The following is a 56849-nucleotide window of genomic DNA, read 5'->3' on the forward strand; positions in this document are numbered from 1 at the left end:
ATCAATTCGGTATACTGTTTTTCGCCATCTTCTGTAAAATCCGGGAATAAAACTTCTCTGTCCGGCGGAATTCCGATTTTGTCGATATTAGTATCGCTCGGAGTGTAATAACGCGCCATTGTAATTTTTATGCCGTCTGTCGAAGAAAGCGGAAGCACTTGCTGAACAGAACCTTTTCCGTAAGTACGCTGGCCAACAAGGTAAGCCAGATGATTATCTTTTAACGCGCCAGAAAGAATTTCAGAAGCAGAAGCCGAACCTTTGTTGATTAAAACTACAATAGGAATATCTTTTTTAAAAGTCGTTTTGCGTGGACTTGCCGTAAAAACAGAATTTTCAAAGGCAAGACGGCTTTTTGTCGAAACAATCGGCCCTTTATCAATAAATTTATCCGCAACATCAACAACAGACGTTATAAGTCCGCCGGGATTGTTGCGCAAATCAATTATCAAAGCAGAAATTTTTTCTTTTTTAAATGAATCCAAAGCCTGCTGAACGCGCTCTGCTGTCTGCGGTGTAAATTCAATAATTCTTACATAACCTACAGTTCCGGCTTTTTCAACTTCCTTTATTGTCCCAAATTTTACCGTCGGAACTTCAATCATCTCTCTTTTTAAAGTCACCGGAAATTCAATATTTTGTCCACGGCGAATCACAAGGTCGACTTTTTCTCCGACTGGACCGCGCAAAATATCCAAAACTTCGTCCATTGTTATTTTTGAAGTGTCAGTTCCGTTTGCCGAAATAATTAAATCTCCTGCCTGAATTCCAGCCTTAAATCCAGGTGTATCTTCTATGGGCGAAGCAACTTCTACATAAGCGGGTTTTTCTGAGGTAGAAACAAATGCCTTGGAAATAGAAAGTCCAACTCCTCCAAATTTTCCTTTTGTAGTGTCATTTAAACTTCTAAAAGTCGAATTGTCTAGATAGACGGTGTACGGATCGTTCAAGGCAGAAAGCATTCCTTTTAGGGCGCCCGTGTAGAGCGTTTCAGGGTCAACCTCATCAACATAATTTCTCTGAACAAAGTCAAAAACTCCATTCATCATTTCCATATATTGCTGTGAACGTTTATTTATTTTCGATGTCGAATTTGAAGAAGACTCGGCAAAACACTGAGAAGCAAAGATTATTGCATAAAAATACAAAAAAACAACTTTTATGCCATGTTTAATTTTTTTCATAATCTGTATTTTAGACTTCTATCTATTTTAAGGCAAGAGAAAGAATTACGTTCCTTTTTTCGGAAAATTCATATTTTTTCTATAAAAAGAACCTCTGTATTTTCTGTTTTTACTATGGTAGAATAAAGCCATGCAAATCATTCCAATAGCAAGCGGAAAAGGAGGCGTAGGAAAAAGTCTTCTTTCTGCAAATCTCGCAATCGCACTCGGACAGGCCGGCAAAAAAGTAATTCTGGCAGACCTAGACTTAGGCGCGTCAAACCTTCATCTTGTAATCGGCCAGTTTTCTGCAAAAAAAGGAATCGGCACTTTCATTACAGGCGAAAACAAATTTGAAGACATAATCCAGCCGACAGAATACGAAAATGTTTCTTTTATCGCAGGAGATTCTGAAATTCCTGGCTTGAGCACTTTAAAAAGCGCTCAGAAAAATTCAATTATCAGGAATTTCCGCAATTTAAACTGCGACTACCTTATAATCGACCTTGGAGCAGGAACTCACCTTACAATTCTCGATTTGTTTCTTCTTTCTCCACAGGGAATTGTAGTTACAGCGCCAACAGTTACAGCGACCCTCAACGGCTATCTTTTTTTAAAAAACGCAGTTTTCCGGCTCATGGCAAGTTCATTCAAAAAAAACAGCCCGGCCTCAAAATATCTAGAAAAACTCAAAAACGATTCATCTTCTCTCCAAAGGCTTTACATTCCAAAAATGATCGAAACGCTCCGCGAAGTTGATCCGGAAAATGCAGCAGTTTTTGAAAACCGCATGAGACAATTCCATCCGCGCCTTGTCATGAATATGATTGACGAACCAAAGGATGCCGACAAAGCCCTAAAAATTCGCCGTTCATGCCAGCAATATCTCGGAATCGACGTAGAGTCTCTGGGAGTAATGTACCGCGACACATTGCAGGACAAAGCGCTTTCATCAAGGTTGCCGGTCATAAACTACAAACCAAATGCGGTAATCAGCCAGGCAATTTATAGAATTGCAGAAAAAATTCTTCAGAGCGAAACATTTCAATTTGATGATTTTTCAACAGACGTTCTCGACTCAACATACGACCTTGCAAGCGAAGAGGCAAATGACGACTATTCTCAAAAAATGTCCTATGTCGAAGACTTGGTTGGCACAGGAGCGCTGAGCATGGGAGAACTTGCAGAAACTATAAAAACCCAGCAGTATGAATTAAATCAACTCAGAACCGAAAACCTGCTTTTAAAATCAAAGCTTGTAAAGGCGGCTTCTCAGGGATTTAAGATTTAAAATAAAAATACCGCCTGTTTTTTTTGAAAACACATGGAGAATAAAATGAATTTTCTACCTCTTTATATCAACTATCCGTCTTGGATTCATCCGGAAATCTTTCCTGGAGTTCCTGTTCTGGGACTTATCCGCTGGTACGGTCTTATGTACATTTTTGCGTTCGGAACAGCCTTCTTGGTTCTAAAAAAACTTCTAAAAGAAGGCGCTCTAGATGAAATTTCTCCCAACGGAACACTAAGAAAAGCCACAGAAGACGACATTTTTAGTTTTATTGCCACAGGAATCATCTTCCTTCTAATCGGCGCACGCGTTTTTTCAACCTTAATTTACGATACTTCCGGAATCTACTGGAAAAAGCCATGGCTAATTTTTTGGCCATTCAACTCTTCAGGACAGTTTACCGGACTTGCAGGAATGAGTTATCACGGAGGCTTTATCGGCGGCTTAATCGGAATGATTTTCTGGTGCAAAAAAAACAAACGCCAGACGCTCAAATGGATTGACGCAATGGTTACGGCAATCCCTCTCGGCTACACATTTGGCCGTCTTGGAAATTTTTTAAACGGAGAACTTTACGGCCGAATCACAAGCGCACCTTGGGGAATTATTTTTCCGCAAGCAGAACGTTTTTCGGCTTCATTCCAATGGGTAAAAGATTTTGCATCTCAGTGCGGACTCCAAATTTCCGGTTTGCTCGTAAATCTTCCGCGCCATCCGAGCCAGCTTTATGAAGCGTTTTTTGAAGGTCTTGTACTTTTTTCAATTCTCTGGTTTTTGCGCAAAAAAAAGCCGTTTGACGGATTTTCTGGAGCAATTTACACGATTGGATACGGAATCTTCCGCTTTTTTATCGAATATTTCCGTGAACCAGACTCAGACATTGGTTACAGAATCGCCGCCGACACAAATGCGCCTATTTACCTCAACACTTCGCTTTTCAACATTTCGACTGGGCAAATTTTGTGCATTTTAATGGTGCTCGGCGGAATTTTGCTGGCAATTTTTTCATATTCTCTTTCCAAAAAGAAAAATCAACAAAAATCCGCCTGACAAAACTTCTCTCACCACGTTTGAACTCGTTTAAAATAAAAAAACTGACTTAAAATTCATTCATCCGAATTAAAAGTCAGTTTTTATTTTTTTGGGGCTTCCCCGCTTGCGCGGGTCGGGTCTTGCAGGGTTTCATTCGCAAGCGAACGGCTTACGCCGCCCTTCCAGCCCCTAAGCCATTTATTAAGCTTCAATCAATTCAGCAAGTTTATCTGCGGTAAAACCGAGAGCCTGCGCTACATTTTTGCCTGGACCTGATTCACCAAAGCGGTCAATAGTAAACAAATCTTTGCGGCCAGTTGCAATTCCTTCCCAGCCACATCTGCAGCCGGCTTCTGCAACAATCACGCGTTTTGCTCCGCCAAAAATTTCATTCATAAATTTTTCATCGCTTTCAAACAAATTCTTGTCCAAAACCGAAACAACACGGACAGTTTTTCCTATTACTTTTTTAGCAGCGTCAAGAGCCATGTTCACTTCGGAACCAGTCGCAACGACAGCAACATCAGGATTTTCGCCGCCAGTTTTTACAACATAAGCGCCTTTTTTGATTGTCTCTTTCCAGTTTTTATCTTCTTTTTCGTAAACAGGAACATTCTGTCTTGTAAGAGCCAAAACAACCGGATGATCTTTGCTTTCCATCGCAAGATGCCAGGCAGCAACGGTCTCTTCAGCATCGCCAGGACGCAAAACCTGTACACCAGGAATCGCGCGCAAAGAAGAAAGCTGCTCAATCGGCTGGTGTGTCGGACCATCTTCGCCTACAAAAATCGAATCGTGAGTCAAATCATAGATTACAGGCTGCTTCATAATCGAAGCCAAACGAATTGAAGGACGCATGTAGTCGCTAAATACAAGATAAGTTGCCACAAACGGACGAATTCCGCCATGAGAACACATTCCAAGAGCTTCGCTTGCCATTCCAAATTCGCGGATTCCATATTCAATGGAGCGGCCTGCACGGTTAGAAGGAGTATAAGTTCCTCCATCGCACTTCATTCCAGATTTATTAGAACCTTTTAGGTCTGCGCTTCCGCCAACAAGACAAGAATATCTAAGTCCCATTGCGTTTATCATGTCGCCGCTTGCCGAACGAGTCGCAACATTTGCACCGATTTCATAAACAGGATCTTCTGCTTCTCCGTCAGCAACTCCTTCAAACGAAGCCTTCCACTGTTTTGCAAGTTCAGGATTTTCTTTCGCCCAGACTTCAAATTCTTTGTTCCAGTCGGCTTCTTTTTTAGCAAAACTGGCTTTTTTGTCTTCAAAATAACGAAGAGCTTGCGGATCGATATAGAAAAATTCTTCAGGATTTATACCAAGCGCTTTTTTAGTTTCGGCAACATCTGCTTCTCCAAGAGGTTCTCCGTGAACAACCGGAGTTCCTTGCTTTGGAGCGAATTTTCCAATTACAGACTTGAGCATAATCAAAGAAGGCTTGTCCAAACAGTTTTTTGCTTCTTCAATAAGCTTTAAAAGACCTTCAACATCATACATGTCGCCTTTTAAAACCTGCCAGCCATAAGCCTCGTAACGTTTTCCAATATCTTCTGTAAAAGTTATATCTGTCGAACCGTCAATTGAAATTTTATTCTGATCATAAAAAACAATCAGTTTTCCAAGTTTATTATGTCCTGCAAAAGAAGATGCCTCGGAAGAAACGCCTTCTTCAAGACAACCTTCGCCACAAAGAGCGTAAGTATAATGGTCAACAATTTTGTGTTCCGTTGTATTGAATTTTGCAGCCTCGATTGATTCTGCAAGCGCCATTCCAACAGCAAGAGCAATTCCCTGTCCGAGCGGACCAGATGTGTTTTCTACGCCGTCAGTCCAGCCAAATTCCGGATGTCCAGGACAAATTGAACCTACTTGACGGAAATTTTTAATGTCGTCAAGCGAAACTTTGTAACCGCTCAAGTGCAAAATTGAATAAAGCAACATAGAACCGTGTCCGGCCGAAAGCACAAAGCGATCACGATCTGCCCATTTTGAATCAGCAGGATTGTGCTTTAGAACTTCTCCGTACAAAACTGCAGCGAGTTCAGCACATCCAAGCGGGAGTCCAGGATGACCTGATTTTGCTTTTTGGATAGCATCGATTGACAGACTGCGGATTGATTTTGCAACGGCAGCAATTCCTTTTGTGTCCATAATAAAACCCCTAAAATTTTTATATCAACTTAAATTAAACTCTTCGGATTAGCGGATAAAGCTCGTTTAATCCAAGTTTTAATTCAAGAGCTTTTTTAAAATCGCTTTTTGTTAAAAGCTGCGCAAGAAGAGAAATAATATGCAAATGCGATTGAACAGAACTGCTCAAAGGAATAATCAATGTCTGAACTTTTTTATTGTCCATTGCATGCATATCAATCGGATTTTTTAAATAACAGATAAAAATTCTCTGATCTTTTCGATTTTTTAAGAGCGGCTGCTGCGAATGTGGAATTGCAATTCCATTACCAACAGCAGTGCTCAGAACAGCTTCGCGGGCGCAAAGACCTTCATAAAGATTTACAGGAAGTATTTCTGAAGGAAGATTTACTTTTTCTGACAGCGATTTAAAAGCTTCAAACGGAGAATCTCCCTCAATATCTCTATAAACACCGCCAGCACGCAAATATTCACCGATGTTTGCATCAGGAACCATTCAATCCTCCGCAGAAAATCAGACAACCTTAAACTGTTCGACATAACATCTGTCCAAAGCATTTCGCAATTCAGGACAAATGTCTTCAAAATTCATTTCCATGCCTTCGAGCGACAGTTTTAACGCATCTCTGTCATCATCTTTAAATTCGTTTTCATTGGAAAGCATATCCAAAATTCTGGCAGCATGCGCAAACAACTGAGAGAGAATAACAAGCTCCTGCTGCGGAAACCGTTCGATTTTTTCACCAGCTTCATCAATATCAAAAACCAAATTCTGAACTTTTGCAAACAAGCCTAAAGCCTTGTGCCGCAACGACGCAACCGGAAAATCTGCCAACCAATTATAATGCTCACGTAATATATCACTTCTTTTTATAATTTGCAACGTAATGAATTCTTCATCTTCCTTAGAAATTTCCATTTCCTCTGGCAGAAAATCTTTAAGTATTTCTTCCGGCTTAATTTCTTTTTTGTTAAAAAGCCTGTCTTTTATAATGCAGTCAAGCAAGCATGCTGGAGGCTGCAAGGCTGGCAAACACGCCTCAAGCCCAGACCCAAGCATTTCCCGATTCCATTTTCCAACAGCAGGAACATCTTCGCCTTTTTTCCAAAGTCTTGTTTCTACGCCAAAAAGTTCCATGCTGATTTTTTTTGTCGAATTTAAAAATTCATGGATTGAACCGCAGGCTGGCGCGCAAAGCTCTTTTCTGTGCTCTAAAAACGCAAACGAAAGCTGTTGTTCCATGCTTGAGCAAGGCCCCATTTTGTCAAAACTTCCAAACAACGCTTTTTCAAGATTTTCGTTCCAAAGTTTTATTTTTCCGATTTCTTCATTCAATTCCAAAATTGTCTTTCTATGATTCAAAATCGGATAAATTTCAATAATTCCCTGATCCCAATCAGCCATTCTGCACAAAATACGATCGCCCTTATGAAAATTAAAATCCGAAATAACTTTTTCAAGCGAAATTCCTGTCAAACTGATTTTCGATGGCAGTTCAAAATTGTTATTTGCAATTTCAGATTTATTATTTATCGGGTCGGCGGCAATATACTGGCTTGCATATTCATCACCAAAAAAAGTAAAAAATTCTCTTGCCGTATTGCAGTCGGTCGTCATAATTTTTTTTGGCAGAATTCTATCGTTATAAACAAATTTCAACTGCGACGAAAGCATTTCGCAATCCGCAAAAGGAATACAACGGTCGCCAGGAATAAAAAGCTTCTGCTCAAGTTCTTTAGCGGTCGGAACAAAACTAAAAAACATTCCGTTAAAAACCCCGGCATGCGTCATATAATAATGCCCTTCAAGAGCAAACACTCTGTCATCTGCCCGCAAAAATTCATCGATTTCTTCCGCTGTAGCTTTTTCACCGTAAGGCTTGAGTAATAAATTTATTTCTGTTGTCGTAAAAGGCCTGTCAAAAGTTCTCAAAAACTGCGACAAAACTTTTTCAATTTTTCCATACATACTTATAATTTACAAAATTTAAGCCCCTTCCGTCTATCAAAAACGTTTCTTTTACGGTCCTTTATAAAATAAAGCCAGAATAATTTTTAACAGCAGGGCGGCTTTTTGCGTTGCAAAAACCAGGCTTTCCGGGGTTCCGCGCTAACCGCGCTACATTGCCCAAAAGCAACGGCTTCGCCGCCCCTGCAATCCTTGCCGCAACCGTGTAACAAAAAATGCCGGCATTTCTACCGGCATTCCATTATTTTTTATTCAGCAATCTAAAAAGCGCAATTACTTTTTTTCCCGAATGTCAAGAATTTTTACATTTTCCTGTCTGATAATTTCTTCAACTGTTTCTTTGCTCAAATTGCCGATTTTTACCGTAATAATCCGCTTTGAAACATCGCTTCCGTCAGCTGTTACCACAGAAACAATATTTCCGTTTTTTGCAGCCACGGCAGTTGCAATTCTCGCAAGTTCGCCAGGTTTCTCTGCAACTTCAATCACTGCCCGAACTCCAGGCAAGGTCGCTCCAAACATCGAAATAAATGCGTTAAAAAGGTCAGTTTCGGTAATAATTCCAGAAAGAATTCCATCTTTCATTACAGGCAGACATCCGATTTTCTCAGTTGCCATTGTTCTTGCAGCCTCTTCAATCACTTCATCAAAATCAACAGTTTTTACGTTTTTTACCATTATCTTTTCAACTTTTAATTTTGAAAGAAGATAACCCAATTCATACATATCAAGTGTCGAAGCGCTGGAAGGAGCTGCTTTCTGCAAATCATTCTTTGTTATAATTCCAACCAGTTTTTTTGACTTGTCAACAACCGGAAGCTTATTGATTTTTTCTTTTATCATCAAAGCCTTTGCATCCGTCAAAGATGTATCTGGCGAAACATAAATTACATTTTTGCTCATAAAGTCACATACTTTCATAATTTCCTCCAAAAAGTTTACAAAATGGCAACCTTAAATAATTTTAAGTCGCGTTTTATAAAAAAGCAAACAAAACTATTAGCCGCCAAGATATGCAGCCTTTACAGCCGGATCTTTTATCATGTCGCTTGATTTTCCTGACGAAGAAATGCTTCCAGTTTCCAAAATATAAACTCGGTTTGCAATGCTCATCGCCTTGAACGCATTCTGTTCAACAAGCAGAATTGTCGTTCCGTCCTCATTGATTTTTTTGATAATTTCAAAAATTTCATCAACAAGAATCGGCGCAAGTCCCATGCTCGGTTCATCAAGCAAAAGAAGCTTTGGGTTTGCCATAAGTCCGCGGCCCATTGCGAGCATCTGCTGTTCTCCGCCCGAAAGAGTTCCTGCAAGCTGCTTTAAGCGCTCTTTCATTCTCGGAAAAAGCTCAAACACGTGTTCCATATCCTGCTTGATTTTTTCCTTGTCATTTCGAGTGTAAGCTCCCATTTCAAGATTGTCTTTTACAGACAAATTTGCAAAAATTCGCCTGCCTTCAGGAACATGAATCAACCCTCTGTGAACAATCTGAGCCGCCTGAAGATTTGTAATGTCTTCTCCGTCAAAAACAACAGAACCGCTCTGTTTTTTAATCAAATTTGAAATTGAATGTAAAGTTGTTGTTTTTCCAGCGCCATTCGAGCCAATAAGGGAAATAATTTCGCCTTCATTTACATCAAACGAGATGCCTTTTAGAGCGCGGATTGCACCGTAATTCACAACAAGATTTTTTACTTCAAGAATTGCCATAATTTCTCCAAAAATTTCCGATTCAAAAAACTTTTAAGCAAGATTTTCCGCTTCAGAACCCAAATAAGCTTTAATTACATCGGGATTTGATTTAATTTCCTCCGGAATTCCGCTCGCAAGAACCCGGCCGTAATTCAAAACATAAAGACGCTCACAAATTCCCATTACAAGTTTCATATCGTGTTCAATAAGAAGAATCGTCAGGTTAAATTCTTTGCGGATAAACGCAATAAGCTCCATAAGTTCCTTTGTTTCCTGAGGATTCATGCCAGCGGCAGGTTCGTCCAGCAAAAGCAGAGTTGGATTTGCAGCAAGGGCACGGCAAATTTCAAGTTTTCGCTGTTCACCGTAAGGCAAATTTGAAGAAAGTTCGTTTTCTTTTTTTTCAAGACCAAAAAGTTTAAGCAGATTCCGCACTCTTAAATTCATCACTTCTTCATCTTCAAAAAATTTTTTAGTACGCAAAATTGCGTCCCAAGGTTTAACTTTTCTCTGACTGTGCATTGCAATCCGAATATTGTCGCTTACGGTCAAATTTCCAAAAAGCCTGATATTCTGAAAAGTTCTCGCAATTCCAATCAAATTGAGCTGGGCCGGTGTTTTTTTATTTACAACCTGAGCTTTTCCATTTTTATCCCAAAAAGTAATCTGTCCGCCAGTCGGAGTGTAAACGCCAGAAAGCATATTAAAAACAGTCGTTTTTCCAGCGCCGTTCGGACCGATTAAACCGACAAGTTCGCCTTTGCGCAGTTCCATATTGAGTTCGCTGACAGCTTTAAGTCCACCAAAAACGATAGAAAGGTCATTTACCTGAAGAATCAATTTTTCATCACTCATTATTCTGCCTCCCCTTCTGCCTTTTTTGTGTCTGAAGCTTCATTTTTCGCCTTTTTAGAAAATCTGCTTTTAAGACTAAAAAATCCGTTCACAAAACTCAATTCCTTCATTCCCATAAGCCCCTGGGGTCTAAAGAGCATTACAATAATTAAAACAACCGGGTAGAACAAAAGACGGTAGTTTCCAAGGAATCGCAACGCTTCCTGAATCGCCGTCAAAACAAAGGCTGCAATAACTGTACCGCTAATGCTTCCCATTCCTCCAAGAACAACATAAATCAGCATATTTACAGAATTGTTAAACGAGGCAATATCCGGCTTAATAAAACCAACAATCGGAGCATAAAGCGCGCCCCCAAGACCGCCTATAAACGAAGCAATCACAAAACCAATCATTTTGTATTTAAAAACGCTGATTCCGTTAGAATTTGCGGCAATTTCATCTTCTCGAATAGCCTTGATTGCCCGGCCGTAAGTTGAATGTAAAAAGTTCTGCAAAAGAATAATCAGAACAACAAGCATTCCAATACTTACCAGATAACTCATTGCAGGTCCCCAAAAAAGGTCATCGCGCATAAAACTGTATTTAAAACTTTTTCCGTTCGGACCGCCAGTAACAGCTTTGAGGTTCACAAGAACTACACGCACAATTTCGCCAAAAGCAAGAGTTACAATCGCAAGATAGTCGCCTTCAAGTTTTAAAGTCGGAAATCCAATAACAAAGCCAAAAACCGCTGCCAAAAAAGGAGCAACAAGCATGGCAACAGGCAGCGGCAAACCAACATCCTGAGTAAAAATAATTACCGAATAAGCGCCTATCGCTTCAAAAGCACACTGGCCCAAAGTAAGCTGACCAACAATTCCCGTAACCATATTCACAGAAATCGCAATTACAGCATTGATTCCGCCCATTGTCAAAATCTGCGAAGTATAAGCGTCTATCAAACCAGCGCGAATTAAAACAAACGGAATTACAACCGCCGCCAGAGCCACAACTCCAGGAATTAAAAAATTGCTTTTTTTAGTATTCATCATAAACCAGCCCCTAAACCTTAACCCTTACTTTTTTGCCAAGAAGGCCGGCAGGTTTTACCAAAAGAATAACAATCAAAATACAATAGGCAATTGCATCCGCATATTGAGAAGACAGATAGGCCTTAACCATAGTTTCCGCAACACCAAGAATAATTCCGCCGACCATAGCTCCAGGAATAGAACCAATTCCGCCCAGAACAGCCGCAACAAAAGCCTTTAATCCAGGAATATATCCCATAAGAGGATCGACCTGCGGATAAGCAACAGCATAGAGAACGCCGCCTGCGCCGGCAAGAACAGAACCGATTACAAAAGTAACGGCAATAATTCTGTTCGAGTTAATTCCCATCAAACTTGCAGCGCCAAGGTCGTAACTAACAGCCTGCATTGCTTTTCCAGTTTTTGTGTAATTTACGACATAGTTCAAAACAACCATAAGAACAGCCGAAAGCAAGATTACAATAATCTGTACATTGCTTATAGAACCAATTCCAAAACTAAAATTTTTAATCGCCATTGTCGGAAAAGAACGTGGCTCCGGACCGACAAAAGGCAAAACGCGCATAACATTCTGCAAAATCAATTCAACAGCAATCGCCGTAATCAACGAATTCAACCTCGGCGCATTTCTCAAAGGTCTGTACGCAAGCCTTTCAATCGCAAGACTCAAAAGTCCGCAAAAAACCATTGCAGCAAAAAAAGCACAGACCATTCCCGCTGGAGTTGTGCCCATCGCACACAAAACAAAATATCCTGCATAAGCGCCAATCATCATAACGTCGCCATGCGCAAAGTTAATCAACTTAACAATGCCATAAACCATCGTGTACCCAAGGGCAATTAAGGCATAAATACTTCCTAACGAAAGTCCATTGATAAGCTGCTGAACAAAAATTGTTACGTTGTTCAAACTTATCCTCCAAATATATTAGTTCTATTGTATTGTAAAAAATTTTTTGTTTTTAGTAAATCAAGGCATCATGCATTATTTATAGGAGCACAATCCGCTTTCAAACCGGCTCTTCACGGTTGCGCTATCCGCTCCATCCGTCAAGACGGACGCTGCGCGCCGTTCCGATCCGGGCTAAGTTTTCGGCAAAAAAAAAGCGCCATTCCTTCGAGAAAAGCAGTTTTCTCAAATTCATGACGCCTTTGTCAAATTAAGCAAATTTAAATTTACGGCTCTACTGTAGTTTTATAAACTGTAGAAAGTTTTCCGTCAGCACCTTTTACCAATTCAAGCATTACAGCAGATTTTACAGGGTTTCGTTTTTCGTCAAAAGTAATGTGGCCTGTAACATAGTCGCCTTCAGAAGCAGCAAGAGCATCTTTTACAGCAACGCTGTCAGTTGAACCAGCGGCCAGGATTGCATTTTTAATCATATAAACTGCATCATATCCAAGAGCAGCAAAAGAAGTCGGAGTATGATTGTATTTTGCCTTATAATTTTCAACAAAAGTTTTTACTGCGCCAGTAGTTGCATCAGATGCATAGTGGTTAGAATAAAAACCGTTCAAAACTTCATCGCCGGCATTGTCAACAAGACCGTCCCAACCATCAGCACCAACAATCGGAGTATTAATTCCCTGAGCACGCAACTGTTTAGCAATAAGAGCTACAGTTCCGTAGTAATCTGGAAGGTAAACAACATCTGGTTTAGAATTCTTAATTTTTGTAAGCTGAGCGTTAAAATCTTTGTCTCCAGTGCTATAAGATTCTTTAGCAACAACAGTTCCAGAAGCAGAGAAAGTTTTTACAAAGTTTTCTGTAAGACCTACAGAGTAGTCGTTTCCAATATCATAAAGAACAGCAGCCTTTTTAGCACCAAGAGTTTCAAGCGCAAATTTAGCTCCAACAGTTCCCTGGAACGGGTCAATAAAACAAGCTCGGAAAACAAAATCTCCAGCTTCAGTAATTGCAGGAGCTGTAGCAGCAGGAGCAATCATCAAAACTTTCTGAGCCTGAGCCAAAGAAGTGATTGCCATTGTACATCCAGAAGTCAAAGAACCAACAATAAGTTTTGCTTTTTTCTGTGTAACGATTTTTTTATAAGCATTTACAGATTTTTCTGGGTTTCCTTCATCATCTTCGCTTATAATTTCAATTTTTTTACCGTTAATGCCACCAGCAGCGTTAATTTCTTCAGCCGCCAAGTTGATTCCATTCAAACAGTCAACACCGTAAACAGCTACAGCACCAGAAAGAGGTCCAATAGCACCAATTTTTACCGTTTCTCCAGCTTTTTCACCACAACCAGTAAAAGCGAAAAGTCCTGCAACAGCAAGAGCAACTGCGCCCAAAACTTTTTTCATTTGAGTCCTCCAAAAATTCAACTTAAATAAACTTTAATTATTTTCTTAATTTTAGTAAATAAAAATGAATAATAAATTTTTCACTTTTTAAAATTTTAAAGCACAAAATTCCAAAAATACTCAGACAATATTCAAAAAAATTATTTCATAATCAGCCTGAATATCGAATTAAAAAAAGACCAGTTCTTGCCGTGTCTGACAGCACGATGTCTGCATAAAAACCCGTTTAGCAATCTAATGACAAATGGCCAAGTCCGATAATGACATTAAACGATAAAACTCGAAATTTTGACTAATTATCAATTAAATCAAAATAAATCAAAATTTTAAAGTTTCTTTTTTCATTTTTCATATTATAATTAAAAATAGCCGATTTTATTTCTGAGGTTTAGTCATGAATAAGAAGTCAATTGCTTTTTTAACCCGCTCATTAATTGATGCAACAGGTCGCAACATGCTCAAAGGCATCATAACAGGCTGCAAAAAAGATAAAATCCCTTTAGTCACATTTCGAGGGCCAATTTTAAACAAAGGAGAAGGCTCCATTATCTATCACCTGTTGACGGACGATTCTGTTTCAGGAATTATCTCCTGGGCTTCTTCCGATGTAGACAAAAAAACCACAGATTTTTACAAAAGATTTCAAAAAACGCCGCTTGTCTGCATGACTTTCCAAGTCGAAGGCAAACCTAGCATCGTCACAGACTGCAAAACAGGTCTTATAGAACTCATAGATCACCTTGTCAACGTCCATCATTTTACAAAAATAGCCTTTATACGCGGTCCAGAAACCCACATATACGCAAAAGAACGTTACGAAGGTTATCTCGAAGGCTTAAAAAAACATGGAATTCAGGCAAATCCTATCTTGATTTCCGAATGCGGCGGATGGGCAATTGCCGACGGCGAAAAAGCGCTCAGCAACTGGCTCAGCAAAGGCCTAAAACCAGGAAAAGACTTTGAAGCAGTTGTTGCAGTCGGAGACAACGTTGCAATCGGCGCTCAAGAAGAACTCATCCGTCAAGGATATTCCGTTCCTCACGATGTTGCAGTCTGCGGTTTTAACGGAACAGACGACGCCGCTTGGTCAAATCCGCCAATCACTTCTGTCGAAATGCCATTCTACAAACAGGGACTTCAAGGCTACGAAACACTTTCAGCCATGTTGCAAAATAAAGAGTATACAAAACTTTTCAGATACAAAACACGTCTAGTTTTAGGCGAATCCTGCGGTTGTACCTCAACTTCCGTAAGTCAGGCCGCTTTTAAGACTTCCACAGATTTGTCAAATTCTCAGGACAAAAAGCTTTTAAAAAAAACTCAAAAAGCAAATTTTCTTTTTGATGAAAGTTTTATTTCAGAAAAATTCTCTAGCTCCGATTGGAAAAATGAACTTTCTCAAAAAATTTTACAGACAGTTCAAAACGATTTCTACACAAAAGAAGAAATTACCATTTTCTTTACAAATTTTGTGCCGAAATTTGTAGATTCATTTGCAGACGACATTCTCAGCAAAGAACCTGGCGCATTATTAAAAAACGTTACAATCGGCTTGAACAATTTTGAAAAAATTTCTAAAAATTTCAACGTCTGGCAGGATATAATCTCGACAATACGAACTTTCGCACTTTCAACAATGAGCTGTCAATGCAAAATTTACAAAAAATGCGAAAACATTTTCCAGCAAGCACGGGTACTCATAAGCGAATTTGACTGCCGCACACAAAAACAGGCAAATCTTCTTGCCGCCCGAAAAGAATCAGTTCTCCGACAAATCAGCACAGACATTCTTTCCTGCTCAAATTTGGACAAACTGTTCGAAATCATCACAAAAGCGCTTCCAAAAACTGATATTTCAAGCTGCTACATTGCACTTTACAACGATTGTCATTACACCGAAGAAAACCAAGAAATTCCACAGACAAGTCAATTAGTGCTTGCAATAAAAAAAGGCGAACGAATTTCTCTTCCAGAAGGAGGACTTACGTTCAAAACAACAGAAATCATTCCAAATTCAATCAATAATTCCGACGAATATGCAATTTACGAAATAGAATCTCTTAATATTCAGAATTCATATTTCGGTTACATTGTTTTTGAATCAGAAACTGCAAGCGGAATCACATATGCAACTCTCCGGGAACAAATTTCCTGCGCAATTTCTAGTTCCCACTTGCTCGAAGAGCGCACAAAAAGCCAGAATTTGCTCCAAACAACAATGCAGGTCATGTCAGACAAAGCCGATGTTGTTTCAAACCAGTCAGAATCCATCACTTCAAACATCACCAATATTTCAACCTCGATGGATTCAGTCGTTGGAAACATTAAAGACATTTCCGGAAACATTACAAACGTTGCTGACACTGTAACTTCGGCCAACCAAATGATAACAGATGCCGACAAATCAATAAAAACGCTTGTTCATATTACCGAAGAAATTACGCACGCAATCGACCTTATAAACGACATTGCAGAAAAAACAAACGTTCTCGCTCTCAACGCCGCAATCGAAGCTGCCCACGCAGGAGACGCCGGACGAGGCTTTAGCGTAGTTGCAAAAGAAGTGAAGGCACTTGCAGCGCAGACTGTTTCCTCAACTTCAAAAATCCAGGAACTCGTAAAAAAGAATAATCTGAGTACAAAGCAGGCAGAAGAAGTTATCAATTCAACCAACAAAGCAATCAAAACAATTGCCAGCCTTTCAGAAAACATAAAAAACTCAATAAACGAACAAGTTCAGTCGTCTACAGAAATATCAGATCGCCTGCAAGACGCTTCAACTGGTGTCGAACAAATTTCAAGCGCAATTGCAGAAATTGCAAAACTCGGTTTAAAACTAAAAAAATAAAACTTTTTCATTGAACGCCACAACTTCTTTTCTTATCGGCTCTTCGTGGTTCGGTAACCCTCAGTCCTTCGGACTGGCTTTGCCACCACTGCGGGCCGGGCTCATTCGTTTTCTAATCAGATAATGCCAGCGTCATTTTAAATTAAAAATTTTGGTTTACAATTTTTTCAATTGTATTCAAAAAAAATTGTAAATATTAAAAAAAATAAAGCCGCCCTTACAAAAAACCGAAGGACGGCGTATACAGGAACAAAATTATAAATGAATTATGCCTGTGCTTCTGCAGGAGCATCAGATGAAGTTTCAGCAGCAGGTTTTGCTTTTCTTGCTTCCACTCTTGCAATGTTTTTCAATGCAGCGTTACAGTATTTGCATACTTTAACTGTTGCACCATCAATTTCCTTTTCGTAAAGGATTTTGATATTTTCTTTTCCACAGCGTGCACATTTGCCACGTCCGTGGTTTACTTCGTTACGGATACCAGTTCCGCGATGTGCTTTAGACATAAGTTAACTCCTTATTTTGCTTCTTCAGCAGCAGGAGCTGCTTTTGCAGTCTTAGCTTTAGCTGGTGCTTTTTTTGCAGCTGGCTTTTTAGCAGGTTTTTCAGAAGCATCTGCCTTTTTTGCAGCCTTTTCTTTAGATTCTTCAGTTGGAAGTTTATAATCAACCAATTCAAGAATTACCATATCTGCAGCATCGCCCTGACGGAAACCAATCTTAAGGATACGAGTGTAACCACCCTTGCGATCCTTCATTCTTGGACCAAGTTCTGTAAAGAGTTTGTTCAAGATTTTTTCATCCTGAATAAACTTTGCGGCAATACGACGGTTGTGAACTGTGTCAACCTTGCTGCGTGTAATCAATTTTTCAGCAGCCTTACGAACTTCTTTAGCTTTTGCACTAGTAGTTGTAATGCGTTCAAATCTGAAAAGTGAAGTTACCATGTTGCGCGACATAGCACGACGATGTGCAGTTGTGCGCGAAAGCGGATTAAAACCATTCTTATGATTCATTGGATTCTTCCTTTTGCTTTGGATTTGCCAAATTTACATTCTTAAGATGACTGTAATCTGTCATTCCAAGTGTAAGTCCCCATTCAAGGAGTTTTTCTTTAATTTCAGTAAGAGATTTCTTACCAAAGTTTCTTGTCTTGGCGATGTCATCTTCTGTCTTTCTTGTCAATTCTCCGATTGTACGGATATTAGCGTTTTTAAGGCAGTTTGAAGAGCGGACAGAAAGCTCAAGTTCTTCAACTGGAGTATTAAGCAATGAACGAATTCTTTCATCACCTTCATCCATATCGTCAGAACCAGAAACGTCACTATCATTAAAGTTTACAAAAATTGAGAAGTGATCTTTAGCAATTTTTGCAGCTTCAGCAAGTGCATCTTCTGGAGAAACTGTTCCATCAGACCAAATTTCAAGAACCAGTTTATCGTAGTCGTTTCTTTCACCAACACGGCAAGGCTCAATTGCATATTTTACCTTGCGAACTGGAGAGAAAATAGCATCCATTGGAATGGTGCCAACTACTTCAACATAGTTGCTGTTTACTTCAGCAGGGATATAACCTCTGCCCAAGTCAACCTGAATTTCAATGCTAAGGTTTGCACCTTCCATCATTGTGAATACAGGAACATCTTTAGAAAGCACTTCAAGCTGACCTTCTTTTTCAAAATCATTGCTTGTTACTTTTCCAGGTCCTTTGAACTCAAAAAGGAGAGTATCCTGTTCTGCATCATTTGGAAGCTTGAAACGAATCATTTTCAAACTGTTCAAAATCTCAAGTGTATCTTCCGAAACGTTCGCAATTGAGTCAAATTCACTCTGAATTACACGAGGAACGCCCTCAGCATCAAATGAAGTAATCCGTACAGATGTTACTGCATATCCCTGAATAGAAGAAAGAAGTACTCGTCTAAGAGTATTTCCAATCGTTGTACCAAAACCTGGTTCAAATGGATAAGCAATAAATTTTCCGTAATTTGGATTTGTTTCGAGATGTTCAAATGTAATACCCTTTGGTTTTTTGAAACCTTTCAAGAGGTTTTTACGTGCCATCTGAACTCCTTTTATTTACGCTCAACAATGAGCCTGCAATAATGACAAGTCAAAAGACTGCCATTTTTCATACTTTTTTACCGGGAATCCGGTCAAAACCTAACTATTACTGACCTTACTTAAATATAAAAAAACAACAAAAATGGACATTACAAGAACATCCATTCTCATCATTTATTCTACATACGGCGAGTTTTGCGTGGACGACATCCATTGTGAGGAATTGGAGTAACATCAGAAATTGATTTTACTTTAAGTCCCAAAGCACCAAGAGCACGAACTGCATTCTCGCGGCCCATTCCTGGTCCTTTTACAAATACGTGAACTTCACGCAATCCGTAACTTACTGCTTTCTGAACAGCTGTTTCTGTAACTGTCTGCGCAGCAAATGGAGTAGATTTTTTTGCTCCACGGAATCCAAGTCCGCCTGAAGACGCCCATGAAAGAGCATTTCCATTCAAGTCTGTAATTGTTACGATAGTATTGTTGAACGTAGCCTGGATATATACGTTTCCTTCGTATACGCTCTTCTTTTCCTTTCGTTTTTTTACGGTAGCCATTAGTTAAATCCTCCGTCTTATCAGACAGCCTTTTTCTTGTTAGCAACTGTCTTCTTTTTACCTTTGCGAGTACGTGAATTAGTACGTGTGCGCTGACCACGAACTGGCAAACCTTTGCGATGACGAAGACCACGATAGCAACCAATGTCCATAAGACGTTTAATGTTAAGACCGATTTCTGAGCGAAGATGTCCTTCAACCTTGTATTCTTCATCGATTACAGAACGAAGTCTAGCCTGCTCATCCTGATCAAGATCATTCATCATCTTGGCAGGATCAATCTTTGTTTTTTCGCAAATCGCTTTTGCAGATGAACGACCGATACCGTAAATATAAGTCAATGCAACAACGACGTGTTTATTTGGGAGGTCAACTCCCGCAATTCGAGCCATCTGTTACTCCTCAACCCTGTCTCTGCTTATGTTTTGGGTTAGAACAAATAATGCGGATAATTCCGTTTCTTTTTATAACCTTGCACTTATCGCAGATGGGCTTTACGCTGGTTCGTACTTTCATAAAAGTCCCCCTAGGGAAAGCATGATATTAACCCGAATCATGGCAATTCGCAATGAATTACAATTCGGGTTATCTAATATACCACAAATCCCCTTTATTGTTCTATAGAAATTCTATAAATTTTCTTAAAATTTTACAAATTTCTTGAACGTAATTTACCCTTCTTAACAAGACCTTCTGAGTGGTGCATTTTAAGAAGCGCTTCAACCTGACTCATTGTATCAAGGTCAACGCCTACCAAGATTAACAAAGAAGTACCGCCCATCAACATAGCAATTGATTGCGGGAATTTAAATGCAATCTGAATAATTGTCGGCAAAACTGCGATTGCAGCAAGATAAATTGAACCAGGCAACACGAGACGGTTTAAAACCTTCTGCATGTATTCTTCTGTTTTGTCAGTACGGATTCCTGGAATAGAACCGCCGTTTTCTCTGATATTTTTTGCGATTTCTGTGGGGTTCAGGGTTACCTGTGTGTAGAAGTATGCAAAGAAAATAATCAAAAGTACCAACAATACATTATATGTAATTCCAGTCGGCTGCAGTATATAAGAGAGTTTTGAAACCCACGTTGCTGAAGCCTTGCTAGCACCAATACTTGAAACAATCTGAAGCGGGAAAGTTAAGAACGATGATGCAAAAATTACAGGAATAACTCCCGATGGATTGATCTTGAATGGAATATAAGTACTCTGTCCACCGTACATTTTCCGTCCAACTACGCGTTTAGCATAGTGTACAGGGATTTTACGTTCGCCGGACTGTTCATAAACTACAAGTGCAATAATTCCGAAGAACATCAAAATTACTACGATAACTGCAACAGCATTGATTTCATTGCTGCGAACTTTCTGTACAAGTTCCATTACAGCATGTGGAAGACGAGCTACGATACCTGCAAAAATAAGAATCGAAATTCCATTTCCAATACCATGAGCCGTGATCTGATCACCAAGCCAAACAGTAATCATAGCACCTGTAGTAACAGTGAGCATTGCAAGCAGTCTGAATGCAACATTACTTTCAAGAACAATTGCTCCTGGAATACTGTTTGCATAAACCGTTACAGCGGCAGACTGAATCAAACATACAAAAATTGTGCCAATTCTTGTCCACGCTGCAAATTTTCGCTGCCCCCCATCTTCCTGAACAATGCGTTTAAGAGATGGGAAAATAATCAGCGCCAACTGCAAAATAATCTGTGTTGAAATGTAAGGCATAACACCAAGCATGAACACAGAAAAATTAGAGAATGCACCACCGGCAAAAAAGTCCATGTAACTTGCAAATGCGTTTTCGCCACTCTTTGCAAGATTATTGAAGTATTCAACGAGTACTCCAGCATTAATTCCAGGAATCGTCAGCACGCATCCAAGACGGAATATTGCAAGAATAGCTAATGTAAAGAGCAGACGATTTCTCAACTCTTTAATTCTAAACATATTTACAATTGGATTGTTTGCCATGTGTGTCTCCGGTACTTATTTTAATTAGCTTTTGTTTCAGAAGCTTCTTTAACGGAACCGCCAGCTTTTTCGATTTTAGCTTTTGCCGAAGCAGAAACCTTATCTACATCTACTGTAAGTTTTTTTGTTAAATCACCAGTACCAAGAATCTTTACCAAAGAATCTGCTTTAGAAACAAGACCTTTAGCAACAAGAGTTTCCTTGTTTACTGATTCACCATCTGAATATTTTTCTTCAAGAAGAGAAACATTTACAACTGAATATTCTTTCTTGAATGGGTAGTTAGAAAAACCACGGTGTGCAATACGGCGATAAAGAGGCATCTGTCCGCCTTCAAAACCTACGTATGTTTTTCCACCAGAGCGAGACTGCTGTCCCTTGTTTCCCTTTCCCGCAGTTGTTCCACGACCTGAAGAAGAACCGCGGCCAACAATGCGTCTTTTCTTATTAGCACCCTGTGGTGCACTCAATACGAAATCAGACATTATTTTACTTCCTCGACTGTAATCAGGTGTGATACAGCTTCAGCCATTCCAAGAACAGCTGGAGTTGCTTCCAATGTATTTGAAGAGTTAATCCTTTTAAGACCAAGACTGCGAACGGTTGCAACCTTAGCTGGTTTCTGTCCAATTGTACTTTTTACAAGTGTTACCTTGATTTTCTTAGCCATGATTAACCCCACATTTCCTGCAGAGATTTACCTCTGTTTGATGCAACAACTTTTGCGTCCATAAGACTTTCAAGAGCTTCAAATGTTGCACGAACTACATTGATTGGACTTGAAGAACCCAATGACTTAGAAATTACGTCTGTTGCACCAATTGAATCCATGATTGCACGAACTGGACCACCTGCGATGATTCCAGTACCGGCACAAGCTGGTTTCAAAAGAATTGATGAACTCTTGTATTTTCCAAGAACATCGTGTGGAAGAGTGCCATTTTTTACTGGAACAGTAATAAGGTTTCTCTTTGCACGATCAATACTCTTTCTAATTGCTTCAGATACATCATTAGCTTTGCCAAATCCATATCCTACACGACCTTTTCCATCGCCTACAACTGTGAGAGCTGAGAATGACATACGACGTCCACCTTTTACGGTTTTAGCAGTACGATTCAGTCTAACAAGTTTTTCAACGAATTCTTTCTGTTCTCTTTCTTTTTCGAACTTGTTCTGGCGTTCCATTAGACTCTCCTAGAAAATGATACCTGCTTTGCGGGTTCCATCTGCGAGTGCCTTTACAACACCATGATACAGATATCCGTTGCGGTCAAAAACTACAGTTGTAATTTTTTTGTCCTGAAGACGTTTTCCAAATGCTTCACCAAGTTTTGCTGCACCTTCAACAGTCGCTTTCAAGTCAGCAAATTCTTTTTCCAAAGTAGAAATAGAAGCAAGAGTTACACCTTCGTCATCATCAATTACCTGAGCGTAAAGGTTGCAGTTGCTACGTGTTACTGTTAAGCGTGGGCGAGCAGCTGTTCCGTAAACTGACTTACGGATATGAACCTTACGGTGAAGGCGCTTTCTTGCTTTATCATTAAGTTTCTTAAACATACGCTACACCTTATTTTACGCCAGTCTTTCCGACTTTGCGTCTGATAACTTCGTCGCTGTAACGAATTCCCTTTCCCTTGTAAGGTTCTGGGAGACGAAGCTTGCGGATCTGTGAAGCAAATTCACCGACCATCTGCTTGTCAATACCAGCAATAGTAACTTTACCATTAGCATCTGCTGTAACAGTAAGACCATCAGGGATTATTGCGATAAAGTCAGAAGAAAAACCAAGGTTCATTACAAGATTTTTTCCCTGAACTTCAGCACGATAACCAACACCAGTGATAATCAAAGATCTTGAGAATCCCTGAGTCACACCTGTAACCATATTATGAACCAATGCACGGTAAAGACCATGAGCTGCACTAGCAGCTTTTGATTCATCAACCGGCGAAACAGTAAGTTCTCCGTCTTTTACTTCGAACTTTACTTTATCGTTTACATGCTGTTTTAGTTCACCCTTCGGTCCCTTTACAACAATTTCTCCGGCATTAACTGTAACTGTAACTCCTGCAGGAATAGCAACAGGAAGTTTACCGATTTTTGACATCTCTTCCTCCTATTACCAAACTTTGCAAACGAGTTCGCCACCAACCATTTTTTCACTTGCTTTCTTTCCAGTTGTTACACCAGAAGAAGTTGAAACGATCAGCGTACCATATCCATTAAGAACACGTGGCAACTCTTTATAGCCAGAATAAATACGACGACCTGGAGTTGAAATCTTTTCAATTCCGTGGATAACCGGCGCATTTGCTTCATCATACTTCAAGAAAATACGGATGATAGAATGACCTTCTTCCTGAACTTTCTTAAAATTCTTAATATAACCTTCTGTTTTAAGGATCTTAACAATTTCAAGCTTAAGTTTAGATGTAGAAACATCTACTTTTTCGTGGCGAGCCTGAACAGCATTACGAACCTTAGTGAGCATATCTGCTATTGGGTCTGATGTACTCATTTTCTTTCTCCTCCACTACCAACTTGATTTTGTTACGCCTGGCAAAAGGCCTTCGCTTGCTAACTTGCGGAAACAAATACGGCAAACTTTAAATTTGCGCAAATAACCGCGTGGACGACCACAAATCTGACATCTGTTATAGCGACGAGTGCTATATTTAGGTGTGCGATCTGCTTTTATAACCATTGATTTCTTAGCCATTGTTCCTCACCTACTTTCTGAAAGGCATATTGAACTTGGTAAGCAATGCACGAGCTTCCGCATCTGTGCGAGCACTTGTTACAATCGAGATATTCATACCAGCAATCTTTACAATTTTGTCGAAATCGATTTCTGGGAAGATAATCTGTTCTGTAATACCAAGAGAAAAATTTCCGTGTCCATCAAAACCTGTTGCTTTGATTCCGCGAAAATCCTTTACACGAGGTAATGCAACATTGATAAGGCGGTCCAAAAATTCATACATAATGTTACCGCGCAATGTTACCATTACACCAACTTCATTGCCCTCACGAAGTTTAAAGTTAGCAATACTTTTTCTGGCCTTCGTCTTAACAGCATGCTGTCCAGTAATCTGAGTTAAATCAGCTACTGCGGCATCAAGGAGTTTCTTGTTAGTGAGAGCTTCGCCGACACCCATGCTTACTACTACTTTTTTTATAGCAGGAATCTGCATTACGGATGTATAACCGAGCTCTTTGAAGAGCTCAGGAGCGATAGTGTCCTTATAGACTTTCTTAAGCCGTGGTACGTACTTATCCATTACAGTGCTTCTCCACACTTACGGCAAACACGAGTTTTCTTGTCGCCGTCAATTTTGAATCCAATTTTAGTTGGACCGCATTTTTTACATACGATCGCAACATTTGAAATATTAAGTGGAGCTTCGATTTCTGCGATTCCACCTTGATCCTGTTGACTGCGTTTTCTCATTGCTTTTTTTACCATGTTAATTCCAGATACAATTACAGCATCCTTTTTAGCAATTACGCGAACAACAGCACCACGTTTACCTTTGTCTTTTCCAGCGATTACCTGTACGGTATCGTCTTTACGGATCTTAAATTTCTTTTCCATATTGATTCTCCTTACAGTACTTCTGGAGCAAGTGATACGATCTTCATGAAGTCCATATCACGGAGTTCACGTGCAACAGGTCCAAAAATACGTTTTCCTTTTGGATTTCCATCAGCATCAACGATAACGCAAGCATTATCATCAAAACGAATGTAAGTTCCATCTGGACGACGGTATTCTTTTGAAACACGAACGATTACAGCTTTTTCAACTGTACCTTCTTTTATAGTAGAAGTAGGAATTGCTTCCTTGATTGCTACTACTACAATATCACCGATACCGGCATAACGGCGGTGTGTACCACCGAGAACCTTGATAACCTGAGCAACTTTTGCTCCGGAGTTATCGGCAACAGTCAATTTTGATTGCATCTGCAGCATTTTATAACTCCTTTAGCTTACTTTGCTCTTTCGATGATTTCTGCAAGTCTCCAGCATTTATCTTTGCTGATTGGACTGCATTCAATGATGCGAACTGTGTCACCAATGTGAGCTTCGTTCTTTTCATCATGCGCTTTACACTTTTTAGTTTGTGTAACGTATTTCTTATAGAGAGGGTTCATTCTCTTTGTATCGATTGAAACAACGATGGTTTTTTCCATTTTGTCGCTTGTTACGATACCTACGAAAGAACGTTTTGCTCCCTTTTTAGTCTGAACTTCCTGTTCTGCCACGGGTTAGCTCCTACTTAGTCTGTCCGGCAATTTCTTTTGCACGGATGAGCGTATTAATAGTCGCAATCTGGCGACGCATAGTACGCTTCTGCATTGGGTTATCAACATGGCCGATTACCATTTGGAAACGGAGATCCATGTATTTCTGTTTCATGTCGTTACGTTCAGCTATCAATTCAGCGTAAGACATTTCTTTTACATTCTTTTTCTTTGAATTAGCCATATCTTACTCCTTAGTCGATAGTTGGTTTGTAAGCAATCTTTGTTCTAATTGGAAGTTTGTCTGCGGCAAGCTTAAGAGCCTGTTCTGCAAGTTTAATATCAATTCCACCAACTTCAAACAAAATTACACCAGGTTTAATGTTTGCAGCCCAAAATTCTGGAGAACCTTTTCCCTTACCCATGCGGACTTCCGACGGTTTTTTGGTAATTGGTTTATCTGGGAATACACGAAGCCAAACATTACCCTTACGTTCAAGCTTACGGTTGATAGCAACACGAGCAGCTTCAATATGACGAGCCTGAAGCCAAACTGGTTCGAGAGCTACAAGAGCAATCTGACCAAAGTCAATATTGTTAGCACGTGTGGCATTTCCTTTTACTTTACCGCGCTGTACTTTACGGTGAATAACTCTTTTAGGACTAAGCATTTTATGTTACTCCTTTGAAGAATCTGCTGCGCGAGCAGGGCGTTTTGCTCTTGAGTCATTAGACTGAGAGCGATCACGATGAGGCTTGCGAACAATCTGTCCAGCATCTTCATTCTTTTCAATACCGTAGTTCATACCGTTGTAAACCCATACTTTTACACCAATTTTTCCATAGGTTGTATGAGCTTCGTATGTAGCGTAATCAATGTCTGCACGAAGAGTATGAAGAGGAACACGTCCTTCCTTATGTTCTTCTGAGCGTTTCATTTCTGCGCCACCAAGACGACCTGACAAACGGATCTTAATTCCCTGTGCTCCACCTTTCATCGCGCTAGAAGAAGCCTGCTTAAGAGCCTTGCGGAATGAACCACGTCCTGCAAGCTGGCGTCCAACGTTCTGTGCAATAAGAGAAGCGTTGATATCAGCACGTTTTACTTCTTTAATCTTAATCTGAACTTTTTTAGAAGCAAACTGCGCTTGAATTTCAGCACTGATTTTTTCGATGTTAGCACCTTTTACACCAATAATTACACCTGGGCGTGCTGTGTGAATTACAATTGTAACACGCTGCGGGTGACGTACGATTTCGATTTCTGCAATATCTGCGTTCTGGCATTCAGGTAATTCTCTTACCAACTTGCGGATTTTAATATCCTCAAGAACCAGGTCTGCATAGTCGCGAGGACCAGCATACCAGCGAGACTGCCATGTCTTGTTAATTCCAAGACGCAAACCGATAGGATTTACTTTCTGACCCACTTTATTCCCCCGCCTTCTCGTCAACAATGACGGTGATATGGCACATACGTTTTAAGAGCTGATCAGCACGACCGCGAGCACGGAACCAAACTCTCTTAAGTCTCGGACCTTCATCAATACGAATTTCCTTGATGTAGAGCATATCTTCATCGAGATTCTTGTTTGCATACAGAGCGTTAGCAACAGCTGATTTAAGAGTACCTTTTATCAACCTTGCACCCTTCTGTGGCATATTTTCAAGAACTGCCAAAGCTTCTGAGCATTTCTTCTGCTTAATTACATTAGCAACTGGACGAACCTTAGTTGGTGATGCAATCAGGAATTTTGTAGTGGCTACATAACCTTTTTTCTCTGCCATAGTATCCACCTTTATTTAGCACTCTTATCAGTGCCGCCATGTCCTTTAAATGTACGAGTTGGAGCAAATTCGCCGAGCTTATGGCCAACGAGATTTTCAGTAACATATACAGGAATCCATGACTTACCGTTGTAAACACTGATTGTGTTTCCAACCATTTCTGGAATGATTGTAGAGCAACGAGAATATGTTTTAATCATTTTCTTGTCTGACTCTTTATTCATTTCAATAACTTTCTTGTAAAGGCTCTTTTCAATAAAAGGTCCTTTCTTAACTGATCTTGACATTGTTAACTACTCCTACTACTTCTTACGGCGTGAAACAATGAAACGGTTAGAAGGCTTTCTCTTATTGCGAGTCTTATAACCTCTACATGGCTGTCCCCAAGGTGTAACAGGCTGATGTCCTTTACCAGCCCCTTCACCACCACCAAGCGGATGATCAACCGGGTTCATAGCCATACCACGAACTGTTGGACGGATACCGAGCCAACGTCTGCGACCAGCTTTACCAAGCTGAGTGTTCATACGTTCTTCATTACCAACAACGCCAATTGTTGCATAGCATTTTCCAAAGACACGGCGTGTTTCACCTGAAGGAAGGCGAATTACAACATACTCACCGTCTTTAGCAGCAACAAGAGCAGAAGCACCTGCTGAGCGGGCAAGCTGTCCACCACGGCCAAGTGTCAATTCAATGTTGTGAACTGTAAAACCAACAGGAATTACTTCAAGTGGAAGTGCGTTTCCAACAGTTGGAACTGCGTTTTCACCAGACATAATTTTCTGTCCTACAGTAAGTCCTTTTGGAGCAATAATATAGCGTTTTTCGCCATCTGCATAATAAATCAAAGCAATATTTGCACTGCGGTTTGGATCGTATTCAATAGTTTTTACAGTTCCAGGAATTCCGTGCTTATTGCGTTTAAAATCAATTACGCGATACTTTCTTTTGTGTCCACCACCCTGATGACGTACAGAAATACGACCACCCTGACCGCGTCCACCATTTGACTTAAGACCTGATACCAGACTTTTTTCGGGTTTATCGGTTGTCAGTTCTTCTCTTACCAAATCGATGCGGGTACGAGTACCAGCAGTGTATGGTTTAAAAACTTTAAGAGCCATCTGGTTCCCCTTAATTTAACGAAGGCTTAAACGCCCTCGAATACCTTAATTGTTTCTCCTGGAGCGAGACGAACAATTGCCTTTTTCCAGTCGGCAGTTTTTCCAGGTTTTCCACGAACCCTTTTAACTTTACCGAGAACATTTACAGTAGTAATTTTTACAACTGTAACATTGAAGAGTTTCGATACTGCTTCTTTTATCTGTGTTTTGTTAGCATCTGGGGCTACTTTGAAAGTATATTTGCCCTGTTCGCGCAAAGCAGTTGCTTTTTCAGACAGTACTGGCTCAATAAGAATATCAGTCATTATTTAGCCTCCCCTTCTTTATAGAATTCTGAAAGATTCTTAGCTGCCGATTCGAGCAAGATAACCTTTCTTCCGTAGAAGAGGTCATGTGCACGAAGACGGTTGAAAGACAAGAAGTAAACATTGTGGAGGTTACGTCCAGCCTGTTTAATTTTTGCATCATCATCTTTAAGAATAACGACTGTGCGTTCATCCTTAGCAAAATTGTTAAGAACTTTCAACAAGTCTTTTGTTTTTCCGCTTTCAACAGTGAAATCTTCTACAACAGTAAGTCTGTCGCTCTGAGCCTGTAAGCTCAAAATTGATTTCATAGCAAGGCGTTTAACCTTTTTAGGGAGTTCAAAACCAAAATCACGTGGTTTTGGGCCAAAGATTGTACCGCCGCCAACATTGATTGGAGATTTTTTATCACCACGACGAGCGTGACCTGTTCCCTTCTGTTTGTATGGTTTAGCATTTGATCCGTGTACTTCAGAACGAGTTTTTGTACAAGCTGTTCCAACACGTTTGTTTGCTAATTCGTTATTGATGGCATAGTAAATAACATCTTCATTAACTGGAAGTCCGAAAATGCTATCATCAAGCGTAATTGTGCGCAGTTCTTTACCATCGGTTGAAAAAACTTTCTTATCCATTTCTCATTTCCTCCGGATTACTTCTTTACTGCAGACTTGATGATAAGAGTGCAATCCTTAACTCCAGGAACAGCACCACGTACCATAATAACTTTAAGCTCAGGGTCGATTTTTACAATCTTAAGATTCTGAACTGTTACACGCTCAAAACCCATGCGTCCTGGCATTTTTACATTTTTAAGGCTGTGTCCAGGTGTTGTACAATTTCCCGTACCACCTGCTTCGCGATGGAACTTAGAGCCGTGAGTTGCACGTCCGCCATGGAAGCCCCAGCGTTTCATAACGCCCTGGAATCCTTTACCTTTTGAAGTTGCTGTAACATCGAGATAAGATGTTGATTCAAACAACTCAAGTCCAATTTGATCGCCTACTTTAACTTCCTGTTCGAATTCTCTGAATTCTTTCAAATGACGTTTTGGCGATACATTTTCTGGAAACTGACCTTTGTATGCTTTGCTGATCTTTGATTCTTTTATATCTTCAAGACCGAGAACAACAGCATCATAGCCATTTGCTTCCTTTGTTTTTGTAGCAACAACTGTATTCGGTTCTACATGGATCACGGTTACTGGTGTCAGTTCGCCGTTGCTGTCGAATACCTGTGTCATTCCTACTTTTTTTGCAATCAGACCTTTCATTCTGATATTTCTCCTATAGAAGAAAGCAAACTTTCTTCTCTGTCGGCCGCCATCCCTGATCCAAGGGACCGTTACCGTTTTTCAATAAGACTTAACTGCGACGCAGCCTAGCTCTTACTGTTTAATTTCTACATCTACACCTGCAGGCAATTCAAGTTTCATCAAAGAATCCATTACATCAGATGTTGGATTTAAGATATCAATAAGACGTTTGTGAGTTCTCATTTCAAACTGTTCACGCGACTTTTTGTTTACATGCGGTGAACGAAGAACTGTTACCTTATTGATTCTTGTTGGAAGTGGGATAGGACCAGAAACCTTTGCTCCTGCCTTCTGCACTGTCTGCACGATTGATTTTGCGCTCTGATCGATAAGTTCAACATCAAAAGCACGAAGTCTAACACGAATTTTTCCGTTAGCCATTTATTCACTCCAATGATTAAGCACAGTGACTAAAAGTCGCTGTGCTTTCAATCACTAATTTTACTATTCGATGATTTTTGTAACCTGTCCAGAAGCGATTGTGCGACCGCCTTCACGGATAGCGAGTTTAAGACCTTCATCCATAGCGATTGGGTGAATAAGTTCGCCGATAATTTTTACGTTATCACCTGGTTTTACCATATCTGTGCCTGGTTCAAGTTCTACAGTACCTGTAATATCTGTTGTGCGGAAGTAGAACTGCGGGCGGTATCCAGAGAAGAATGGTGAGTGACGTCCACCTTCTTCCTTAGAAAGAACGTAAATCTGTGCCTCAAACTTTGTATGTGGGTGGATTGAGCCTGGAGCTGCAAGAACCTGTCCACGTACAACATCTTTCTTTTCAACACCACGAAGAAGAATACCTACGTTATCACCAGCCTGACCCTGATCAAGAGTTTTCTGGAACATTTCGATACCTGTTACAGTTGAAGACTGTGTCGGGCGAATACCTACGATTTCTACTGGGTCGTTCATATTAACAACACCACGTTCGATACGTCCAGTAACTACTGTACCACGTCCAGAGATTGTGAAGATGTCTTCAATTGGCATAAGGAATGGCTTCTGATCATCGCGAACTGGATCATCGAACCAGCTGTCCATTGCGGCAAGAAGTTCCTCGATACATTTTGTGTTTTCTGGATTATCAGACTCGTTCAAAGCTTTGAAAGCAGAACCTTTGATAATTGGTGTATCCGCAGAGAATCCGTATTTCTGGATTGTGTCTTTTACGTCTTCTTCTACGAGCATCAGCATTTCTTCATCGCCATCGAGCTGGTCAACTTTGTTGAGGAATACGATAATCTTTGGTACACCTACCTGACGAGCAAGAAGAAGGTGTTCTTTTGTCTGAGCCATAACACCGTCAGTAGCAGCAATTACGAGAATTGCGCCGTCCATCTGAGCAGCACCAGTAATCATGTTTTTTACATAGTCAGCGTGTCCTGGACAGTCGATATGAGCGTAGTGGCGCTTGTCTGACTGATACTCAAGGTGACGTGTATTGATTGTAATACCACGCTCTTTTTCCTCTGGAGCATTGTCGATTTCATCGTACTTCAAAAGCTTATCACCGTATTTTTTTGCACAATAAGTAGTGATAGCCGCAGAAAGTGTTGTCTTACCATGGTCTACGTGACCAATAGTACCAACGTTCATGTGAGGTTTAGTTCTAACGAACTTCTCCTTTGCCATGTTTTTCTCCTTTGCCGAATTATCTTTCTTTTATCCGGCTTAAAAAAGATGATTTATGTGATGCACTTTAAGCCAGAATGGAACCATTTTCGTACAGAAAACAGCACATTCGCATACACACTATTTTATTTTTATCTGATTTATGAAAAGTTGTTACAAAAAAGCAATTCTCCATAACTTTCGAAGAATTTTTCCGACACCACCTGTCATCATCAGATTAAAATCCAAATAATTAAGTCTGGCGTTCAGAATTACCGACAAACAAAGGATTGTCTGCCTCAGAAAAACCGCTAGACTTTGCTTCTAGGGCTACCCAGCCTGAAAATTGCATAGCAATTAACTTTACGGCTTAAGTCAGACTTAATAAAAAAATTGAAGTCTGTCTGAAAAATTCAAAGAACCCTTAATCTAAATATATCTATTCAGACTGTTTTATATTTATATATTTTTTTATAAATAATTTCAATACTTAAAAGTAAAATAATTTGATATTTTGCATAAAATTAAGAAAAAAAAAGCAGAGTTTCATCATGGAAAACTTTAGCTTAACAAAACAACATGCCATTTTTTTCGTGGCAGAGATTGCAGGGGCGGCGAAGCCGTTCCGAAGGAATGACAACCCCGAAAAGCTCGATTTTTGCACAGCAAAAAGCCACCCAAATAAAAAAAAGACCTGCCAGATTTTACAGACAGGCCTTTATCAAGAATAATACTACCAGCGATAGTGAGCAAATGCTTTGTTTGCTTCTGCCATCTTGTGCACATCTTCCTTCTTTTTATATGCAGAACCAGTATTGTTGAATGCATCAAAAAGTTCTGAAGCCAAAGTTTCTGCCATTCCGTGACCGCTTCTGCTGCGAGCTGCGCCAATAATCCAGCGCATAGCCAAAGCTTCGCGACGAGAATCTCTGATTTCCATCGGAACCTGATAAGTTGCACCACCAACACGGCGAGACTTTACTTCTACCAATGGTTTTACATTTTCAAGAGCTTTCATGAATACTTCAAGAGGATCCTGATTTGTTTTTGCCTTAAGTTTGTCCATTGCTTCATAGACGATTTTTGTACAAGTCTGTTTTTTTCCATCCAACATCATGCGTGAAACAAATTTTGTTACAACAGGGCTGTTGTATTTTGCGTCTGGCATAATAGGACGATTTACTGATTTCTTATGTCTTCCCATAGTAATTCTCCTTTAAATATTATGCCTTAGGTCTCTTAGCACCGTACTTAGAACGACCGCGTTTGCGTCCTTCTACACCAAGAGTATCTTTTGTACCGCGGATAATGTGGTAGCGTACACCCGGAAGATCCTTTACACGGCCACCACGGATAAGAACAACTGAGTGTTCCTGCAAATTATGTCCAATACCTGGAATATATGCAGTAACTTCAATTCCATTTGACAAACGAACACGAGCTACCTTGCGGAGAGCTGAGTTTGGTTTTTTTGGTGTAACAGTCATTACACGAGTGCAAACGCCACGTTTCTGTGGACAAGACTCAAGTGCGGGAGCTTTAGTCTGGTTTGCAAGTGCCTGTCTACCCTTACGAATCAATTGATTAATTGTAGGCATCGCCTAATCTCCTATTTGTATGCCGGTCAGCACCCCGGTCAAAATAACAAACAAAACTACACTTTAAAAGTATAGGGTATTCAATCATACCGAATTTTTTAACTATCGGTCAACTGAATTTTATCAAAATCCAGCAAATTTATTCAAAAAAAATTCACTGGATTTTGATGATGACTAGTCTTCTTCAGAAGCACTGTCATTGATAGGAGGATACGCAGCTTCTTTTTCGCGTTCCTGTTCAAGACGACGGCGTTCCAAAACTTCTTCCATCTGAACATCAAGGTCGTTATCAGAACCATCAAACAGTTTTATGTTCCTGTAATCTTTAATACCAGTTCCAGCAGGAATCCTGTGGCCTATAATTACATTTTCTTTCAAACCACGGAGATGGTCTTCTTCGCCTTTTATTGCAGCGTTCGTAAGAACACGGGTTGTTTCCTGGAACGAACATGCAGATACAAAAGAGTCTGTTGCAAGAGCAGCCTTTGTAATACCTTGGAACATTGGACGTGCAACTGCCGGCTGACCGCCCTCTGCAATGATACGCCTATTCTCTTCGCGGAAGTGGTATTTATCAACCTGCTGCCCATAAATAAATTTTGTATCTCCAACAGACACAATTTCAACCTTGCGAAGCATCTGACGAACAATTACACCAATATGTTTGTCGGCAATTGTTACACCCTGTGCAGAGTATACGCCCTGAATTTCATTCATAAGGTAATCCATCAGCGCATTTTCACCGAGAATCGCAAGAATATCATGAGCACTTGCCGCACCGTCACAAAGCTGCTCACCTGCAACTACCTGATCTCCATCACGAACAAACAGACGGCGTGTCATTGGAACAACATGTTCAAACTGTTTTCCGTATTCATCTTCTACAACAATAACACGTTTACCTTTAGTAATTCCCTTGAACTTAACAGTTCCAGAAATCTGTGCGAGAACGCAAGGAATTTTTGGTTTTCTTGCTTCGAACAATTCTGATACACGAGGAAGACCACCAGTAATATCGTTTGTTTTTGCAGCGGCAACCGGCATGCTTGCAAGAGTTTTACCTGCTTCAATCTGCTGCTTGTCTTCTACACGAAGAACAGCGCCCGCTGGCAAGTAATATGAACCAAGCTCATTTCCAACTTCGTCTGTAATAAGAATACGAGGCTGCTTTACATCCAAGTGCAAATCACTGATACGGCGCTCTGTTTTTCCTGAGTTTACATCGACAATTTCTTCAAGTGTCTGACCGAGAATTACATCGTCAAAGTGAATATATCCGCTTACTTCAGCAATAATTGGTTCAGAGAATGGGTCGAATGTACCGATAACATCGCCACTCTTAACGATGTCACCTTCTTTTACCATAATTGTTGAACCGTTGCTAATTTCAACTTTCTGTTCATTACTTGCAAGATAAACTACACCGTCTTTAATAATGATGTGTCCGTTTTCTTTAGCAGTAATATTTCCAGATTTCTTTTCAACAAGAACTGTTCCCTTAAGAACGCGTGCTTCATCTTCAACAACAACCTTATCTCCCGACTCAACATTGAGAGTGTCGATAAGACGGGTCGCCATCATGCTGCCTTTACGAGTAAACAACCAATGTCCGTCGTCTGTAACAACATGAGTTCCGGCAACTGTTCCGATAAGAACATCGTAAGGAAGAACAATCTTGTTGTCTTCTGTTTCCTTAGAGGCTGTGCCACCAACATGGAATGTACGCATTGTAAGCTGTGTACCTGGCTGACCGATTGACTGAGCAGCGATAACACCGACAGCTTCACCGATTTCAACAAGTTTGTTACGGGCAAGATTTTTGCCATAACATTTTACACATACGCCATGTTCAGCTTCACAAGTAAGAACAGTTCTGAGCTTTACTTTTTCGACACCAGCATCTTCGATTTTCTTAGCAAGTTCATCTGTAATATATTCATTTGATTCGCAAAGAACTTCTCCAGTTACAGGATGAATTACACGCTCAATAGAGAAATGACCTGCAATTCTCTTTGAAAGCGGAGTAAGAATTTCGTCTCCATTTTTGATTGCAGAATATTCAATACCGTTGATTGTTCCGCAGTCTTCAAGATTAACAACAACATCCTGAGCAACATCAACAAGACGACGGGTCATGTAACCGGCATCGGCTGTCTTAAGCGCAGTATCTGTAAGACCTTTGCGGGCACCGTTTGAAGAAATAAAGTATTCAATAACCGAAAGACCTTCGCGGAAGTTTGATTTTACAGGCAATTCAATGATGTCGCCGTTAGGTTTAGCCATCAAGCCACGCATTGCAGCCAGCTGAGAAATCTGTTTTTTAGAACCGCGGGCACCGGAATCAGCCATCATATAGATTGTGTTGAATCCGTTCTTGTCTTTCTGAAGCTTGTCGTACATGATTTCTGTCAATTTTTCGTTTGTACGAGCCCAAATATCAGTTACTTTATTGTAGCGTTCATCTGCTGTAATTACACCGCGAGAATACTGGCCAACAATTTCTTCAACCTGTTTATTTGCTTCGTCAACCATCGGTTTCTTTTCTTCTGGAATAAGAATATCTTCCATAGAAAGAGTTGCACCAAAGAATGTTGCGTTGTGATAACCGCATGCCTTTACGGCATCAAGCATCTGAATTGTAAGCCATGCGCCCTTTGTGTGATAAACTTTTTCAATCATCTTGCGAAGATCTTTGTCGCCCATGCGCTGGTTTACAAATCCTACACCGTCAGGCATTTCCGCGTTAAAACGAATACGTCCTGCTGTAGTTGTGATTAAATCACCCTGTTTAAAGTCGCCGTTAAACGAATCTATCGGTGCTGGCACCTTAATTTCGGCATTCCATTCGATATATCCGTCTTCTGCAGCCATTGTAACTTCATCATCATTTGAGAAGCGTTTTCCTGTTCCCTTTGCATTTGGTTTTACTGAAGTCATATAGTAAATACCAAGAACCATATCCTGCGATGGATAAACAATTGTATTTCCGTTTGCAGGGTCAAGAAGGTTGCGCGCAGAAAGCATCAAAGTCCAACATTCCATCTGAGCAGCCTGTGTAAGAGGAACGTGAATAGCCATCTGGTCTCCGTCGAAGTCGGCGTTAAAAGCCTTACATGCGAGAGGATGAAGCTTGAGTGCCTTTCCTTCAACAAGGACAGGTTCAAATGCCTGAATACCAAGACGGTGCAAAGTAGGAGCACGGTTAAGCATTACAGGATGTTCGCGTACTACTTCATCAAGAATCGCATATACTTCAGGAGCTTCCTGTTCAACAAGAGTTTTTGCTTTTTTGATGTTGAGAACAATGTCCTTATCAACAAGTTTCTTCATTATAAATGGCTTGAACAATTCAAGAGCCATTTTTGTCGGAAGACCGCACTGCCAAAGCTTAAGTTCCGGACCAACAACGATTACCGAACGGCCAGAGTAGTCTACGCGCTTACCAAGAAGGTTCTGACGGAAACGTCCCTGTTTACCTTTAAGCATATCGCTGATTGATTTGAGAGGTCTGTTTGAAGCGCCTTTTACAACCCGCTTGCGTTTTGAATTGTCAAACAAAGCATCAACTGCTTCCTGAAGCATACGTTTTTCGTTGCGGATGATAATATCCGGAGCCGAAAGCTGCATAAGTCTTTTAAGACGGTTATTGCGGTTGATTACACGGCGATAAAGATCGTTCAAGTCTGATGTTGCAAAACGTCCGCCATCAAGCTGAACCATAGGACGAAGATCAGGCGGAATTACTGGAATAACGTCCAAAATCATCCAAGAAGCTTTGTTTCCTGAAGAACGGAAATCTTCAACAATCTGAATGCGTTTGAGAAGGCGCTTGTCTGTTTTTGTTCCCTTTTCGCGCATTTTTTCGCGGAGCTCAGCAGCAAGCTCATCAAGATTAAGGTTTTCGAGCATTGTTTTAATTGCTTCTGCGCCCATTCCCGCTGTGAATTCCTGTCCATAGCGCTCAACATCTTCGTTGTATTCATCTTCCGAAAGAAGCTGACCTTTCTTGAGCTCTGTGTCGCCCGGATCAATTACAATATATTTTTCGTAATAAAGAACCGAACGAAGCTGGGCAACCTGCATATTAAGCAAAAGTCCCATGCGGCTTGGAACAGAGCGATAGTACCAAATATGGCTTACCGGCGCAGCAAGCTCAATATGGCCAGTGCGTTCACGGCGAACCTTAAAGTGAGTAACTTCAACACCGCAACGGTCGCAGATTACGCCCTTGTAGCGAATTGACTTAAATTTTCCGCAGTAACATTCCCATTCCTTTGTAGTTCCGAAAATGCGTTCACAGAAAAGTCCGTCTTTCTCTGGTCTGAGAGTACGATAATTGATTGTTTCCGGCTTTTTTACTTCACCATAAGACCAGCTGCGGATATCGTCCGGGCTGGCGAGCTTTATTTTTATTGAATCAAAATCTTGAATATCACGCATCTTCATTCTCCTTTTCGAAACCAGAACTTGCCTTGTCAATCAGTTCCTGGTCGCGTTCGGTAAGGGCAATTCTCTTTCCCTTTGCGTCATAAATTTTAAAGTCCAAAGCAAGACCGCGAAGTTCCTGTACCATTACGTTAAATGATTCTGGAACACCAGCTGCTGCCGTCGGGTCACCTTTTACGATTGATTCGTAAACTTTTGAACGTCCATTCATATCGTCAGACTTAATCGTCATCATTTCCTGCAATGTGTTTGCAGCGCCATAAGCCTCAAGCGCCCAAACTTCCATTTCTCCAAGACGCTGACCACCAAACTGAGCTTTACCACCAAGTGGCTGCTGAGTAACAAGTGAATAAGGTCCTGTTGAACGAGCGTGCATTTTGTCATCAACAAGGTGATGCAGTTTAAGGAAGTAGATTACACCAACAAAAATCGGATTTACAAATGGTTCACCAGTGCGTCCATCGCGAACAATCTGTTTACAATCCGGACTAAGTCCTGCTTCGATAAGTTTTTCAGCAATTTGTTCCTGAGAAGGAGTCTGGAAAGCTGGAGATTCAAAATACTGATTGAGGTAGCGGCCTACAATTCCAAGCTCAGATTCCATAATCTGACCAATGTTCATACGTGAAGGTACACCAAGCGGATTAAGACAAACATCAAGCGGAGTTCCGTCTGCCAAGTACGGCATGTCTTCTTCTGGAAGAATACGTGCAACAACACCTTTGTTTCCGTGACGTCCGGCCATTTTGTCGCCTTCGCGAAGTTTACGTTTATTTGCAATAAGAACTTTTACAACTTCATCAACGCCAGGGTTCAAATCATCGCCTTCAGTTCTCTTCATACGCTGAACATCGATAATTACGCCTTCAATTCCATGTGGAACGCGCAATGAAGAATCGCGAACTTCTTTTGCCTTTTCACCGAAGATTGAGTTCAAAAGCTTGAATTCAGGAGTTGTTTCTGTTTCTGATTTTGGAGTAACTTTTCCAACAAGAATGTCGCCTGAACGAACTTTTGCACCAATGCGAATAATTCCTTCTGCGTCCAAATTGTTAAGCATTTTTTCAGATGTATTTGGAACATCGCGGGTAATTTTTTCTGGACCAAGTTTAGTTTCGCGGATTTCTGTCTGGAATTCTTTGATATGAATAGAAGTATACATATCTTCTTTTACTACGCGGCGACTGATAAGTACAGCGTCTTCGTAGTTGTAACCATTCCATGGAACGAATCCAACAAGGAGGTTGCGGCCGAGAGAAAGTTCTCCGTTGAAAGTTGCCGGACCGTCAGCAAGAACATCGCCTTTTTTAACTTTTTCGCCAACTTCAACAGTAGGACGCTGATGGTTACAAGTATCGTTGTTAGTTCTTTGATATTTAAGAAGAGGATATTCATCAATTTTATCAGAACCGTCAACCTTAACTTTAATAAGGTCGCTTTCTACCCAAACAACTTCGCCATCGTGTTTTGCCTTAATAAGAACACCAGAATCGTAAGCAGCTTTTGCTTCCATACCAGTTCCAACAAACGGCGGCTCCGGGAATAAAAGTGGAACGCCCTGACGCTGCATGTTACAACCCATCAAAGCACGGTTGGCGTCATCGTGTTCAAGGAATGGAACAAGAGATGCAGAAACCGAAATAACCTGACGTGGAGAAACGTCCATGTACTGAATGTCTTTTACGTTGCGAGTTGTATAATCGCCAACGTGACGGCAAGAAACCATTTCTGTCGGGAAAGAACCGTCAGCCTTCATGCCTTCAGCAACCTGACCGATGTAGTATCTGTCTTCGTCCATTGCCGAAAGATATTCAACTTTGTCAGTTGCTTTTCCGTCAACGACTTTGCGGTATGGTGTTTCAAGAAATCCATATTCGTTTACACGGGTAAAGATAGCAAGAGAAACAATCAAACCGATGTTTGGGCCTTCAGGAGTTTCAATCGGGCACATGCGTCCATAGTGAGTGTAATGTACATCGCGAACTTCAAATCCGGCACGGTCACGGGAAAGACCGCCAGGACCAAGAGCATTAAGACGACGTTTGTGAGTAAGCTCAGAAAGAGGGTTAATCTGATCCATGAACTGAGACAGCTGAGAAGAACCAAAGAATTCCTTGATTGCAGCCACAATCGGTTTAATCGAAATCAAATCCTGAGGCTTCATTGTTTCAGTTTCTTTTAAGCTCATGCGTTCTTTTGCAATTCTCTCCATGCGGGCAAATGCTGTTTTGAGAGAATTTGTCATAAGTTCACCTACAGAGCGAATACGACGGTTGCCAAGATGGTCAATATCATCGAGAACTTCGTTTCCAATGTAAACTTTTACAAGATGCTTCATCGTATTGATGATGTCGCTCTTTACAAGAGTATGAGTTTCAACAGGTTCTGAATAAATGTCGAATTTTTTATTCAACTTATAGCGGCCAACGCGTCCAAGGTCATAATGACGAATGTTGAAGAACATGCCTTCAAGTTCGTTCTTTGCAGCTTCGGCAGCCATTGGTTCGCCTGGTTTTAAAATAGAGAACACCGCTGTAAGAGCATCTTCAAGAGTTGGTTCTTCGTCAGAAGCGCCTTCTTTTGTGTACTTCATATCTTCGCGTTCAAAACAGTTGATAATCATTCTGCTGTCAAGCGAAGGATTGTGCTCATCTTTGTTGCCTTTCTTTTTACGTGCATCAAAAAGAATGATTGTGATTTCTTTTACATTCTGAGAAATAAGATCGTCAACTTCGTGCATGTGAAGAGTTGAACCTGCGCGAAGAAGAATTTTTTCTTCTCCATCTTCATTTTTAATTTTTACGGCACGTGCGAGAACTTTGTCTACGAGCTCTTCTTTTTTTGCAGCGTCAACAGCTACTGTTTCTGTTTCGTAGAACTGGTCAATGATTTCTTCGCGAGTTGAAAAACCAAGTGCGCGGAGGAAAATTGTTCCCAAGATTTTCTTTTTGCGGTCAATTTTTGCATAAATCAAATCTTTTTTCTGGTCAATTTCAAATTCAAGCCAAGAACCACGGTAAGGAATAATGCGAGATGAATAAACGCCTTTTTCGTGATTAAAAATTACACCTGGCGAACGGTGGATCTGAGAAACTACAACGCGTTCAGCGCCATTTACGATAAAAGTACCGCGGTCTGTCATGAGCGGAATATCGCCCATATATATATCTTTCTGAAGAATTGCGCCTGTATCCTTAAAATTAAGGTTGATTCTTGCCTTTAATGGAACAGAATAAGTCAATCCTTTCTGTTTACACTGAAGTTCTGTAAACTTAATATTTTCTTCTTCGAGTTTGTAAAATTCATATTCCAGCGACATATTGCCGTCTGGACTTTCGATTGGGAAAGTTGAATCAAATACTTCCTGAAGACCTTTGTTTTCAAGAGGCTCATTGTTATCCAGCTTTTCTTTCTGCAGGAAACTTTCGTAAGATGAAAGCTGAATGTCGATAAGGTTCGGAATTTCCATAAAGTTTTGGATATTTTTTCCGAAGTACTGACGATTGATGGTTCTGCTTTTGGCGAACATCTAGTTCTCCTATGAGGGACTTTACTTATTAAAATTGCTACATATCAAAAAATCCGTATGACATACTGAAATTAAAGATACAGCACAAAATTAAAAAGCTATATGCCGGGTCTACGGCAAAAAACATCATCTGGCGATGATGCTAATATCATATTTTTGGACTTTCTAAAATCCACTTTAGACACTAAAAGCTTACATTTAGAAGCCAACATTTTATTAACTCTAAACGTAAGCATTTAATGTGAATGTCGTTTATGCGACTTTTTTTAAGTAATCCGGTTTAACCGAAACTGACTTATTTTTTAGAAGCTTTACCACCAGCTTCTTCCATTTTCTTGATGAGTTCATCAGCTTCAGCCTTAGAAACACCTTCTTTAAGTGTTTTTGGTGCGCCTTCAACCAAAGTTTTAGCTTCACCAAGACCGAGTCCGAGAGCTTCTTTAACTGCTTTGATAACTGCAATCTTTTTAGCTGCATCGAAGCCTTCGAGAGTTACTGTGAATTCTGTCTGTTCTTCCTCTGCTGCCGCTCCACCAGCTGCTGGACCTGCTGCTACTGCAACTGCTGCTGTAACACCAAATTTTTCTTCCATTGCTTTAACGAGTTCTGAAGCTTCGAGAACTGTCATGTTTGCGATTGCGTCGAGGATCTGATCCTGTGTGATTGCTGCCATATTATCTTCTCCTAAATAGGCATGTTAAATCATTTTGATTTAACTCAGGTTTAATTGCGGGCGGAACAAACTGAACCGTTATTCCGCAATTTTATATTTTTGCAAGGACAGTCGACAGCTATGAAGCCTGACCTTGCTTCACAAGAATTGCAAAGTGCTTACTCAGCTTTTGCTTCTTCTGCCGGAGCTGCTCCACCTTCCTGTGATTTTTTATCAACATAAGCCTGCAAAGTAGCAGCGAGTTTCTGAACTGGGCCATTGATTGCAGACATGAGCATTGCGATAAGCTGTTTCTTTCCAGGAACCTTAGAATAAGCTTCCATTTTAGCCTGATCGTAAATTTCATTGCCAATATATCCGCCCTTGATTACAAGAGCAGGAGCGTCTTTTGCAAAATCATAAAGAACTTTTGCAGCTTCGTTACTGTCTTCTTTTGCCATTACAACGGCTGTTGGGCCTGTAAGATAGTCAGAAACGTTGTCGATTTTCATTTCTTCAAAAGCAACGCGAGCGAAGTTATTCTTTACAACCTTCATTGGAGCTTCGTGTTCACGAAGTTTGTCACGAAGTGCCGAAATCTGTTCTACTGTAAGACCACGATATTCTGTAAAGATGAAGTCATTATAATCAGCAAAAACTTTTTTTGTTTCTTCGATAGCTGCTGTTTTAGCAGGCTGGAGTTTTTTAGCAAGAATAGCCATAGATTATGCCTCCTCCTTAACATCTACCCAAACACCAGGACCCATTGAAGAGCTTACTGATACTGAGCGTACAAAGTCAGCCTTTGCATCAGCCGGCTTTTTGCGGTCAAGTTCTGAAAGAAGAGTTGTTACGTTTTCTGCAACTTTATCTGCATCCATAGAAACTTTTCCTACAGCAATGTGAATTACGCCTTCTTTGTCTGCGCGGAATTCTGTACGACCTTTTTTAAGTTCGCTGATTGCATGAACGAGGTCATTTGTAACAGTTCCTGTTTTTGGGTTAGGCATAAGTCCTTTTCGTCCGAGAACCATACCAAGACGACCAACATCTTTCATCATATCTGGTGTAGCAACTGCAACATCAAAATCAAGCCAACCGCTCTTTACCTTGTCGATATATTCAGCAGCACCTGCGTAAGTTGCACCTGCGTCAAGAGCTTCTTTTGCGCGTTCTTCTGGACAGAATACAAGAACTTTCTTTTCTGCAGTAAACTGATTTGGGAAAACCAATGTATCACGTACAGTCTGGCTTTTTCCAAGACGAAGAGCCACATGGAGTTCAACAGTTTCATCGAATTTTACAAAGTGGATGTCTTTTACAACTTTGCAAGCTTCAGCAACTGCATAGTGTTTCTGTGGATCATACTTTTTAAGAGCTTCAGAATATTTCTTTCCGTGTTTCATTATTCAGCCTCCACTTCAACACCCATACTGCGTGCAGTACCGGCAATAATTTTTTTTGCAGCTTCAATGTCGTTTGCATTGATGTCTGGCATTTTCTGTGTTGCAATTTCAGTAAGCTGAGCTTGTGTAAGTTTGCCTACTTTGTCACGAAGAGGGTTTCCTGAACCTTTTGAAAGACCGAGCGCTTTCTTAATAAGAACAGCAGCTGGTGGAGTTTTCAAGATAAATGTAAATGATCTATCCTGATAAACGGTAATGATTACAGGGATAATAAGTCCCTTTTCCATTGACTTTGTTCTGTCATTGAACTGCTGAACGAATACTGGCGCAGAAACACCGTGAGGTCCGAGTGCAGGTCCAATTGGCGGGGCCGGAGTAGCCGATCCTGCTGGACACTGTAATTTAATGACAGCTGTAACCTTTTTTGTAGCCATTTTTTATAGCTCCCTTAATTGGTGTCGGACTTGGATTCAAAAAAAAAGAGTCCAGTCACTAGCGAAATACCTCTGTCCAACGGACTTGTATTTCTTCCAAATATAGGAAAAGCCCTATTAAAGAACAGGGCTGATTCTATGCGATTCTAGATAAGTTTTTCAACTTGAAGAAGATCAACTTCAACTGGTGTTGCACGTCCAAAGATTTGAACCATAACACGAAGCTTGCCTTTTGCAGGATCGATTTCTTCAACCGAGCCGCTAAATGTTGCAAACGGTCCTTCGGTGATTTTCACCTGATCGCCAATTGCATAATTCTGTTTAATCTTAACATTTTTCTCGCCCTTAATTTCACCGGCTTTAAGAAGAAGAGACTTTGCTTCTTCGGCAGAAATAGGACGAGGTCTTTCAGAAGGATTAGTTCCTACAAAACCTGTAACTCCCTGAATATGACGAATTTTTCCACAAAGGTCTTTCCAGCCAAAATCTGGCAAATCCATCTCCAGCATAATATATCCTGGAAGAATCATATTTTTTCTGCTGTGTCTTTTTCCGTCTTTAATTTCTACAACTTCTTCTTCCGGAACTTTTACATCTGTAATAATATTTGAATCAAATTCTCCTGCTTCAAGCATCTGATTAACAGTACGAAGAATTTTCTTTTCATAACCAGTATAAGTATGAACTATGTACCAATTTTTAGACATAAACCAAAATCCTCTTTTATGCGGCAGGAAAAAGGAAACTCATTCCAGCAGAGAACAGAAGATCAAATGCACCAAGAATTACGGCAATAATAATTGAAGAAATAACAACAACTTTTACAGATGAAATTACATCATCTTTTGTTGGCCAAACTACCTTTTTAAGTTCAGCACCACATTCTTTGATAAAATCAACTGCTTTTGCCATAATTTTCCTCTATAAAAAAAATTAATTTTAATAACAGGCCGGGCAAGACTCGAACTCGCGACACTCGGTTTTGGAGACCGATGCTCTACCAACTGAACTACCGACCTAAAATATATTAAGCCGTCTAAAAAAAAGACAGCCTTATATAAAATTTAAAAGCTTATTTTGCTTTTGTTTCTTTGTGCAATACTTCTTTGCGACAGAAAGGACAATACTTATTCTTTTCAAGTTTGCCTGTAATATTTTTGCGATTCTTAGTTGTTGTGTAATTCTTGCGTTTGCAGTCTGTACACTGAAGGGCAATAATATCAATCGAAGTCTTTTTCTTGCTACCCATTTTTATATTCTCCTAAAAAGATTTTCAAAAAAAATGCTTATTAAGCGTTAGCTTCTAGCTCTCGAGCGGAATCGGACCGCTGACCTCATCGTTACCAACGATGTGCTCTGCCTACTGAGCTACAAGAGCAGGTCAACAATGACGTGTTATAGAAGTGTATAGAACATACAATTTTTCGTCAAGAGCAAAATAATTCATTTCTAAAAAATATAGTATTTTCTTGAATTTTATGCTAGTTTTCTAACGTAATATTTTTTTTAGGGGAAGCCCAATGGATATGCACAAACTGGTTGACAAGATTCTAGAATCGTACGAAGAAGTCGGCGGTATAAACGGCGAAGGAATAAACAGTTTTCCAAACAGAGAAAACGTTGTTTCTGTAATAAACGAGTTACAATGCCTTGTCTTCCCAGGCTACAGAACCGCAGAAGACATTGACCGTCACAATTTACGCTACGTAACTGGCGAGCGCGTCAACAAAATCGTAAATATGCTTACAAAAGAAATTCAAAAAGCCCTAGTTTACGAAAGAACAGTCCGCAACGAAAGTATTTCCGCAGAAGACCTCGAAAAATCCGGATATTACGAAAAAGCAGAAAAAACATCTCTTGGCTTAATAGAAGCGTTGCCAGACATTCGCCGCCTTATCCACCTTGATGTAATCGCGCTTTTTGAAGGCGACCCTGCGGCAAAAAGCGATGAAGAGGTAATAGTTTCATATCCAGGACTTGAAGCCATCGTTGTCTACAGACTCGCCCACTACATTCACAAATGCGGAGTTCCTGTAATTCCAAGAATTATGAGCGAATATATTCACGGAAAAACAGGAATTGACATTCACCCTGGAGCAGAAATTGGCGAAAGTTTTTTTATTGACCACGGAACAGGAATTGTAATTGGCGAAACTACCGTTATTGGAAAAAATGTAAAAATCTACCAAGGCGTAACACTTGGCGCCCTTAGCGTAAAGAAAAATTACCAGAACAAAAAACGGCATCCAACAATTGAAGACAATGTAACAATTTACGCGAATGCAACAATCCTCGGCGGAGAAACAATAATCGGAAAAGGCGCTGTAATCGGCGGAAACACCTGGATTATAAAATCCGTACCAGCCGGAACCATAGTAAATCAGTAAAATTTAATTTTTTTGCGGTAACTCTAAAAAAAGCTTAATTACCGCAAAAACAAAAGAAAATCATTTAAAACAAAAAAAACAGGATCCGCCGAAGACAACGTTTTCAGCGAACCCTGCCGTCCAGCAAGCTGGACATCGGAGAGAGTTTATCAGCTTTTTTACAAGCTGAGATAAATATAATTCGTAATAAAAAATATGTCTAGTACTTTTATAAAAAAAATTGTCGATTTTAATAAAATTTTGATATTTTTAAGTAAAAATTCGATAGAATAAAAAACATGGCAAAGAAAAAATCAATCACTATCTATAAATGCTCGGAATGCGGCTACACACAGCCGACTTGGCTTGGCCGCTGCCCGGAATGCGGTTCATGGAATACTTTGGAAGAATGTATTTCCGACCCAAACTCAACAGCAGCCGCTTTTGGAAAGAACGCAACAGAAAAAATTAAGCCTGTTCCTCTAGCAAATGTAACTGCTCAAGAAAACGCACGCATTTCGACAGAAATTGGCGAATTTGACCGTGTTCTAGGCGGCGGAGCAATGAAACGCAGCGCAATTTTAATTGGCGGAGAACCGGGGATTGGAAAATCTACGCTTATGATTCAAACAGCGGCGGCAATTGCAAAAAAATACGGCAAAGTTCTTTATGTTTCTGGAGAAGAAAGCGCGGGCCAGTTAAAAGGCCGTGCAGACAGATTGAATCTGGACGCAAAAGGAATTGAAATTTTATGCACAATGAGGCTAGAAGATATAAAAGATGCTCTTTCTGCCATAAATCCTCTTTTTGTAGTAATAGATTCGATTCAGACGGTTTATTCGGTTGAAGCAGGAATTGTTCCAGGAACAATAAATCAGCTTAAATTCTGCGCAAATGAACTTACAGGCTGGGTAAAAAGCCGCGACAGCGTTTTGATAATGTCGGCACATGTTACAAAAGAAGGAAATATCGCCGGTCCAAAAAGCCTTGAGCACATGGTCGATACAGTAATTTCGTTTGAAAGAAATGACGACGAGGTAAGGTTTTTGCGCGCACAGAAAAACCGTTTTGGCTCTGTTGACGAGCTTGGAATTTTTGCAATGACAGACAAAGGACTTGAAGGAGTTGGAGATCCAAGCACAATGTTCATTACAAAACGCTCTGGAAAAATGCCGGCAGGAATTGCAAACACTGCGGTTTTTGAAGGAAGCAGGGCTTTTATCGTAGAAATTCAGGCATTGACAGTTCCGGCAAAATCTTCGATAAGCAGAGTTTATTCCGACAAGATTGATTCTGCGAGAGTTGCACGGGTTGCGGCAGTATTGGAAAAACGCACCGGCATACGATTCAGCGACCAGGATTTATACATAAACGTTGCAGGCGGAGTGCGCCTTACGGAAAGTTCTATTGACGCGGCTTTGGCAGCAAGCCTTTATTCTGCAAGAACAGACCTTTCAATTCCAGAAAACACTGTGATTACCGGAGAACTCTCTCTTGCAGGAGAAATAAGGCCTGTTGCAAGGCTGAAGCAGCGGATTAAAACAGCCGGAGACTTGGGCTTTACGAGCGTGCTTGCCCCGGAAAAAGACAACGGAAGCACAAAAATTGAAAACATTAAAGAAATAATAAAAATTTTGTTTGCAAAGTAAGGCGAAAAACTAAAAAATTAGCCCGGGGTGAAGTGGCGCGCAAAGCGCGTTGCGAAGCGAAGCGGCGCAATGCAACCACGCAACACCGGTTTTGTTTTTGAATGGAACGCTGACGAAAAAAAATGCTTTTGAAACAGAAAGATGCGCTCCTGTTTATTTTTTAAAAAGACCTTTTGCGAATTCTGCAATTACAACGGCAAAATTTGCGCCTGCGGCAAAAGTTCCGATTGAAGAACCGAGCGATGAGAAAAAGAAAACAAGGAGAACACGGAGAATTCGGTTTTTATAAAAACCTTTTAAGGTCAAATCGTCCTGAAGAGTTTCCATGTCGCTTACTTTTGGCTTGCAAAATGCCGCCTGAACCAGCCCGGTAAAAAGGCCGACTCCAACAAGAGGACAAAGACTTGTAAACGGCGCTCCGACAATGGCCGTCAAAACTGCAAGCGGATGTCCAAATGCAAGAATCGCTCCAAGCCCGGCAAGTGTTGAATTCCATACAACCCACGCTCCAAGAAGCTGCGCGCCTTTTGTAATTCCACCATAAACAAAGCCTGCCGCAATCAAAGCAACGATGAGAGCGGCAATTGTCCAGCCTGCAATTTTTGAACCGACTTTTTTTGGAGGAACTTCTGATATGTCAGAAACGTCGGATGATTTTTTTCCGGCGACAAGTTCTTTTAGATAAGCCTCAACGCCTGGAAGATGTCCTGCGCCCAAAACCGCGAGAGTTTTTTTGCCCTTGCAATCCCAAATTTTGCTTGCAAGATAGCGGTCGCGTTCGTCGATTAAAACTTTTTTTACAACCGGCATATAGTCTGCCAGCTCTTTCATCATGCTGTCCATTTCGGAAGAATTTTTTAAGTTCTCAATCTGTTCTCCGCTTACCTCTTCTTTATCGAAGGCGCTTGCAAGAAGAGCGGAAATCAACTTGCATTTTCCCCAGAATGAGTTTACTGCCCAGGCGCGGCGCAATGTTGTTTGAATCGGGCGGTCTACCATTGCGACAGGAATATTGCGCTCTTTTGCACAATTGTCCGCTGCGCGCATTTCATCTCCGGGTTTTACGCCGACATTGCTGCCCATTCTTCTTTGAAAACCGGAAAGAACAAGATTTGCAAGCAACAAAAATCCTTGATTCGCCTTTAAAACCTTTACGATGTCAAGATTTTTCCAGTCTTCCGGGTTGTTTAGAGATTTGTAGCGGCCTTCGTCAAGCTCGATTGCAACACAGTCCGGCGATTTTTCTTCGACCGCTTTTTTTACTTCATTGCAGCTTTCCTGACTGATATGCGCGGTTCCTATAAGGATGATTTCTCTGTCGTCAAATTTCAAAACTTTTTCTGTCTGACTCATTTTTAAATTCTCCACTTGGGGATTTTTTTATTTTATTCCGCTCGCCCACTGAGCCAATCTGTATTCAAAAAACATCGGGCTCTGCATGGCAGTAATCTCATTATAATATTTTTGAGCCAGGCTGTCTTTGCCCATAAGCTCGTAATAAAGCGCAAGATAAAATAAATATCTGCCTTTTTTCGTGCGGTTTGTTTCTTTAGAAATGTTGAGGGCAACGTCTGAGTCTCCGCCACGGTCGTGATACATCCGCACGATTTTGTAGTCAAGGCTCTGTCTGTTCGTGAGTTTTTTCATTAGCGATTCGGTAAAAGTCCGAAGCTCTAAATTTTTCTTCTGTTTAAAAAGACAGGCTGTTATCATCAATTTGTATGAAATGCTGTCCGGATTTTTTTTAAGAGCCTGCTCAAACGCTTTTTGAGATTCTTCCCAATTTCCTGCTCCCCAGGCAAGGATTCCAAGACTTTCGTAAGCGTAATAATATTGAGGATTTTTGTCGACAGTCAAGCGATAGTAAGAAAGAGCATCTTCTCGTCGTCCCTGCTCATCGTAAAGACCTGCAAGGTACGCATAACCAAGAAAATATTCCGGTTCGAGAGCAATTGCCTGTTTCCATGCAGACTCTGCACCAGAATAATCTCCTGTCATGCGGCTCCATGTTCCTAAGTCAAACCAGTAATCAGTGTTTGAAGGGTCGATTTTTATTGCGGTTTTTATGTATTCAATCGCCTTTTTATACTGTGTGTTTTCTGCTTCGTATTTTCCAAGATATGAATTTACCTGCGGATTATTAGGATTTAGTTTGTAAAGTTTGTTGAAAGCGTCCTTTGCGTCATCATCTTTTTCCATATAGTAGCACATTTTTCCGTAACCAAGCAGAGCTTCTTCGTTGGTTCTGTCGCCAAAAAGCGCTTTTTTATAAAAATCCCGGGCGTTGCGCCAATTTTTTTTGAGCGACTGCTCGTCCGCAAGCTCGATATTTGCCTCGGCATTGTAAGGTTCAATTGCGAGAATCTGCTTTATGAACTTTGCCTTGTTTACCTTGTCGCCTTTTTGTTTTGCCGCCATAAAATTCAAATTCAGCACTTCGATATTTTTTGGTTCTTTTTCAAAAAGCAATGAAGCAATTTTTTCCGCCTGTTCCGTTTTTCCAGCAGAAAGCAAAAGGCTGCCCTTTAAGCACAAAAGTTCAGTGTCGTCCTTTAAATTTTCAGGAATCGACTCAAAAAGGCTCAAAGCCTGTTCAATTGTTCCATCCTGCAAGACTGAGCTCAATTTTTGCACAAATTGAATTTCCTGCGATGAATTCAACTGCGAATTCTGGGCAAAAACTACAGGAATACTTACCGCTGCCAGAAAAAACACTGCGCAAAAAATAATTACCGTTCTTTTTTGAAATAATTTTTTCATTTTTCCTCTCATTGAAAATTTTGCTTTCATCAGATAAACTGAAAAACAAATGTTTAGACATCCATTTAGAAAAGCTTTCGGTTTAACCTTCCTTTACGGTTTTATTATTATCGGAATTTTTATCCTCCAATTTAGAAGCGAATCAGTTATTTTAAAGAATGCAGGCCTTTTAAGAATATCGGTTTCACAAACCCAGGATGCCGACGGCAATATGTCGCTAAAAAACACAGTCGGCGTTTCTTTTAAGGGAATTTCATTTACAGCGGACGACGTTCATCCCGCTGTTCTCTTCAATTCAAAAACTCAAAATCAAACTCCGCTCACGCTGCTTTCTTGGGAACAGCCTTCCCCGCAAAGTTTTAAATTCAACTTTACAGAAAACACATCTCTCACTTTTACGGTAAGCGACACAACTCCGCGCGCAAGCCTTTCAATCGCTGCCCAACTGCCAGACAGCAACTCTTCGCTTTCTCTCTATTACAATCCTGTTTCGGGCTATTCGGTTACAGAACAGAGCCGCTCAAAACAACTTTTTAGCTCAAAAAATATTTCTTACACAATGTCTGCAAATCAGATTAAGGACACTCAAATTATCCTTACAAAAAGTGCAAATGTTGCAATGTACACTCGGTTTGACCCGACAAAGGCATTCTCTTTTGCTTCTATTCCTACGGATTCTCAGACAGCAACAGCCTCTGCCTACGAAACAACAGTCAGAGATTTTAGAAACGCCCTTGTTTCTCAGGCAACTTCTGCTTTTTCAGACTCCTCCGCAATTTCGGAAGCTGTCGTTGCCGCTTTTGTGGCAGAAATGGCTTCTCAATCACGCTATCAGGAAGCAATCAAAGCAGTTCCAGATTCGTTCAAAAACGGAGCAAGAAGGACATATTTTACTTCTCCATACTTTAATACCCTCGCAGCAATGAATCCGAGCCTTGTAATGGCAAATGAAAATTTTGCGTCAATGATTCAAAACGCCATCGAACACAATTCCATCGACGTTTTCTCTGCTGACAACATTGCAGACTACATGCTCAGAAACGGAAATCTCGAAAACGTAAAACTCCTTGCCGCCCTTCCAGCAGCAATTCAAGATTTCCAGCCAACTCTCGTTCAGGCAACTTCAATTCTTCAAGTTTATCTCTCGCTCAAAAAAGCAGACAGCCCGCTTGCAGAATCATTCCAGCCGGTTACAGAACAGTGCCTAAATTCAATCACCCAGGCATGCACACTTTCTGTTTCTGACGACACTCTCACCTTGCATGACAGGGATTTTGCAGCAGGATTTGCGCAGACTGTTGAAACAGGAACCGTTCTGATCGACTACGGAAAACTTTTCGCAATTCCAGAATACTGCGCAGGCGGTTACATGCTCATAAACACGGCATTTGCCCAGAATCAAACAGCGGATCTCCGCACACTTGCAGAACTTTACCCGATTCTGATAAAAAACAACGCAAACTATCCACATTCGCTTGTAATGGACAAAAATTCAACCGAAACCATCTGGGCTTGGACTTGCGCCTCAAACATCACTTACGAAGAAAACGAAAATTCTTCCGAAGCGTTAATCACAGTTTCGTTCAAGCAAGGCGATTCTCATTACATAATCATAAACGGAATCAAACCTTTTGTCGGAATCGAAATTTACGGACTTTCATTCCACACAGACCCTCGGTTTGAAACTTACAATTCGTCGGGCTACATTTACAACGAAAAAACGCACACTCTGTTCTTAAAATCGCGGCACAAAGTTTCAAACGAAAAAATTCGCCTGTACTTTAACACCGTCCGTAACGAATATTAAAATTTTGGAGCACATTTGGCCTTAAAGCCAAAATTTTTCCGGTTAAAATGCGCATTTTTCGGAATTTCCGGCTCTTACTTCAAGTCCTCGCTTCGCTGTGGTCTTTCCGTAGCGATCCGGGCTACGTTTTACTGTAAAAAAATTGTTTTTTTTACGTAAAATTCTGTTTTCTATGATATAATCACAGAATAATCACTCATTTGTAATTTATTTTTTTACGCATTTATATTTAAGGGGCAATTGTGAACAAACGCGACTTTCCTAAAATTCACTTCTACGATCAGGATTTTGTAGATATTTACGATAAAACATGGACATGGCTTTCGGGATTCTGGTTAAATTCAAAACTCGCAGAAGATCCAGCCGACGGTTATTTTGTCTATCCTCAGGACAAAGACGGAAATCCCGTTTTAACTTCAACAACAGAACCTAATTCCCCAAACACAATAGCTTCTGCCACGATTGACCAGTTTGAATCTATTTTTTCTTCATTCTTCCTCGTTTATTCAAACCGCAATTATCCGGCAAACCAAAACATTGATTATTTTTACTCAAAACAGGAACAAAACGGCGCAATCCGCTGGAAATACGATTTAAAAACAGGAAGCCCGGTTTTTACAGAAGACAATCCCGAAGGAATCGGTCTTCCGCTTTTTGCCTGGGCAGAGTTCAACCTTTACCACAAATCTGCAAACAAGCGACGTGTAAAAGAGATTATGCCTGTTCTTCAAAAATACATGGAATGGGTAGATCAGACTTACAAACAGCCAAACGGTCTTTACAGCGCGCCTTTCTCTGCAAGCACAATGTTTAATTCGCCTCGCCAGAATACTTATTATGCAGTCGATTTTAACTCTGCAATGGCAATCAACTGCGCGCACATGAGTGCTTTAGGCGACATTCTCAACGACAAGGAAATAAGCTTCCAGTACAAACGCGCATATTTTTCCCTCAAAACGAGAATCAACTCAATGATGTGGGACAGCAATTCTGGTTTTTACTACGATTTGGACAAAAATGAGCAAAAACTTTCTCAAAAAACAATTGCCGGTTTCTGGCCGCTTTTGGCAGAAATTCCAAATGCTGACCGCGCAGACGCTTTAATTGACCATCTTTCCAACCCTTGCACTTTTGGAACAGACCATCCGTTCCCGACACTGAGCGCGGACAGTCCAAACTTTAACGAAAACGGCGAAGGTTTCTGCGGCGGAGTTTACCCGGCATTCAACTTTATGGTTATAAAAGGCTTGGAAAAATACCAGCATTATGAGCTTGCCCGCGAATGTGCAATCAGACACCTTTATTTTATTCTTGAAGGGTTACAACCTGCAAACGGGAAGAAAGGCGACATGTACGAAGCATACAAACCTTGCAAAGAAGGCCATGCCGTCATGGAATCGGATCCAAAATATCCAAAACAGCGCTATCTTCAAACTGTCGGACTTTCAACAATCGCGCTTATGATCGAAAACGTAATCGGTCTTTCAATTAGTTTGCCGCGCAAAACAGTAGATTGGATTATTCCAAACCTCGAAATTATGGGAATCGAAAAGCTTTCTCTAAAGCGCAACTTAATCACAATTTTGAGCAATAAGTCTGTTCGCGGCTGGGAAATCCAAATGGAAAGCGAAAAACTCTATTACTTTACAATCAATATCCTCGATCAGAAGAAAAAAACACTGCCAATTCCAAGCGGAAAATGCTCAATGCTGATTGATAAACTTTAAAAACCTTAAAGAAATCCTATTTTTTCAAAATCTAGTTATAAAAAAGCCTGCTGTTTTTTAAGCTAAACTTCAGCTTTTACAGCAGGCTTTTTTTATTCAATTTAATTTTGCTCAAAAACTTAATTGTGAGTTTCGCGCATTTTCATGTATTTTTCAGAAAGCGTGTTCAAGTTATTTACCATAAGAATCGGCTGTCTTGTCGCATCCAAAGCATCGCGCCACAAAGCGCCTTCCGGATCAACAAAATTGCGTCTTCTAGTTACCATCTGAATCGGCAAATGAACATATTTGTTGTTTACAAGACCTACAACCATCTTTGTTTTTCCAGCCATAGCCGCATGAGCCGCATAACTTCCAAGACGTTCACAATAAATCGAGTCGTTTGCAGTGGTTACAGAAGAACGGATCTGGTAACTTGGGTCAACATATTTTAAGTTGATGTGAATATTTTTCGACTTAAAATATTCATTTATCTTGTCGCGCAGAAAAAGTCCAATATCTGCAAGTTTTTTGTTGCCGCTGGCATCGGTTTCGTCAGTAGTAGCAAGCAAATCTTGACCTGCGCCTTCAGCAACGACAATTACCGCATGATGACGCTCCATAATTCTTTTTTCCAAATGTTCCAAAAATCCGTTCGGACCGTTCAATTCAAAAGGAACTTCAGGAATAAGACAGAAATTTGTTTCGTGGCTTGCAATTGCCGTTTCAGTTGCAATAAAACCAGATTCGCGTCCCATAAGTTTTACAAGGCCAATTCCATTAATCTGGCTAAAAGCTTCCATATGAATTGAAGAAACCGCTTCCGTCGCGCGCTGAACCGCAGTTTCAAAACCAAAAGAACGGTCAATAAACAAAAGGTCATTATCAACAGTTTTAGGAATTCCAACAACAGAAACTTTTAAACCGCGTCTTTCAATTTCATTTGCAATATCAAGCGAACCGCGCTGAGTTCCATCGCCGCCAATAATAAAAAGCATATTTATGTTCAACGATTCAATGGCATCAACAATTTCGGCAGTACGGTTTCCGCCGCCACGGCTTGTTCCTAAAAAAGAACCTCCGATTTTATGAATGTCATCAACTGAATCAGGATTCAAATCAATCGTATCAAAACCGCTTTCCGGGAAAAAACCTTTAAAACCAAATCTAAAACCGCGGATTTTTTTTACACCATAACGATAATAAAGACAGCGGACAACGGCACGGATTACGTCGTTCAAACCAGGACACAAACCGCCACAAGTACAAATTCCCGCATTTACATGAGCCGGATTAAAATAAATATACTCACGAGGACCGGCTTTTTGCATAAGATTGGAAACACCAAGGTTGTCTTCTTTTGGCGAATCTTCAAAAACATTTACCGCATATCTTACAAATGAAGAATCTTTTACATAGTTTGCACGAAAATCACCATGCTTTGTAGAAAGTTCAATCGGCGAATGAACTTTGCAAGGTCCGAGCTGTTCAATACTAAAATCATATTTCTCTGCCATAAAAACCTCTTTTTGCGAGCAATAAATATCCAGAAAACCTCTAAAAAACGAAATTTCCAAAGACTTTCAAATTTTACAACGTATAAAATCTTTTTTCAAATAAATCTACGGTTATTCTTCGTTAATTTTTATTTTTTTGGAGCGCAATTTTCTCACAAACCGGCTCTGCACGGTTCCGCTTTCGCTCCATTCAAAAGCCGGAAAAGTCTTTCCGCCTTTTGAACGCTGCGCACCGTTCCGATCCGGGCTAAGTTTTATGTTAAAACACATATTTTTGCAAAATACTTATAAAATATTGCTTTTTTTTATTATTTTTTTTACAGAAAATTCATTTAAATATCGTCATTCTGCAAATAATGCCCTTATTTTTTCCCAATTTTATTGTATACTAGAGCATAGCAGTTTTTATTAGCTGTTTATTCAACACAGAAACTGCGTATCCAAAAAATAATTTATTTGTTCTACGATTAAAGAACGCCAAAATGAGGAGGCTTTTAATGAAAAAGTTAGTTGGTATTATTTCTGCATGTCTTATGCTTTGCACAGCAGCATTCGCAGAAGGTTATTTTAGCGCTGAAGACCAGGAAAAAGGAACTATTACAGAAGACAAAGCTGTAGAAGATGGCTTCGTTCTTCATGCAACAACCGAAAAATACATGAACATTGCTAAAAAACCATTGCACAAAGCAGCAAACGGCGAAGAATTCAACATGGCTCTTCAGCTTCAGGGCAGCGGAAACGCTTCTTCACGTTCAGTTTCTTTCCCGGCAAAAGCAGGCGAAACAATCACTGTCTGGGGAAACTCTACTTCAAAATCAGATATGCGCCCTCTCGTTGTAGTCGGACCAGACGGAAAAACTGTAGCAGAACTTCCAATGGACAAAGATGTTAACGGAGCAGACGGACTTGCTTCTGAAGGTTCTGTAAAAGTTTCTGTTGACGGAACTTACACAGTTTTTTCTAAAAAATCAGGCATCAATATCTACAAAATCAACGTTGGAAAATAATTAAACTCTAACAAAATTAGGCGCGCAGACTTTTCCTAAGACGAGAGTCTGCGTTTTTTGTTAATACAAGATACAAGTTTACGTTGCAAACTTACTAATCAATTGCAATTTTGACTTTTTATGGGAGAACAAGATGAAAAAAATTGTTTCTTTGGGACTTTTTGCAGCACTTGCTTTTTCTGGATTTGCTCAGTCAGCACGTCCGGACTGGTCAACCGTTGCAGCCCCAAAAATCACATCTGTAGGTCTTAGCGATGGAAATCCAAACGAAATTACCGTAAATTTTAACGCTCCTACAGACGCAAAAACAGCCGACAAAGGCTATGTAGAAATGAAGGGTCCGTTCGGAAGCCCTGTAAAAAACACATTCGGAAAAGCACGCAGAGCTGCAAAACATTCTGAATTCACACCTGAATTTTCTGGAAAATACACATTCACTGTCTATACACAGCGAAATAACGAATCAACAGCCAAAGCTTCAGATCCTGTTGTATTCGACTTTAGCCTTCCTTTGACAAAACCTGTTTTAAACGTTTTAAATATTGGCAAAAGCACTCTTTCTGTAAAATGGGATCCTGTCGTAGAAGCTGAAAATTATAT

Annotated in this window: 63 protein-coding genes and 2 tRNA genes (1 of these 65 only partly in view); 10 read left to right on the top strand and 55 right to left on the bottom strand. The window is 40.3% G+C overall.

Annotated features, from left to right (window positions below; all coding sequences use genetic code 11):
* A partial coding sequence (locus tag B2X33_RS04315; RefSeq protein WP_296667913.1) for a S41 family peptidase occupies window positions 1-1184 on the bottom strand: 1184 nt, incomplete at its 3' end.
* Between the two features lie 130 nt (window positions 1185-1314).
* Here B2X33_RS04315 and B2X33_RS04320 point away from each other — a divergent pair.
* Together B2X33_RS04320 and lgt are read left to right on the top strand one after the other, a co-directional pair.
* Window positions 1315-2454: a P-loop NTPase gene (locus tag B2X33_RS04320; protein WP_296667915.1), complete on the top strand. Its 1140-nt coding sequence runs from the start codon at window positions 1315-1317 to the stop codon at window positions 2452-2454.
* Window positions 2455-2499: 45 nt separating this feature from the next.
* On the top strand, window positions 2500-3504 hold the full coding sequence (gene lgt, locus B2X33_RS04325; protein WP_296667917.1) for a prolipoprotein diacylglyceryl transferase: 1005 nt from the start codon (window positions 2500-2502) through the stop codon (window positions 3502-3504).
* A 183-nt stretch (window positions 3505-3687) separates the two neighbouring features.
* On the opposite strand, the gene tkt is transcribed toward lgt, so the two are convergent.
* The 9 genes from tkt to B2X33_RS04370 all read right to left on the bottom strand — a co-directional run bounded on the left by tkt (window position 3688) and on the right by B2X33_RS04370 (window position 13518).
* The gene (gene tkt, locus B2X33_RS04330) at window positions 3688-5655 is read right to left on the bottom strand and encodes a transketolase (RefSeq protein WP_296667919.1); all 1968 of its coding nucleotides are present in this window, start codon (window positions 5653-5655) and stop codon (window positions 3688-3690) included.
* Between the two features lie 34 nt (window positions 5656-5689).
* Complete coding sequence (locus B2X33_RS04335) at window positions 5690-6151, bottom strand: PTS sugar transporter subunit IIA (protein WP_296667921.1); 462 nt, start codon at window positions 6149-6151, stop codon at window positions 5690-5692.
* Between the two features lie 18 nt (window positions 6152-6169).
* Window positions 6170-7624 (bottom strand): hypothetical protein, encoded by a 1455-nt coding sequence (locus B2X33_RS04340; RefSeq protein ID WP_296018113.1) that lies wholly within the window; start codon window positions 7622-7624, stop codon window positions 6170-6172.
* 273 nt (window positions 7625-7897) lie between these two features.
* A complete protein-coding gene (locus B2X33_RS04345; RefSeq protein ID WP_296018107.1) occupies window positions 7898-8545 on the bottom strand; it encodes a CBS and ACT domain-containing protein in 648 nt (215 codons plus the stop codon).
* Between the two features lie 78 nt (window positions 8546-8623).
* The gene (locus tag B2X33_RS04350) at window positions 8624-9328 is read right to left on the bottom strand and encodes an ABC transporter ATP-binding protein (RefSeq protein WP_296667987.1); all 705 of its coding nucleotides are present in this window, start codon (window positions 9326-9328) and stop codon (window positions 8624-8626) included.
* Between the two features lie 39 nt (window positions 9329-9367).
* On the bottom strand, window positions 9368-10171 hold the full coding sequence (locus tag B2X33_RS04355) for an ABC transporter ATP-binding protein (protein WP_296018097.1): 804 nt from the start codon (window positions 10169-10171) through the stop codon (window positions 9368-9370).
* Window positions 10171-11202 (bottom strand): branched-chain amino acid ABC transporter permease, encoded by a 1032-nt coding sequence (locus B2X33_RS04360; RefSeq protein WP_296667990.1) that lies wholly within the window; start codon window positions 11200-11202, stop codon window positions 10171-10173. The genes B2X33_RS04355 and B2X33_RS04360 overlap by 1 nt, the downstream gene beginning before the upstream one ends.
* Before the next feature lie 13 nt (window positions 11203-11215).
* Complete coding sequence (locus B2X33_RS04365; RefSeq protein WP_296667925.1) at window positions 11216-12115, bottom strand: branched-chain amino acid ABC transporter permease; 900 nt, start codon at window positions 12113-12115, stop codon at window positions 11216-11218.
* Between the two features lie 266 nt (window positions 12116-12381).
* Window positions 12382-13518 (bottom strand): ABC transporter substrate-binding protein, encoded by a 1137-nt coding sequence (locus B2X33_RS04370; protein WP_296667935.1) that lies wholly within the window; start codon window positions 13516-13518, stop codon window positions 12382-12384.
* A gap of 394 nt (window positions 13519-13912) precedes the next feature.
* Between B2X33_RS04370 and B2X33_RS04375 the strand changes: the two genes are divergently transcribed.
* The gene (locus tag B2X33_RS04375) at window positions 13913-16366 is read left to right on the top strand and encodes a methyl-accepting chemotaxis protein (RefSeq protein WP_296667937.1); all 2454 of its coding nucleotides are present in this window, start codon (window positions 13913-13915) and stop codon (window positions 16364-16366) included.
* Between the two features lie 266 nt (window positions 16367-16632).
* Here the strand turns inward: B2X33_RS04375 and B2X33_RS04380 are convergent, their stop codons facing one another.
* From B2X33_RS04380 to tuf, 29 genes are all read right to left on the bottom strand, one after another.
* Window positions 16633-16872 (bottom strand): hypothetical protein, encoded by a 240-nt coding sequence (locus B2X33_RS04380; protein WP_296018069.1) that lies wholly within the window; start codon window positions 16870-16872, stop codon window positions 16633-16635.
* An 11-nt stretch (window positions 16873-16883) separates the two neighbouring features.
* Window positions 16884-17381, bottom strand: a complete 498-nt coding sequence (rplQ, locus tag B2X33_RS04385) for a 50S ribosomal protein L17 (RefSeq protein WP_273443338.1) — start codon at window positions 17379-17381, stop codon at window positions 16884-16886.
* Window positions 17371-18429, bottom strand: a complete 1059-nt coding sequence (locus B2X33_RS04390) for a DNA-directed RNA polymerase subunit alpha (RefSeq protein ID WP_296667940.1) — start codon at window positions 18427-18429, stop codon at window positions 17371-17373. The genes rplQ and B2X33_RS04390 overlap by 11 nt, the downstream gene beginning before the upstream one ends.
* A 179-nt stretch (window positions 18430-18608) precedes the next feature.
* The gene (gene rpsK / locus B2X33_RS04395; RefSeq protein WP_078931326.1) at window positions 18609-18989 is read right to left on the bottom strand and encodes a 30S ribosomal protein S11; all 381 of its coding nucleotides are present in this window, start codon (window positions 18987-18989) and stop codon (window positions 18609-18611) included.
* Window positions 18990-19009: 20 nt separating this feature from the next.
* Window positions 19010-19381, bottom strand: coding sequence for a 30S ribosomal protein S13 (rpsM, locus tag B2X33_RS04400; RefSeq protein ID WP_296018035.1), 372 nt, complete (start codon window positions 19379-19381; stop codon window positions 19010-19012).
* 10 nt (window positions 19382-19391) lie between these two features.
* Window positions 19392-19505: a 50S ribosomal protein L36 gene (rpmJ, locus tag B2X33_RS04405; RefSeq protein WP_074641226.1), complete on the bottom strand. Its 114-nt coding sequence runs from the start codon at window positions 19503-19505 to the stop codon at window positions 19392-19394.
* 133 nt (window positions 19506-19638) lie between these two features.
* Window positions 19639-20973, bottom strand: a complete 1335-nt coding sequence (secY, locus tag B2X33_RS04410) for a preprotein translocase subunit SecY (RefSeq protein ID WP_296018016.1) — start codon at window positions 20971-20973, stop codon at window positions 19639-19641.
* Window positions 20974-20993: 20 nt separating this feature from the next.
* Window positions 20994-21458: a 50S ribosomal protein L15 gene (rplO, locus tag B2X33_RS04415; protein ID WP_296018009.1), complete on the bottom strand. Its 465-nt coding sequence runs from the start codon at window positions 21456-21458 to the stop codon at window positions 20994-20996.
* Window positions 21458-21643, bottom strand: a complete 186-nt coding sequence (gene rpmD / locus B2X33_RS04420; protein ID WP_296018004.1) for a 50S ribosomal protein L30 — start codon at window positions 21641-21643, stop codon at window positions 21458-21460. The genes rplO and rpmD overlap by 1 nt, the downstream gene beginning before the upstream one ends.
* Window positions 21644-21645: 2 nt before the next feature.
* Window positions 21646-22161 (bottom strand): 30S ribosomal protein S5, encoded by a 516-nt coding sequence (gene rpsE / locus B2X33_RS04425; protein WP_296017998.1) that lies wholly within the window; start codon window positions 22159-22161, stop codon window positions 21646-21648.
* Window positions 22162-22170: 9 nt separating this feature from the next.
* On the bottom strand, window positions 22171-22533 hold the full coding sequence (rplR, locus tag B2X33_RS04430; protein WP_273065900.1) for a 50S ribosomal protein L18: 363 nt from the start codon (window positions 22531-22533) through the stop codon (window positions 22171-22173).
* 10 nt (window positions 22534-22543) lie between these two features.
* Window positions 22544-23083 carry a 50S ribosomal protein L6 gene (gene rplF, locus B2X33_RS04435; protein ID WP_296017983.1) on the bottom strand — a complete coding sequence of 180 codons (540 nt, stop codon included), beginning with the start codon at window positions 23081-23083 and terminating at the stop codon, window positions 22544-22546.
* Between the two features lie 12 nt (window positions 23084-23095).
* Window positions 23096-23494 carry a 30S ribosomal protein S8 gene (gene rpsH, locus B2X33_RS04440; protein WP_078931318.1) on the bottom strand — a complete coding sequence of 133 codons (399 nt, stop codon included), beginning with the start codon at window positions 23492-23494 and terminating at the stop codon, window positions 23096-23098.
* A gap of 15 nt (window positions 23495-23509) precedes the next feature.
* Window positions 23510-23695 carry a type Z 30S ribosomal protein S14 gene (locus B2X33_RS04445; RefSeq protein WP_296017969.1) on the bottom strand — a complete coding sequence of 62 codons (186 nt, stop codon included), beginning with the start codon at window positions 23693-23695 and terminating at the stop codon, window positions 23510-23512.
* Window positions 23696-23705: 10 nt separating this feature from the next.
* On the bottom strand, window positions 23706-24257 hold the full coding sequence (gene rplE, locus B2X33_RS04450; RefSeq protein WP_078931316.1) for a 50S ribosomal protein L5: 552 nt from the start codon (window positions 24255-24257) through the stop codon (window positions 23706-23708).
* The gene (rplX, locus tag B2X33_RS04455; RefSeq protein ID WP_296017958.1) at window positions 24257-24571 is read right to left on the bottom strand and encodes a 50S ribosomal protein L24; all 315 of its coding nucleotides are present in this window, start codon (window positions 24569-24571) and stop codon (window positions 24257-24259) included. Before rplX ends, rplE begins: the two co-directional genes overlap by 1 nt.
* Before the next feature lie 11 nt (window positions 24572-24582).
* A complete protein-coding gene (gene rplN, locus B2X33_RS04460) occupies window positions 24583-24951 on the bottom strand; it encodes a 50S ribosomal protein L14 (protein WP_078931314.1) in 369 nt (122 codons plus the stop codon).
* Window positions 24952-24968: 17 nt separating this feature from the next.
* Window positions 24969-25244: a 30S ribosomal protein S17 gene (rpsQ, locus tag B2X33_RS04465; RefSeq protein WP_078931313.1), complete on the bottom strand. Its 276-nt coding sequence runs from the start codon at window positions 25242-25244 to the stop codon at window positions 24969-24971.
* A 10-nt stretch (window positions 25245-25254) separates the two neighbouring features.
* Window positions 25255-25467 carry a 50S ribosomal protein L29 gene (gene rpmC / locus B2X33_RS04470; protein ID WP_296667947.1) on the bottom strand — a complete coding sequence of 71 codons (213 nt, stop codon included), beginning with the start codon at window positions 25465-25467 and terminating at the stop codon, window positions 25255-25257.
* Window positions 25468-25477: 10 nt separating this feature from the next.
* The gene (gene rplP / locus B2X33_RS04475; RefSeq protein ID WP_078931311.1) at window positions 25478-25894 is read right to left on the bottom strand and encodes a 50S ribosomal protein L16; all 417 of its coding nucleotides are present in this window, start codon (window positions 25892-25894) and stop codon (window positions 25478-25480) included.
* A gap of 6 nt (window positions 25895-25900) precedes the next feature.
* Complete coding sequence (gene rpsC, locus B2X33_RS04480; RefSeq protein WP_296017929.1) at window positions 25901-26653, bottom strand: 30S ribosomal protein S3; 753 nt, start codon at window positions 26651-26653, stop codon at window positions 25901-25903.
* Window position 26654: 1 nt separating this feature from the next.
* On the bottom strand, window positions 26655-27011 hold the full coding sequence (gene rplV / locus B2X33_RS04485) for a 50S ribosomal protein L22 (RefSeq protein WP_296017921.1): 357 nt from the start codon (window positions 27009-27011) through the stop codon (window positions 26655-26657).
* A gap of 11 nt (window positions 27012-27022) precedes the next feature.
* On the bottom strand, window positions 27023-27298 hold the full coding sequence (rpsS, locus tag B2X33_RS04490) for a 30S ribosomal protein S19 (RefSeq protein ID WP_288516169.1): 276 nt from the start codon (window positions 27296-27298) through the stop codon (window positions 27023-27025).
* A gap of 15 nt (window positions 27299-27313) precedes the next feature.
* On the bottom strand, window positions 27314-28138 hold the full coding sequence (gene rplB, locus B2X33_RS04495; RefSeq protein WP_078931307.1) for a 50S ribosomal protein L2: 825 nt from the start codon (window positions 28136-28138) through the stop codon (window positions 27314-27316).
* Window positions 28139-28164: 26 nt separating this feature from the next.
* Window positions 28165-28443, bottom strand: coding sequence for a 50S ribosomal protein L23 (locus B2X33_RS04500; RefSeq protein WP_078931306.1), 279 nt, complete (start codon window positions 28441-28443; stop codon window positions 28165-28167).
* The gene (rplD, locus tag B2X33_RS04505) at window positions 28443-29078 is read right to left on the bottom strand and encodes a 50S ribosomal protein L4 (RefSeq protein WP_288516173.1); all 636 of its coding nucleotides are present in this window, start codon (window positions 29076-29078) and stop codon (window positions 28443-28445) included. The genes B2X33_RS04500 and rplD overlap by 1 nt, the downstream gene beginning before the upstream one ends.
* A gap of 17 nt (window positions 29079-29095) precedes the next feature.
* Window positions 29096-29716 carry a 50S ribosomal protein L3 gene (gene rplC, locus B2X33_RS04510; RefSeq protein ID WP_296017894.1) on the bottom strand — a complete coding sequence of 207 codons (621 nt, stop codon included), beginning with the start codon at window positions 29714-29716 and terminating at the stop codon, window positions 29096-29098.
* Window positions 29717-29830: 114 nt separating this feature from the next.
* On the bottom strand, window positions 29831-30139 hold the full coding sequence (gene rpsJ / locus B2X33_RS04515; RefSeq protein WP_078931303.1) for a 30S ribosomal protein S10: 309 nt from the start codon (window positions 30137-30139) through the stop codon (window positions 29831-29833).
* A gap of 63 nt (window positions 30140-30202) precedes the next feature.
* A complete protein-coding gene (tuf, locus tag B2X33_RS04520) occupies window positions 30203-31393 on the bottom strand; it encodes an elongation factor Tu (RefSeq protein ID WP_296017886.1) in 1191 nt (396 codons plus the stop codon).
* A 530-nt stretch (window positions 31394-31923) separates the two neighbouring features.
* On the opposite strand from tuf, the gene B2X33_RS04525 reads away from it, so the two are divergent.
* Entirely contained in the window at window positions 31924-32103 is a 180-nt protein-coding gene (locus B2X33_RS04525) for a hypothetical protein (protein ID WP_296667953.1), read from the top strand.
* 2 nt (window positions 32104-32105) lie between these two features.
* Here the strand turns inward: B2X33_RS04525 and rpsG are convergent, their stop codons facing one another.
* The 13 genes from rpsG to B2X33_RS04590 form a co-directional block, all read right to left on the bottom strand.
* A complete protein-coding gene (gene rpsG / locus B2X33_RS04530; protein WP_296017874.1) occupies window positions 32106-32576 on the bottom strand; it encodes a 30S ribosomal protein S7 in 471 nt (156 codons plus the stop codon).
* Between the two features lie 19 nt (window positions 32577-32595).
* Window positions 32596-32970 (bottom strand): 30S ribosomal protein S12, encoded by a 375-nt coding sequence (gene rpsL / locus B2X33_RS04535; protein ID WP_296017867.1) that lies wholly within the window; start codon window positions 32968-32970, stop codon window positions 32596-32598.
* 174 nt (window positions 32971-33144) lie between these two features.
* Window positions 33145-37410, bottom strand: coding sequence for a DNA-directed RNA polymerase subunit beta' (gene rpoC, locus B2X33_RS04540; RefSeq protein WP_296667955.1), 4266 nt, complete (start codon window positions 37408-37410; stop codon window positions 33145-33147).
* The gene (gene rpoB, locus B2X33_RS04545; protein ID WP_296017861.1) at window positions 37403-40945 is read right to left on the bottom strand and encodes a DNA-directed RNA polymerase subunit beta; all 3543 of its coding nucleotides are present in this window, start codon (window positions 40943-40945) and stop codon (window positions 37403-37405) included. Before rpoB ends, rpoC begins: the two co-directional genes overlap by 8 nt.
* A gap of 295 nt (window positions 40946-41240) precedes the next feature.
* Window positions 41241-41618 carry a 50S ribosomal protein L7/L12 gene (gene rplL, locus B2X33_RS04550; RefSeq protein WP_078931296.1) on the bottom strand — a complete coding sequence of 126 codons (378 nt, stop codon included), beginning with the start codon at window positions 41616-41618 and terminating at the stop codon, window positions 41241-41243.
* A gap of 158 nt (window positions 41619-41776) precedes the next feature.
* A complete protein-coding gene (gene rplJ, locus B2X33_RS04555) occupies window positions 41777-42319 on the bottom strand; it encodes a 50S ribosomal protein L10 (RefSeq protein ID WP_296017852.1) in 543 nt (180 codons plus the stop codon).
* 3 nt (window positions 42320-42322) lie between these two features.
* Window positions 42323-43003 carry a 50S ribosomal protein L1 gene (gene rplA, locus B2X33_RS04560; RefSeq protein WP_296017845.1) on the bottom strand — a complete coding sequence of 227 codons (681 nt, stop codon included), beginning with the start codon at window positions 43001-43003 and terminating at the stop codon, window positions 42323-42325.
* Window positions 43003-43437: a 50S ribosomal protein L11 gene (gene rplK, locus B2X33_RS04565; RefSeq protein ID WP_178844148.1), complete on the bottom strand. Its 435-nt coding sequence runs from the start codon at window positions 43435-43437 to the stop codon at window positions 43003-43005. The genes rplA and rplK overlap by 1 nt, the downstream gene beginning before the upstream one ends.
* A 146-nt stretch (window positions 43438-43583) precedes the next feature.
* Window positions 43584-44144 carry a transcription termination/antitermination protein NusG gene (gene nusG, locus B2X33_RS04570; protein ID WP_296667960.1) on the bottom strand — a complete coding sequence of 187 codons (561 nt, stop codon included), beginning with the start codon at window positions 44142-44144 and terminating at the stop codon, window positions 43584-43586.
* A 16-nt stretch (window positions 44145-44160) separates the two neighbouring features.
* On the bottom strand, window positions 44161-44349 hold the full coding sequence (gene secE, locus B2X33_RS04575) for a preprotein translocase subunit SecE (RefSeq protein ID WP_296017833.1): 189 nt from the start codon (window positions 44347-44349) through the stop codon (window positions 44161-44163).
* 34 nt (window positions 44350-44383) lie between these two features.
* A tRNA-Trp gene (locus B2X33_RS04580) sits at window positions 44384-44456 on the bottom strand.
* A gap of 53 nt (window positions 44457-44509) precedes the next feature.
* Window positions 44510-44686: a 50S ribosomal protein L33 gene (gene rpmG / locus B2X33_RS04585; RefSeq protein WP_078931290.1), complete on the bottom strand. Its 177-nt coding sequence runs from the start codon at window positions 44684-44686 to the stop codon at window positions 44510-44512.
* Window positions 44687-44742: 56 nt separating this feature from the next.
* Window positions 44743-44815, bottom strand: a tRNA-Thr gene (locus B2X33_RS04590).
* 142 nt (window positions 44816-44957) lie between these two features.
* On the opposite strand from B2X33_RS04590, the gene epsC reads away from it, so the two are divergent.
* Window positions 44958-45824 (top strand): serine O-acetyltransferase EpsC, encoded by an 867-nt coding sequence (gene epsC / locus B2X33_RS04595; protein WP_296017825.1) that lies wholly within the window; start codon window positions 44958-44960, stop codon window positions 45822-45824.
* Window positions 45825-46102: 278 nt separating this feature from the next.
* A complete protein-coding gene (gene radA / locus B2X33_RS04600; protein ID WP_296667963.1) occupies window positions 46103-47452 on the top strand; it encodes a DNA repair protein RadA in 1350 nt (449 codons plus the stop codon).
* 153 nt (window positions 47453-47605) lie between these two features.
* Here the strand turns inward: radA and B2X33_RS04605 are convergent, their stop codons facing one another.
* Window positions 47606-48805, bottom strand: coding sequence for a TraB/GumN family protein (locus B2X33_RS04605; protein WP_296667965.1), 1200 nt, complete (start codon window positions 48803-48805; stop codon window positions 47606-47608).
* 27 nt (window positions 48806-48832) lie between these two features.
* Window positions 48833-50212 carry a tetratricopeptide repeat protein gene (locus B2X33_RS04610; RefSeq protein WP_296667967.1) on the bottom strand — a complete coding sequence of 460 codons (1380 nt, stop codon included), beginning with the start codon at window positions 50210-50212 and terminating at the stop codon, window positions 48833-48835.
* Window positions 50213-50261: 49 nt separating this feature from the next.
* On the opposite strand from B2X33_RS04610, the gene B2X33_RS04615 reads away from it, so the two are divergent.
* Together B2X33_RS04615 and B2X33_RS04620 are read left to right on the top strand one after the other, a co-directional pair.
* Window positions 50262-52019, top strand: a complete 1758-nt coding sequence (locus B2X33_RS04615; RefSeq protein ID WP_296667968.1) for a hypothetical protein — start codon at window positions 50262-50264, stop codon at window positions 52017-52019.
* Between the two features lie 242 nt (window positions 52020-52261).
* Window positions 52262-53746, top strand: a complete 1485-nt coding sequence (locus tag B2X33_RS04620) for an MGH1-like glycoside hydrolase domain-containing protein (RefSeq protein WP_296667970.1) — start codon at window positions 52262-52264, stop codon at window positions 53744-53746.
* Between the two features lie 119 nt (window positions 53747-53865).
* Here B2X33_RS04620 and B2X33_RS04625 read toward each other — a convergent pair whose 3' ends face one another.
* Window positions 53866-55242 (bottom strand): ATP-dependent 6-phosphofructokinase, encoded by a 1377-nt coding sequence (locus B2X33_RS04625; RefSeq protein WP_296017788.1) that lies wholly within the window; start codon window positions 55240-55242, stop codon window positions 53866-53868.
* 497 nt (window positions 55243-55739) lie between these two features.
* Here B2X33_RS04625 and B2X33_RS04630 point away from each other — a divergent pair, with 497 nt between their 5' ends.
* Window positions 55740-56249 carry a hypothetical protein gene (locus tag B2X33_RS04630; RefSeq protein ID WP_296017783.1) on the top strand — a complete coding sequence of 170 codons (510 nt, stop codon included), beginning with the start codon at window positions 55740-55742 and terminating at the stop codon, window positions 56247-56249.
* 133 nt (window positions 56250-56382) lie between these two features.
* On the top strand, window positions 56383-56849 hold the 5' end (the start) of the coding sequence (locus B2X33_RS04635) for a right-handed parallel beta-helix repeat-containing protein (protein WP_296667972.1). Its footprint extends 2569 nt past the window's final position; only the first 467 of its 3036 coding nucleotides appear in the window; its start codon is at window positions 56383-56385; its stop codon lies off the right edge, out of view.

Source organism: Treponema sp. UBA785 (assembly GCF_002297065.1).
GTDB lineage: Bacteria > Spirochaetota > Spirochaetia > Treponematales > Treponemataceae > Treponema_D.

What these genes read in the sequence shown, in the direction of transcription:
- rplP (WP_078931311.1), bottom strand. Translation starts at nt 25,894, where the DNA reads ATGCTTAGTCCTAAAAGAGTTATTCACCGTAAAGTACAGCGCGGTAAA.
- B2X33_RS04500 (WP_078931306.1), bottom strand. Translation starts at nt 28,443, where the DNA reads ATGACTGATATTCTTATTGAGCCAGTACTGTCTGAAAAAGCAACTGCT.
- B2X33_RS04390 (WP_296667940.1), bottom strand. Translation starts at nt 18,429, where the DNA reads ATGGCACGTAAAAACCTCTTGAAAGGTTTCAAAAAACCAAAGGGTATT.
- rpoB (WP_296017861.1), bottom strand. Translation starts at nt 40,945, where the DNA reads ATGTTCGCCAAAAGCAGAACCATCAATCGTCAGTACTTCGGAAAAAAT.
- B2X33_RS04335 (WP_296667921.1), bottom strand. Translation starts at nt 6,151, where the DNA reads ATGGTTCCTGATGCAAACATCGGTGAATATTTGCGTGCTGGCGGTGTT.
- epsC (WP_296017825.1), top strand. Translation starts at nt 44,958, where the DNA reads ATGGATATGCACAAACTGGTTGACAAGATTCTAGAATCGTACGAAGAA.
- B2X33_RS04630 (WP_296017783.1), top strand. Translation starts at nt 55,740, where the DNA reads ATGAAAAAGTTAGTTGGTATTATTTCTGCATGTCTTATGCTTTGCACA.
- rpsE (WP_296017998.1), bottom strand. Translation starts at nt 22,161, where the DNA reads ATGGAACGCCAGAACAAGTTCGAAAAAGAAAGAGAACAGAAAGAATTC.
- rpsM (WP_296018035.1), bottom strand. Translation starts at nt 19,381, where the DNA reads ATGGCTCGAATTGCGGGAGTTGACCTCCCAAATAAACACGTCGTTGTT.
- rplQ (WP_273443338.1), bottom strand. Translation starts at nt 17,381, where the DNA reads ATGAATCATAAGAATGGTTTTAATCCGCTTTCGCGCACAACTGCACAT.
- B2X33_RS04340 (WP_296018113.1), bottom strand. Translation starts at nt 7,624, where the DNA reads ATGTATGGAAAAATTGAAAAAGTTTTGTCGCAGTTTTTGAGAACTTTT.
- B2X33_RS04355 (WP_296018097.1), bottom strand. Translation starts at nt 10,171, where the DNA reads ATGAGTGATGAAAAATTGATTCTTCAGGTAAATGACCTTTCTATCGTT.
- rpsG (WP_296017874.1), bottom strand. Translation starts at nt 32,576, where the DNA reads ATGGGAAGACATAAGAAATCAGTAAATCGTCCTATTATGCCAGACGCA.
- rplE (WP_078931316.1), bottom strand. Translation starts at nt 24,257, where the DNA reads ATGGATAAGTACGTACCACGGCTTAAGAAAGTCTATAAGGACACTATC.
- rplN (WP_078931314.1), bottom strand. Translation starts at nt 24,951, where the DNA reads ATGCTGCAGATGCAATCAAAATTGACTGTTGCCGATAACTCCGGAGCA.
- B2X33_RS04525 (WP_296667953.1), top strand. Translation starts at nt 31,924, where the DNA reads ATGGAAAACTTTAGCTTAACAAAACAACATGCCATTTTTTTCGTGGCA.
- B2X33_RS04380 (WP_296018069.1), bottom strand. Translation starts at nt 16,872, where the DNA reads ATGTCTAAAGCACATCGCGGAACTGGTATCCGTAACGAAGTAAACCAC.
- B2X33_RS04625 (WP_296017788.1), bottom strand. Translation starts at nt 55,242, where the DNA reads ATGGCAGAGAAATATGATTTTAGTATTGAACAGCTCGGACCTTGCAAA.
- rplK (WP_178844148.1), bottom strand. Translation starts at nt 43,437, where the DNA reads ATGGCTACAAAAAAGGTTACAGCTGTCATTAAATTACAGTGTCCAGCA.
- rpsS (WP_288516169.1), bottom strand. Translation starts at nt 27,298, where the DNA reads ATGTCAAGATCAGTTAAGAAAGGACCTTTTATTGAAAAGAGCCTTTAC.
- rpsH (WP_078931318.1), bottom strand. Translation starts at nt 23,494, where the DNA reads ATGAGTACATCAGACCCAATAGCAGATATGCTCACTAAGGTTCGTAAT.
- rplR (WP_273065900.1), bottom strand. Translation starts at nt 22,533, where the DNA reads ATGTTTAAGAAACTTAATGATAAAGCAAGAAAGCGCCTTCACCGTAAG.
- rpmG (WP_078931290.1), bottom strand. Translation starts at nt 44,686, where the DNA reads ATGGGTAGCAAGAAAAAGACTTCGATTGATATTATTGCCCTTCAGTGT.
- rplJ (WP_296017852.1), bottom strand. Translation starts at nt 42,319, where the DNA reads ATGGCTATTCTTGCTAAAAAACTCCAGCCTGCTAAAACAGCAGCTATC.
- rpmJ (WP_074641226.1), bottom strand. Translation starts at nt 19,505, where the DNA reads ATGAAAGTACGAACCAGCGTAAAGCCCATCTGCGATAAGTGCAAGGTT.
- rpsK (WP_078931326.1), bottom strand. Translation starts at nt 18,989, where the DNA reads ATGGCTACCGTAAAAAAACGAAAGGAAAAGAAGAGCGTATACGAAGGA.
- rplV (WP_296017921.1), bottom strand. Translation starts at nt 27,011, where the DNA reads ATGGCAGAGAAAAAAGGTTATGTAGCCACTACAAAATTCCTGATTGCA.
- tkt (WP_296667919.1), bottom strand. Translation starts at nt 5,655, where the DNA reads ATGGACACAAAAGGAATTGCTGCCGTTGCAAAATCAATCCGCAGTCTG.
- B2X33_RS04370 (WP_296667935.1), bottom strand. Translation starts at nt 13,518, where the DNA reads ATGAAAAAAGTTTTGGGCGCAGTTGCTCTTGCTGTTGCAGGACTTTTC.
- B2X33_RS04445 (WP_296017969.1), bottom strand. Translation starts at nt 23,695, where the DNA reads ATGGCTAAGAAATCAATGGTTATAAAAGCAGATCGCACACCTAAATAT.
- rpsJ (WP_078931303.1), bottom strand. Translation starts at nt 30,139, where the DNA reads ATGGCTAACGGAAAAATTCGTGTTAGACTTCGTGCTTTTGATGTTGAA.
- B2X33_RS04345 (WP_296018107.1), bottom strand. Translation starts at nt 8,545, where the DNA reads ATGAAAGTATGTGACTTTATGAGCAAAAATGTAATTTATGTTTCGCCA.
- nusG (WP_296667960.1), bottom strand. Translation starts at nt 44,144, where the DNA reads ATGTCTAAAAATTGGTACATAGTTCATACTTATACTGGTTATGAAAAG.
- rpsL (WP_296017867.1), bottom strand. Translation starts at nt 32,970, where the DNA reads ATGCCTACAATTAATCAATTGATTCGTAAGGGTAGACAGGCACTTGCA.
- rplC (WP_296017894.1), bottom strand. Translation starts at nt 29,716, where the DNA reads ATGAAAGGTCTGATTGCAAAAAAAGTAGGAATGACACAGGTATTCGAC.
- B2X33_RS04375 (WP_296667937.1), top strand. Translation starts at nt 13,913, where the DNA reads ATGAATAAGAAGTCAATTGCTTTTTTAACCCGCTCATTAATTGATGCA.
- rpmC (WP_296667947.1), bottom strand. Translation starts at nt 25,467, where the DNA reads ATGGCTAATTCAAAGAAAAAGAATGTAAAAGAAATGTCTTACGCTGAA.
- secE (WP_296017833.1), bottom strand. Translation starts at nt 44,349, where the DNA reads ATGGCAAAAGCAGTTGATTTTATCAAAGAATGTGGTGCTGAACTTAAA.
- rplF (WP_296017983.1), bottom strand. Translation starts at nt 23,083, where the DNA reads ATGTCAAAAATCGGTAAACTTCCTGTTGCTATTCCTGCAGGAGTTACA.
- secY (WP_296018016.1), bottom strand. Translation starts at nt 20,973, where the DNA reads ATGGCAAACAATCCAATTGTAAATATGTTTAGAATTAAAGAGTTGAGA.
- rplD (WP_288516173.1), bottom strand. Translation starts at nt 29,078, where the DNA reads ATGGATAAGAAAGTTTTTTCAACCGATGGTAAAGAACTGCGCACAATT.
- rplA (WP_296017845.1), bottom strand. Translation starts at nt 43,003, where the DNA reads ATGAAACACGGAAAGAAATATTCTGAAGCTCTTAAAAAGTATGATCCA.
- B2X33_RS04605 (WP_296667965.1), bottom strand. Translation starts at nt 48,805, where the DNA reads ATGAGTCAGACAGAAAAAGTTTTGAAATTTGACGACAGAGAAATCATC.
- B2X33_RS04360 (WP_296667990.1), bottom strand. Translation starts at nt 11,202, where the DNA reads ATGAATACTAAAAAAAGCAATTTTTTAATTCCTGGAGTTGTGGCTCTG.
- B2X33_RS04615 (WP_296667968.1), top strand. Translation starts at nt 50,262, where the DNA reads ATGTTTAGACATCCATTTAGAAAAGCTTTCGGTTTAACCTTCCTTTAC.
- B2X33_RS04610 (WP_296667967.1), bottom strand. Translation starts at nt 50,212, where the DNA reads ATGAAAAAATTATTTCAAAAAAGAACGGTAATTATTTTTTGCGCAGTG.
- rplX (WP_296017958.1), bottom strand. Translation starts at nt 24,571, where the DNA reads ATGGAAAAGAAATTTAAGATCCGTAAAGACGATACCGTACAGGTAATC.
- radA (WP_296667963.1), top strand. Translation starts at nt 46,103, where the DNA reads ATGGCAAAGAAAAAATCAATCACTATCTATAAATGCTCGGAATGCGGC.
- B2X33_RS04320 (WP_296667915.1), top strand. Translation starts at nt 1,315, where the DNA reads ATGCAAATCATTCCAATAGCAAGCGGAAAAGGAGGCGTAGGAAAAAGT.
- tuf (WP_296017886.1), bottom strand. Translation starts at nt 31,393, where the DNA reads ATGGCAAAGGAGAAGTTCGTTAGAACTAAACCTCACATGAACGTTGGT.
- rplB (WP_078931307.1), bottom strand. Translation starts at nt 28,138, where the DNA reads ATGGCTCTTAAAGTTTTTAAACCATACACTGCTGGTACTCGTACCCGC.
- lgt (WP_296667917.1), top strand. Translation starts at nt 2,500, where the DNA reads ATGAATTTTCTACCTCTTTATATCAACTATCCGTCTTGGATTCATCCG.
- rplO (WP_296018009.1), bottom strand. Translation starts at nt 21,458, where the DNA reads ATGTCTGATTTCGTATTGAGTGCACCACAGGGTGCTAATAAGAAAAGA.
- rpoC (WP_296667955.1), bottom strand. Translation starts at nt 37,410, where the DNA reads ATGCGTGATATTCAAGATTTTGATTCAATAAAAATAAAGCTCGCCAGC.
- rplL (WP_078931296.1), bottom strand. Translation starts at nt 41,618, where the DNA reads ATGGCAGCAATCACACAGGATCAGATCCTCGACGCAATCGCAAACATG.
- rpmD (WP_296018004.1), bottom strand. Translation starts at nt 21,643, where the DNA reads ATGGCTAAGAAAATCAAGGTAACACTTGTAAAAAGTACAATTGGACAG.